The organism is Photobacterium minamisatsumaniensis (assembly GCF_050336695.1).
Taxonomy (GTDB): Bacteria; Pseudomonadota; Gammaproteobacteria; order Enterobacterales; family Vibrionaceae; genus Photobacterium; species Photobacterium minamisatsumaniensis.
In genome coordinates, this window is the sequence record NZ_JAKJSI010000040.1 from 1 (window position 1) to 57,671 (window position 57,671).

Annotated in this window: 43 protein-coding genes (1 of these 43 running past the window's edge); 31 read left to right on the top strand and 12 right to left on the bottom strand. The window is 42.8% G+C overall.

Annotation, left to right across the window (positions count from 1 at the left end; all coding sequences use genetic code 11):
- Positions 1–47 precede the first annotated feature (47 nt).
- Complete coding sequence (locus L4D78_RS20460) at positions 48–1,547, bottom strand: DUF3131 domain-containing protein (protein WP_428468645.1); 1,500 nt, start codon at positions 1,545–1,547, stop codon at positions 48–50.
- A gap of 255 nt (positions 1,548–1,802) precedes the next feature.
- On the opposite strand from L4D78_RS20460, the gene L4D78_RS20465 reads away from it, so the two are divergent.
- From L4D78_RS20465 to L4D78_RS20475, 3 genes are all read left to right on the top strand, one after another.
- A complete protein-coding gene (locus L4D78_RS20465) occupies positions 1,803–3,548 on the top strand; it encodes a type I secretion system permease/ATPase (protein WP_428468646.1) in 1,746 nt (581 codons plus the stop codon).
- Positions 3,541–4,848 (top strand): HlyD family type I secretion periplasmic adaptor subunit, encoded by a 1,308-nt coding sequence (locus tag L4D78_RS20470; protein WP_428468647.1) that lies wholly within the window; start codon positions 3,541–3,543, stop codon positions 4,846–4,848. The genes L4D78_RS20465 and L4D78_RS20470 overlap by 8 nt, the downstream gene beginning before the upstream one ends.
- 291 nt (positions 4,849–5,139) lie before the next feature.
- A complete protein-coding gene (locus tag L4D78_RS20475) occupies positions 5,140–5,985 on the top strand; it encodes a hypothetical protein (RefSeq protein ID WP_428468648.1) in 846 nt (281 codons plus the stop codon).
- A 180-nt stretch (positions 5,986–6,165) separates the two neighbouring features.
- Here the strand turns inward: L4D78_RS20475 and L4D78_RS20480 are convergent, their stop codons facing one another.
- Positions 6,166–11,619 (bottom strand): beta strand repeat-containing protein, encoded by a 5,454-nt coding sequence (locus L4D78_RS20480; RefSeq protein ID WP_428468649.1) that lies wholly within the window; start codon positions 11,617–11,619, stop codon positions 6,166–6,168.
- Positions 11,620–11,913: 294 nt separating this feature from the next.
- Complete coding sequence (locus L4D78_RS20485) at positions 11,914–12,912, bottom strand: hypothetical protein (protein WP_428468650.1); 999 nt, start codon at positions 12,910–12,912, stop codon at positions 11,914–11,916.
- A gap of 415 nt (positions 12,913–13,327) precedes the next feature.
- Between L4D78_RS20485 and L4D78_RS20490 the strand changes: the two genes are divergently transcribed.
- From L4D78_RS20490 to L4D78_RS20545, 12 genes are all read left to right on the top strand, one after another.
- A complete protein-coding gene (locus L4D78_RS20490) occupies positions 13,328–14,587 on the top strand; it encodes a PP2C family protein-serine/threonine phosphatase (RefSeq protein WP_428468651.1) in 1,260 nt (419 codons plus the stop codon).
- Entirely contained in the window at positions 14,539–14,871 is a 333-nt protein-coding gene (locus L4D78_RS20495; protein ID WP_428459709.1) for an STAS domain-containing protein, read from the top strand. Before L4D78_RS20490 ends, L4D78_RS20495 begins: the two co-directional genes overlap by 49 nt.
- An 11-nt stretch (positions 14,872–14,882) precedes the next feature.
- Entirely contained in the window at positions 14,883–16,070 is a 1,188-nt protein-coding gene (locus L4D78_RS20500; RefSeq protein WP_428468652.1) for a nucleotidyltransferase family protein, read from the top strand.
- A gap of 14 nt (positions 16,071–16,084) precedes the next feature.
- A complete protein-coding gene (locus tag L4D78_RS20505; protein WP_428468653.1) occupies positions 16,085–16,537 on the top strand; it encodes an ATP-binding protein in 453 nt (150 codons plus the stop codon).
- A 19-nt stretch (positions 16,538–16,556) separates the two neighbouring features.
- Complete coding sequence (locus L4D78_RS20510; protein ID WP_428468654.1) at positions 16,557–18,707, top strand: glycoside hydrolase family 2 protein; 2,151 nt, start codon at positions 16,557–16,559, stop codon at positions 18,705–18,707.
- A 6-nt stretch (positions 18,708–18,713) separates the two neighbouring features.
- Positions 18,714–20,372: a glycoside hydrolase family 9 protein gene (locus tag L4D78_RS20515; RefSeq protein ID WP_428468655.1), complete on the top strand. Its 1,659-nt coding sequence runs from the start codon at positions 18,714–18,716 to the stop codon at positions 20,370–20,372.
- A 14-nt stretch (positions 20,373–20,386) separates the two neighbouring features.
- Entirely contained in the window at positions 20,387–22,255 is a 1,869-nt protein-coding gene (locus L4D78_RS20520; RefSeq protein WP_428468656.1) for a glycosyltransferase family 2 protein, read from the top strand.
- A complete protein-coding gene (locus tag L4D78_RS20525; RefSeq protein WP_428468657.1) occupies positions 22,245–23,564 on the top strand; it encodes a DUF3131 domain-containing protein in 1,320 nt (439 codons plus the stop codon). The genes L4D78_RS20520 and L4D78_RS20525 overlap by 11 nt, the downstream gene beginning before the upstream one ends.
- Positions 23,565–23,590: 26 nt before the next feature.
- Complete coding sequence (locus L4D78_RS20530; protein ID WP_428468658.1) at positions 23,591–24,985, top strand: DUF3131 domain-containing protein; 1,395 nt, start codon at positions 23,591–23,593, stop codon at positions 24,983–24,985.
- 29 nt (positions 24,986–25,014) lie between these two features.
- On the top strand, positions 25,015–26,397 hold the full coding sequence (locus L4D78_RS20535) for a DUF3131 domain-containing protein (RefSeq protein WP_428468659.1): 1,383 nt from the start codon (positions 25,015–25,017) through the stop codon (positions 26,395–26,397).
- The gene (locus tag L4D78_RS20540; RefSeq protein ID WP_428468660.1) at positions 26,394–27,602 is read left to right on the top strand and encodes a hypothetical protein; all 1,209 of its coding nucleotides are present in this window, start codon (positions 26,394–26,396) and stop codon (positions 27,600–27,602) included. The genes L4D78_RS20535 and L4D78_RS20540 overlap by 4 nt, the downstream gene beginning before the upstream one ends.
- A 238-nt stretch (positions 27,603–27,840) precedes the next feature.
- Complete coding sequence (locus L4D78_RS20545) at positions 27,841–29,118, top strand: glycosyltransferase (RefSeq protein WP_428468661.1); 1,278 nt, start codon at positions 27,841–27,843, stop codon at positions 29,116–29,118.
- Positions 29,119–29,226: 108 nt separating this feature from the next.
- Here L4D78_RS20545 and L4D78_RS20550 read toward each other — a convergent pair whose 3' ends face one another.
- On the bottom strand, positions 29,227–29,592 hold the full coding sequence (locus L4D78_RS20550; protein ID WP_428468662.1) for a YcgJ family protein: 366 nt from the start codon (positions 29,590–29,592) through the stop codon (positions 29,227–29,229).
- Between the two features lie 190 nt (positions 29,593–29,782).
- Between L4D78_RS20550 and L4D78_RS20555 the strand changes: the two genes are divergently transcribed.
- Both L4D78_RS20555 and L4D78_RS20560 read left to right on the top strand, forming a co-directional pair.
- The gene (locus tag L4D78_RS20555) at positions 29,783–30,166 is read left to right on the top strand and encodes a DUF805 domain-containing protein (protein WP_428468663.1); all 384 of its coding nucleotides are present in this window, start codon (positions 29,783–29,785) and stop codon (positions 30,164–30,166) included.
- A 313-nt stretch (positions 30,167–30,479) separates the two neighbouring features.
- Complete coding sequence (locus L4D78_RS20560) at positions 30,480–31,718, top strand: hypothetical protein (RefSeq protein ID WP_428468664.1); 1,239 nt, start codon at positions 30,480–30,482, stop codon at positions 31,716–31,718.
- Positions 31,719–31,784: 66 nt separating this feature from the next.
- Here the strand turns inward: L4D78_RS20560 and L4D78_RS20565 are convergent, their stop codons facing one another.
- Complete coding sequence (locus L4D78_RS20565; RefSeq protein ID WP_428468693.1) at positions 31,785–33,437, bottom strand: FAD-dependent oxidoreductase; 1,653 nt, start codon at positions 33,435–33,437, stop codon at positions 31,785–31,787.
- 181 nt (positions 33,438–33,618) lie between these two features.
- Here L4D78_RS20565 and L4D78_RS20570 point away from each other — a divergent pair, with 181 nt between their 5' ends.
- Both L4D78_RS20570 and L4D78_RS20575 read left to right on the top strand, forming a co-directional pair.
- Complete coding sequence (locus L4D78_RS20570) at positions 33,619–34,038, top strand: YeeE/YedE family protein (RefSeq protein ID WP_428468665.1); 420 nt, start codon at positions 33,619–33,621, stop codon at positions 34,036–34,038.
- Between the two features lie 14 nt (positions 34,039–34,052).
- On the top strand, positions 34,053–34,475 hold the full coding sequence (locus L4D78_RS20575; protein WP_428468666.1) for a DUF6691 family protein: 423 nt from the start codon (positions 34,053–34,055) through the stop codon (positions 34,473–34,475).
- A 71-nt stretch (positions 34,476–34,546) separates the two neighbouring features.
- Here L4D78_RS20575 and cobA read toward each other — a convergent pair whose 3' ends face one another.
- The 4 genes from cobA to nirB form a co-directional block, all read right to left on the bottom strand.
- On the bottom strand, positions 34,547–35,302 hold the full coding sequence (gene cobA, locus L4D78_RS20580; protein WP_428468667.1) for a uroporphyrinogen-III C-methyltransferase: 756 nt from the start codon (positions 35,300–35,302) through the stop codon (positions 34,547–34,549).
- Positions 35,303–35,444: 142 nt separating this feature from the next.
- A complete protein-coding gene (locus L4D78_RS20585) occupies positions 35,445–36,299 on the bottom strand; it encodes a formate/nitrite transporter family protein (protein WP_428468668.1) in 855 nt (284 codons plus the stop codon).
- Between the two features lie 142 nt (positions 36,300–36,441).
- Positions 36,442–36,768, bottom strand: a complete 327-nt coding sequence (nirD, locus tag L4D78_RS20590; protein ID WP_428468669.1) for a nitrite reductase small subunit NirD — start codon at positions 36,766–36,768, stop codon at positions 36,442–36,444.
- Positions 36,765–39,314, bottom strand: coding sequence for a nitrite reductase large subunit NirB (gene nirB, locus L4D78_RS20595; protein WP_428468670.1), 2,550 nt, complete (start codon positions 39,312–39,314; stop codon positions 36,765–36,767). Before nirB ends, nirD begins: the two co-directional genes overlap by 4 nt.
- A 397-nt stretch (positions 39,315–39,711) precedes the next feature.
- On the opposite strand from nirB, the gene L4D78_RS20600 reads away from it, so the two are divergent.
- The 5 genes from L4D78_RS20600 (at position 39,712) to L4D78_RS20620 (ending at position 45,329) form a co-directional block, all read left to right on the top strand.
- Complete coding sequence (locus L4D78_RS20600) at positions 39,712–41,928, top strand: hypothetical protein (RefSeq protein ID WP_428468671.1); 2,217 nt, start codon at positions 39,712–39,714, stop codon at positions 41,926–41,928.
- Positions 41,929–42,049: 121 nt separating this feature from the next.
- The gene (locus tag L4D78_RS20605) at positions 42,050–42,301 is read left to right on the top strand and encodes a hypothetical protein (RefSeq protein WP_428456841.1); all 252 of its coding nucleotides are present in this window, start codon (positions 42,050–42,052) and stop codon (positions 42,299–42,301) included.
- A gap of 282 nt (positions 42,302–42,583) precedes the next feature.
- Positions 42,584–42,733, top strand: coding sequence for a hypothetical protein (locus L4D78_RS20610; protein WP_428468672.1), 150 nt, complete (start codon positions 42,584–42,586; stop codon positions 42,731–42,733).
- A gap of 114 nt (positions 42,734–42,847) precedes the next feature.
- Positions 42,848–44,029, top strand: coding sequence for an amino acid permease (locus L4D78_RS20615; protein ID WP_428468673.1), 1,182 nt, complete (start codon positions 42,848–42,850; stop codon positions 44,027–44,029).
- Between the two features lie 448 nt (positions 44,030–44,477).
- Positions 44,478–45,329, top strand: a complete 852-nt coding sequence (locus L4D78_RS20620; protein WP_428468674.1) for an ATP adenylyltransferase family protein — start codon at positions 44,478–44,480, stop codon at positions 45,327–45,329.
- A 97-nt stretch (positions 45,330–45,426) separates the two neighbouring features.
- On the opposite strand, the gene fusA is transcribed toward L4D78_RS20620, so the two are convergent.
- The 3 genes from fusA to L4D78_RS20635 form a co-directional block, all read right to left on the bottom strand.
- Positions 45,427–47,514 (bottom strand): elongation factor G, encoded by a 2,088-nt coding sequence (gene fusA / locus L4D78_RS20625; protein ID WP_428468675.1) that lies wholly within the window; start codon positions 47,512–47,514, stop codon positions 45,427–45,429.
- Between the two features lie 525 nt (positions 47,515–48,039).
- A complete protein-coding gene (locus L4D78_RS20630; RefSeq protein WP_428468676.1) occupies positions 48,040–48,498 on the bottom strand; it encodes an RNA methyltransferase in 459 nt (152 codons plus the stop codon).
- Between the two features lie 139 nt (positions 48,499–48,637).
- Positions 48,638–48,973 carry a PBPRA1643 family SWIM/SEC-C metal-binding motif protein gene (locus L4D78_RS20635; protein ID WP_428468677.1) on the bottom strand — a complete coding sequence of 112 codons (336 nt, stop codon included), beginning with the start codon at positions 48,971–48,973 and terminating at the stop codon, positions 48,638–48,640.
- 314 nt (positions 48,974–49,287) lie between these two features.
- Between L4D78_RS20635 and L4D78_RS20640 the strand changes: the two genes are divergently transcribed.
- From L4D78_RS20640 to gnd, 7 genes are all read left to right on the top strand, one after another.
- Complete coding sequence (locus tag L4D78_RS20640) at positions 49,288–51,102, top strand: extracellular solute-binding protein (RefSeq protein ID WP_428468678.1); 1,815 nt, start codon at positions 49,288–49,290, stop codon at positions 51,100–51,102.
- Between the two features lie 147 nt (positions 51,103–51,249).
- Positions 51,250–52,335, top strand: coding sequence for a microcin C ABC transporter permease YejB (locus L4D78_RS20645; protein WP_428468679.1), 1,086 nt, complete (start codon positions 51,250–51,252; stop codon positions 52,333–52,335).
- A 5-nt stretch (positions 52,336–52,340) separates the two neighbouring features.
- Positions 52,341–53,357: an ABC transporter permease gene (locus L4D78_RS20650; protein WP_428468694.1), complete on the top strand. Its 1,017-nt coding sequence runs from the start codon at positions 52,341–52,343 to the stop codon at positions 53,355–53,357.
- A gap of 3 nt (positions 53,358–53,360) precedes the next feature.
- Entirely contained in the window at positions 53,361–54,953 is a 1,593-nt protein-coding gene (locus L4D78_RS20655) for an ABC transporter ATP-binding protein (RefSeq protein WP_428468680.1), read from the top strand.
- A 218-nt stretch (positions 54,954–55,171) separates the two neighbouring features.
- Entirely contained in the window at positions 55,172–56,671 is a 1,500-nt protein-coding gene (gene zwf, locus L4D78_RS20660; protein ID WP_428468681.1) for a glucose-6-phosphate dehydrogenase, read from the top strand.
- Positions 56,672–56,675: 4 nt separating this feature from the next.
- Complete coding sequence (pgl, locus tag L4D78_RS20665; RefSeq protein ID WP_428468682.1) at positions 56,676–57,389, top strand: 6-phosphogluconolactonase; 714 nt, start codon at positions 56,676–56,678, stop codon at positions 57,387–57,389.
- Between the two features lie 10 nt (positions 57,390–57,399).
- On the top strand, positions 57,400–57,671 hold the start of the coding sequence (gene gnd / locus L4D78_RS20670; RefSeq protein WP_428468683.1) for a decarboxylating NADP(+)-dependent phosphogluconate dehydrogenase. 1,177 nt of this gene lie beyond the right edge of the window; the window shows 272 of its 1,449 coding nt (coding positions 1–272); it begins with the start codon at positions 57,400–57,402; the stop codon falls past the right edge of the window.

The window sequence follows — 57,671 nt, forward strand, 5'->3', positions numbered from 1 at the left end:
ATTGTAATTAATGACATTTAACTAAGTATAAATCGGTGGCTTCAATATTATTTAACCAAAATTAGTGGGATGTAATTTCGATGTTTGAACCACAGCGAAGCAAGAATCAGGGAATTTGTATTGATATTAAATGCAGTATTAGTGGCACTATTTTCATAAAGCCCAGTTGGAACTGAGCGGTATGAAAGGCTATTATCGACAACTTGATTATGTAACGTTTGACTAAATGGGTCTTCTGGATATAAAACGCTCAGCCCTTGAGCCACTTTATTACTAAAAATTTGTGGATTTTCAACAGGTTTTCCACCTGGTGATGTGCTAACCCAGCTTCGGCCATAAATGAAAATATTATTGTAAGAAAACCATGGGGCTTTATTCATCGCATCTTCAGCAAATACCCATAACTGCTTTTCTTCTCCCGACTTATTCTTTTGTAGGGTGAATAAGGAATCAAGCTGATCCCACCATGCATTTTCTTGCCCCATTTCTATGGCATTTAACACATAAGGGTCGGTGGTGAAATAGGGTAAATTACGTTTATCAATAAAAAATAATTCATCATCGATAATTTCAGGTGAAATATTTCTGATCTTATAGGCGCCATTAACATCGAAGCCAGCAAGCCTAAAGCCTTGCGCGGCATATTGTAAATAACCTAAACGTCCCTCTTGTCTAAATAAATTCTTCTTTGATGTTTTCAATTCACCATATAATGTTTTATTGAAGATAGCCTCTGATAGCTGCCAATTATTCTTAATCGCGGTTATTTGCTTGGTGAACTGTGGCTTATGCTGTGTAGTTATTTCAAGCCAAATAAGCAACCTGCCTACGTCGAGAGCTGACCAGCCATTGCCGTTAGATGAAGAGTTACTATATCGACCTGATGGTTTGCCATTTAAGGTGCTGTATTCACGGTTAGGTAAACGATTGTCATAGAGAGGGAGTGTTTCAAGTGTAGTGAGTGTACGGCTAATTTTTTGTGATGCTTCATCGCTTGTCATTAAACCAATTCCTTCGAGCGAAAGAATAGCTGCAATTCCACTTGCTACATCCCACATAGTACTGTGATGGTAGCCTTGGACGGAGTCAATGAGCCCGGTTTCTTTATTCCAGTTTCGTTCTATATAGTACTTGGCCTTATTGGCGAGTAATAGCTCTTTTCTCGATAGTGGAATAGGGAGAAGCGTGTTTAATGACGGGCTTTGTTTGTCATTAACTTTTGACTCTTCAACCACACTTAAGTTAAGTGGCGATTTCGTTAACGGGAGCGTTTCATCCGTTATTGCAATACCATCTATGATCGGAGGTGCTATGGAACGACGCTGAAACTCAACTTTTACAGTCTCAGCTTGATTCATATCTTGCGTAACGGCACGGCTCCCGTAGAAGCTCGGAGAGGTATCTTCGTTCGTTTTTGTTATAGGTGCCGTTTCTGAGTTTATCTCTTCATCTGTGCTGGCCCAGACCTGTTGAATGCTTGATGACGAAAAGAGTAGAAAAAACAATAAACACTGAACGATTAGAGAATGGCGAAATCCTTTTGCCATTATTTCTCCTTGAGAATAGGAATACACTATAAATAATTCAATGAATTATATGCGCTTATACAAATGTAAGCATAATCATTATTTTTGTTACCTTCAATAATATGACTGATTTCATCTTACATAGAGCTAAAACCGTGAGCTGACTCATAACTTTATAACTCAATGAATTTAATTAAATAAATAATTGGAATGTCTGTTTTCTCAGCATCTTGGCCTATAATTCAATATACTACTTGTAGCTTATTGGAGGCGACGTTGCTGAAGGATACATTAAGCCATGCGATGCAGGCATGTAAAAGGGATTTGGCATTTGTTGCCGTCTTCAGCTTGGCAGTCAATTTGCTGGTATTGACCTTGCCCATCTATAGTTTGCAGTTGTTTGATCGTGTATTAGGCAGCTCTAGTTTAGATACACTGATGGCGTTATTTGTTATTGCCGCTGGTTTATTGACCGCTCAGGCTGTTATTGAGCATGTGAGGACATTACTGTTACAGCGCTCTGGGCTAAAGTTGGACGTTTCGTTAAGTTCCCACTTGTTAGCCGACAGTATACGACGCTCGTCGAAATTGAACCGGATAGAAAAGCAAGGGCTCCAAGATTTAACTGAATTACGCCAGTTTTTAGTTTCACCATCGACATCTGCTATTTTTGACATTCCATGGGTGCCTCTTTTCCTCGCGATCTTGTTTATCTTACACCCTTATATTGGCATTGTTGCATTGATAGGAAGCATGATTTTTTGTGTGCTTGCATGCTTTATGATGTTAACCGTACGTCAGCCGACAGAAGAAGCTCAAAAACTTGGTATGAAAACAAGTATGGAGCTTAATGATTTTTTGCGAAACGCCCCGACACTTCGTGCTATGGGAATGGCTGATAGCGTCGGTGCTTTATGGAATAAACGTAATTTTCGCTTATTAGATTTGCAGTGGAAGCTGAATGCGAAAACAGGGCAGTTGCTAGCAATTAGTCGATATTTTAGATCTTTACTGCAAGCCGGTATTCTTACCGTTGGGGTCGTACTGGTTCTTCAGAATGAATTGGGTGCAGGAGCTATTATTGCTAGCTCAATTATTATGGCACGGGTGTTATCCCCATTTGAACAGGCTGTAAGCGGCTGGAAAACATGGTTCAGTGCTTATCAAGCCTACCGACGGTTACGTGTTTACGAAGATAGTCAATTATCAGAACCTCAAACGGAATTACCAGAACCAAGAGGTGAGCTATTACTTCATAATGTTGGGTTACGTTTTAATAGTCATAGTCAGCCCGTATTGCAAAACATTAGTTTCAAACTGGGGGCTGGAAATGCATTAGCCATTATGGGCAATAGCGGATCAGGCAAGTCCACTTTAGCCTCATTGATTATGGGGATCCATAAGCCGAGTATGGGGGCTATAAAGATTGATGGTGCGGCGATAAATCTATGGCCAGAAGAACAGTTCGGTAAATACATTGGCTACTTACCGCAAGAAGTTGGTTTGTTAGCCGGTACGGTGGCTGAAAATATTTGTCGTTTCTCTGGTTCGCCTGCTGAAGATATTATCCACGCGGCAAGGTTGGCATGTATTCATGAGCTAATTATTTCTTTACCTCAGGGCTACGATACTTATTTGGGCGAAGGTGGGGTGCAGCTTTCAGGTGGACAAAAGCAGCGAATAGGGTTGGCACGCGCTATATTTTCTAACCCGAGCCTTTTAGTGCTTGATGAGCCTAACTCTAACTTAGACCCAGAAGGCGAGGTCGCTTTGGCTATTGTGCTGCAATATTGCAAAGAAAATAAAATTACAGTGGTGATGATCAGTCACCGGCCTGGCTTTTTACGTCAAATGGATTGGGTCGTTGTCTTAAAAGAGGGCAAGATTGAAAAAGCAGGTACATGCGATAAATTTCTTGGTTCTATGTCTGAAGTGGATGCATTAGGAAACACTAACGCTCCTTTAAAAGGCGCAGACAAACCTCAAAAAACATCAACACCTGTAGGAGCTAAGCATGGATAAGTCACGCTTTAGTACTCGTAACATCATTGTGTTTGGGTGTTTCTTCATTGTTTTTACAGTTGGTGGTTTTTTTGTGTGGGCGTTAACGGCAGAGTTAAGCTCGGCCTCGATTGCACAAGGTACGTTAGTCGTCGAATCTCAGCGTAAAAAAGTTCAGCACTTACAAGGGGGCTGGGTTAAGGGGATCTATGTAGAAGAAGGTCAGCATGTAAAAGCGGGTGATGTGCTAGTTGAATTGGCAAATAGTAGGGCGGAATCAGATTACCGTAGGTTGTTATTACGTTCCGCATCATTACAAGCACAGCACGATAGGTTGGATGGTGAGCTTAATGGTGTGAAAATAATCGACTGGTCAGTGCTGAAAGCGCCAGAAAATGAAAATGTTGATAGTGCTGAGGTCAATAATATTATTAATACTCAGCAGCTACAGTTTCAGCAATATGTATTAAGGCAAGACTTACGAAATGGCCAGTTTAAACAACGCAAAATGCTGCTTAATGAGCAGCTAAGAGGGGCACGCTTTCAGCTTAAGGCCATTACTCGCCAACTGGATTTGGTAACCCAAGAAATAACGATGACCGCTGGACTATTAAAGAAAGGCTTTGTATCTAAAACACGCATGCTTGAACTCCAACGTCACCAAGCTGGAATAGAAGCACAGGCTGCTGAGTTGAGTGCTGATTCAGAAGTATTGAATGGGCAGCTAAATGCGTTAGAGCAAGAGCATAAAACGGAGAGGGTGGAGCAAGAGCAGCAGCTAGCAAGTGAACTGGCCGCTGTTGAAAAAGAGTGGCGAGATGTCAATCAATCACTCAAAGCAGCACAAGATGTACGGGCTAGGGTGACGATCCGCAGTGAGCATACCGGCACGGTTGTTGGCTTGAATGTGCACAGCGTGGGCGGCGTAATTAATGCGGGAGATGTCATTTTAGAAATTGTGCCAGATAGCGATGAATTAATTGTAGAGGCTTTAGTCAAGCCTGAAGATATCGATGTTGTTCACGATGGACTAGAAGCAAAGGTACGTTTAAGTGCATATAATGTGAAACGTACACCACCTGTTACTGGAGAGGTGATTTATGTCGCTGCAGATAGGCTTCAAACGACATCACAAGACAAACCTACTGGCTATCTCGTAAAGATTAGGCTCAGTGCGGATGAGGTTGCGGCACTTGGGAATATTGAACTTTACCCAGGTATGCCAACAGAAGTGTTTATATTGTTAGAAAAGCAGACCTTGTGGGATTACTTTACCGCACCTTTGTTTAACTCAACCTATCGAGCTTTTAGGGAATCGTAGTAAGGAATATATAAAATGGAATTTAATATCTTATTTTGGTTTTGCTTTTACCTYTTCTTTTTTTGTATTTCTGTTGCATTGGGCTATCAAAAGGGAAGTCTGATTGCTGGTGTGTTATTGGGGTATGTTTTAGGGCCTATCGGGGCTTTGTTGATGTATTTAAGTAAAGATAGAAAACACATTGAGTGCCCTAAATGCCATCAATCTATTCATAAAAACTCGTACTTCTGTCCTAAATGCAGTAGCAAAGTCAGACTGAAATCGGCGCAGTCATAGCAAGGAGAGCATTTAATGTCAGCAAAAAGAAAGCAGCGTCGGCAACACCAGAAATCGGTAGCCCCGGTTGAATCTATTAACGGTGTAATGACACTACCTGTAAAAAGGGCACAATTAATTTGTGCTGGAGTCGCTGTGGTTGTAGTTGTACAAACAGGACTTCTGCTTTGGCAAAATTATGCGCATGAAGCAGCAATTGCATCAAAAAGAGTGCAGATGCAAGAGCAACAATTGGTGATTGATGAGTTAGATGAAAGGCTCATTGCACTTGATGATGATTACACATCACTAAAACAAGAAGTCAGTGCTAGCAGTTTGCACTTGGTTGATCAGAATAGTGAAATTGCATTATTGGAAGGTGAGTTAAAAAGAACCAAGCAAGCATTAAAGAAAAAGTCTAATCAGGTGTATGTATTACAAAAAAATTACCAGAGTGACTTAAATAAAGAATTGGCCGCAGAAAGAAAAGCACTGGCTGACTCAGAGGATTTACTGAAATCTCAACTTACTCAAATACAAAAACAAGAAGAAGAAATTAGTTCAAAAATTTCGGATGTGAATGAGTGGGAAAAAAAGCGTGCCGAATTTGATAAGCTCTATGCAATGTCAGCGCTTGAAGCACAAAACGAAGAACGCGTAAATGAACTAATGGGACAGTTTAATCAGCTTCGTGTCGATCTTGATGTCGTCAATGAGTGTGATAAAGACTACTTATACCGCTATAACGAAGCAAAAAGTGTATTGAATAATATCCGCACTTTTATTCAAAAATATGAAATGGAAGATGACTTTTATTTTTATGTTATTTCAAATGATAGTTTAATTAGTGCTCAGAATAGAAAGTTGTGCATAGCCGACTAAAACGCTAAATTGAAGAAAGGTGTACTCTAATGGGGTAATACCAATCTGGATAAGTAATACTGATCAAGTACTTATGTGGGTTGGTATAAACGAGGTCATTTTTAGTTTTTGCGTAAAGGACATAATAAAGCCCAGATTTTATCTGGGCTTTGTTTTAGGTAAATCCGGTATTCGCTCAGGTTAGACGATGTCAGTACCATTGAAGCTAATGTCGTCGGAATTATTATCACTCCAAACAGTCACTTCATTACCATCATTGTTCGTAAAGGTATAACCCTGCAGTGAAGCAGTGTCTATGCTGCTGGCTTCGTAGGCCTCGCGCAGTTCAGTGGACATTTCGGGCGCGTCTTGTGCCATCTGCCAACCAAATCCTTCAAGATCAAGCTTACCTGCACCGGTACAAACAAATTGTCCATTACTGTCTTCGGCTGTGTTATTGGCAAGGATTTTATCCAATCCGACTTTGAGCTCGGCATCTGTGGCATTGACCACAACGGCTTCAAGCTCTTGGAATGCGGTGGCCGTCATATCAATGATTTGACCATCAGCATCATTGCCGATTTCAAGGCGGTCAAACCCTTCACCACCACTGAAATGAACCGTTGAACCATCTGTTGCAGCAATGTCTTCAGTATCAAAGACTAAGATATCGTTACCACTGCCCGCATAAAGTTGGTCAACACCTGCACCACCTGTAAGGGTATCATTACCTTCTTGGCCAAACACAAGGTCATTACCTGATCCGCCATCAAGGCTATCATTGCCGATACCGCCATCGAGGTTATCGTCATTATTACCGCCGAAGAGGGTGTCGTCACCGTCGGCACCGCTTAATGTATCGTTACCGGAACCACCATCGAGACGGTCATTACCTTCAGCGCCGAATAGGGTATCGTTACCCCCATCGCCGTACAGTTTGTCGTCGCCCGTTTCGCCAAACAAGGTGTCGTTATTACCACCACCTTTCAGAGTATCGCTRCCTTCACCACCATAGAGGGTATCGTTACCGCTTTCACCTTTGATGAAATCGTTACCTTCTTCACCAAGAAGCAAGTCGTCACCAGAGCCACCATATAAGGAGTCATTATCAGCACCACCTTCTAGGTTATCGTTGCCTGATTGCCCGTACAGTTTGTCAGCGCCAACCCCGCCTTTAACAACGTCGTCACCACTACCTGCTTTAAGGGTGTCGTTACCTTCTCCACCTTCTAGGTTATCAGCGCCGCCACCGGTCGTGATAGTATCGTTGCCTAAACCACCAATTACCGTATTGTTACCGTCACCAGCATTTATATTGTCATTGCCATCACCGCCGTCGATGTAGTCTTGACCATCGCCAGCCGTGATGGTGTCGTTACCTTCACCACTGGTAATGATGTTGTCGCCATCACCCGCGGAAATACTATCGTTTCCTTCGCCAGTGTCTATTAAGTCATTGCCACTGCCTGCAGTGACACTGTCGTTCCCTAGACCTGATGTGATTTGGTTATGGCCGTCGCCAGCTTTAATTGTGTCGCTGTCATCGCCACTGTCGATAACATCGTGACCAGCGCCTGTAGTAATGGTATCGCTGCCAGCGCCCGATTGAACGGTGTTGTTACCATCACCAAGAGTGATCGAATCATCACCGCCGCTAAGCTCATTTACAGTGTTATTACCGTCACCAGCAACAATGGTGTCGTCACCCTCACCACCATCTATGATGTTGTCTCCTTCACCTGCATCAATGGTGTCGTCACCTGCATTACCCTGAATATTGTCACTGCCTGCGAAGGTTTCGATTTTATCGTCACCAGTGCCGCCATCGACGGTATCTGCGTCAGTACCACCATAAATCGTATCTGCGCCGGCCCCGCCATCAAGGGTATTGGTGCCAGATGTGCCGTGTAGTTCATCGTCACCATCACCACCAGAAAGAGTGTCATCACCCGATCCGGCAAAGAGTTTATCAGTGCCGACACCTCCGGCAATCGTATCGTTACCGTCACCACCCACCAATATATCATCACCTTCGGAGCCTGCTAAGGTGTCGTTACCATCTCCACCTTCTAGAAGATCGTTCCCCGCGCCGCCGTCAAGGTTATCATTGCCGCCAGCGCCATATAGAGCATCGTCGCCACTGCCTGCAGTTACGGTATCTTTGCCTGAGCCGCCATAAAGGGTGTTGGCACCATCGCCAAGGTCAATCGTATTGTTACCAGCTTCACCGTAGACAACATCGTCACCAGCGCCTGCCGTAATGGTGTCATTACCGTCACCAGCGTACAGGACATTGTTACCTTCGCCTGCGGTAATAGTATCGTTGTCGCCACCGCCATAAAGTGTATCGGCGGCATCACTGCCAATGATGGTGTCATCGCCGTCACCACCATAAATTTGATGGCTACCGCCAGATGCAGCAATTAACGTATCGTCACCACCTTCACCGAGTACGGTGTCAGTGCCATCATCGGTAATTAAATCATTACCCTCACCACCTGCGAGGTAGTCGGCACCAGCGCCGCCCACTAAGGTATCGTTACCTGCGCCGCCAAAGACTTTATCATCCCCGTCACCAGCATTGATGGTATCGTTACCGGCACCAGCATCAATGTGGTCGACACCAACACCTGTGCTAATGTTATCGGCACCATCGCCCGAGAATACTTGGTCGTCACCTTCTCCGGTTGAGATTGTATCGGCGTTGATACCACCATAAACGGTGTCACTACCTGATCCGGTTTCAATTTGGTTCGCGCCAGATTCACCGTAAACGGTATCATCACCCGATCCGGTATTGATGTTATCGTCGCCAGCACCGGCATAAATTGTATCGTTACCAGCATTGGCAGTAATGGTATCGTCACCAGAACCACCACCAAGAATATCGTCTTCATCACCACTGATAAGGGTGTCGTTACCATCCTCACCGTAGAGCTGGGAGACGCCTGTTCCGCCGTCGAGAGTATCATTACCTGTCCCCCCGATAAGCACATCTTCGCCGGCACCACCAGAGATTACATCATCACCAGCATCGCCAAGTATGACGTCGTTACCTTCTCCCGCAGTGATGGTATCATCACCGCTTCCGGCTTCGACATAATCGTTGCCAGCACCTGTATCAACGATGTCGCTACCATCTCCTGCTAGTACGGTATCGTTACCTGTACCTGTGCTAATTGTATCTTCGTCAATACCGCCATAGACGTTGTCATCGCCTTCACCAGTTGTAATGGTATTTTGCCCAGCATCACCAAATACGGTATCGTTCCCTGTACCTGAATCAATGGTATCGTTACCTTCACCAGCATAAATGGTATCGTCACCTGCATTCGATGTAATGGTGTCGTTTCCTGTACCGCCACTTAGTTGGTCACTTTCATCACCACTGAGTAAGGTGTCATCGCCGCTGTCGCCGTAAAGCTCTGAAATACCAGTTCCGCCGTCAAGAAGGTCGTTACCGGCACCGCCAGCAAGGATGTCATCACCTTGCTCTCCGTAAAGCTTATCGTCACCTGTGCCACCCACAAGAATATCGTTACCTGTACCACCCGTAACCTCATCGTCACCTGTACCAGCTAACAGAATATCGTTACCTTCGCCGCCACTTAGGGTGTCATCACCAGCTGCGCCTTCGAGGGTATCGTTACCTTGGTTACCTATAAGGATGTCATCGTCTGCACCACCGTGGAGGTAGTCGTTTTCATCGGAGCCGGTTAGGGTATCTTCACCCTGACCCCCGTAGAGGGTAGAGGCATTAGCCCCAGCATTAATGGTGTCGTTACCATCTTCACCAAATAGTTCGTTATTGCCTGAAACGCCTTCAATCAGATCGTCGCCTTCACCTGCGTAGACTTTATCGTTACCAGTGCCTGCATTGATTGTGTCATTTCCAGCGCCAGTAAATACTTGGTCATTGCCAGCACCCGATTGAATGTCATCGACTCCTGAACCTGAGAATATTTGGTCGTCACCTGAGCCTGCAGTGACGGTATTATCACCATCACCTGCGTAGGAAATATTATCACCTTCACCTAAGGTGATATTGTCGTTACCAGATTCACTATAAACCGTGTCGTTATCAGCGCCTGTATTGATCTGATTATTACCATCGCCAGCATAAACGGTATCTTCACCGTCACCGGTATCAATGGTGTCATCACCAAAGTCGGTATAGACGGTATCGTCGCCTGTTCCTGCCGTAATGGTATTGTTGCCCGTCTCACCGAAGATAGTATCGTTACCGGCACCAGCATCGATTGTGTCGTTTCCGTCGCCTGCATAGATGAAGTCATCACCCGCGCCAGCGTTAATAGTGTCGTCTCCCTCATTGGCATGAAGGCTATCGTTACCGTCACCGCCATCAAGCGTATCGTTGCCCTCACCACCAAAAAGGGTGTCATGACCAGTGCCACCGGTTAATTGGTCGTTACCAACGCCACCATAAACTTCATCATCACCTGCGCCACCATCAACAATGTCGTCTCCGACTTCACCAAACACTAGGTCGTTGCCTTCGCCGCCTAATACAATATCGTTTCCATCCCCCCCAAGTACGAGGTCATTGTCGGCACCGCCATCAATTGTATCGTTGCCATCACCACCCATGATGAAGTCGTCACCTGCACCACCAGTGATTTGATCATGGCCAGCATCGCCGTGAATTTCATCATTCCCTTCACCACCAGAAGCGATGTCGTTGCCTAGTCCACCAAAGAGCTTATCGTTCCCTGCATCACCGGACAGTATGTCATTACCATCATCCCCAATGAGCACATCAGCGCCAGTGCCACCATAAATAACGTCATCACCTAGCTCACCCAATAGCAGGTCATCACCATCGCCGCCATAAAGAGTGTCGTTACCATCACTGCCTAATAGGGTATCTGCACCATCATCGCCGTGCAGAACATCGTCGCCGCTACCACCAACCAGTGTGTCGTCACCCTCACCGCCATGTAAGGTATCGTTGTTAATATCGCCATCGAGGAAATCGTTGCCTTCCCCCCCAAAGATGGTATCTGACCCTTGTTGACCAAAGATAATGTCATCACCCTCACCGCCGGTGATGGTGTCATCGTAGATGTTGTTGGCGATAACTTCGGCTGAGTCAATATCAGTAATCGAGTTCCCATCACTGTCGGTAAAATTAAATGAGATTAGCTCGTCACCACTAAATTGCTCGTTGGTATAGGTATAATCAAAAGAAAGTGTGCCATCTTCTTCGACAGTTGCAGGTGCGGTATCAATGACGACGCCACTAGAATCAACTAGCTCAATAAAGACAGCGTCATATGCATTGGTGGTGGTGAATTTTGCATTTATTGAACCAGTGTTATCCACCAAGTAGTTACCAAGCCGAACACTGTGAGTGACCTCTTCAGCGTCTTCTGCTGGGGCAGTGTATTCGTATACTGATTGGGCATTACCCCAATTATCGTCTGGAGCCGGTTCAGCTGGTGGATCTTCGCCGTACTGTACGTCACCAAAAATCGTATCATTACCTTCGTTACCGTCTAATTTATCGCTGCCTTCACCACCAACAACGAAGTCATCACCACCTTTCGCTTCAACTTCATCACTGCCAGAAAGCACATCAATGCTATCGTCGTTGTCAGTGCCAGTGACTTTGTCGTTGTTTTTCGTTCCTTCCATATTGAACCTCGCTTGGTGTTAGCATCCGATTTATGTCTAGTATTTATGACGCACAAAGTGTGCCCAAAATAAAACAGCTCTGAAATTATTCAGCTGCAAATTACTATCTAGCTGTTTCCACTAAATAAATTAAAACTGCTTCTTTTAGCTTAATGTATGAAACTGAGTTTATATTAGTGCTAAAAACAAGAATAGACGGAATAATAGGCATTGCTATATGGTTTTTTGCAAAACGCATAACAAAATGACAAAACCAAAGAAATTGAGGGGGAGAACTAGATACTGATAAATTAGTTAGRATGTAAAGGAGTAAGCTATGGTAAGAGCACCATCTTTAAATCGTCCAGTGCCTTCACCGCGTTCGGATGGATGCCAACGGTTTCCAGAGTAGTTATTGTACTGAATAGTAATCGTGCCTGGGTGCCAGTCAAAATAGCCAAAACCATAGGTGAAGTCAGGGTTCCACGGTTGTTTTTGATTGCTGTCAAAATAGTAAAAAGCGGTACCGTTCACATACCAATTACCAATAATGGAATATTTACAACCCAAGCTAAGTGTTTGGTGGCCCTTCATGTAGGACGTTGTTGCAAGATCAAAGAACTCTGGCGTGTAGTTGTAATCGATTTGGCAACCAATAGCCCCTTCATCGGTAAATGATAGCCAATCTACCACAGGCTCCACAACAGGGAACTTCCACCCGAGAGACCAAGTGCCTTGGTTGAAATTAGTGACAGGCTGATCGTCAGTAGCGTTAAAGCGGTTACCGCCATAATTCGCATACATTAAACTGAAGGTGTAAGGGCGCCAATCACTGTAACCAAACACGTAAGTAAAATCAGGATTCCAAGGTTGCTGCTGATCGGTATCGTAATAATAATAGAGCGTACCCGAAACAAACCAGTTACCTAAAATTGTGTACTTGAGTGACAAAGTTCCGGTTATGTTGTTATTTGTAGGCCCATTGGTTGCGTTTGCAGGAATATTAGCCGCAGCAGTTTCAAGTAGCGGGTAACCAAGACCAAGGTTACCACTTAGCCCATCAAGAAAAGTAGGGTCTTCTTTTTCTGCCCATTCTTCAAAAGGCAGAGAAAAAGAGCTGGATACCCCCTTCCAAATTAAATCCGCTTCTGTTTCCTCTTTCTCTTCGTTGGCGATAGAGCGGATTTTTGTCGGTTCAGTAAGGTTAGGTGACTGTGGATCAGGCGCATGTTTACGTGACTCAGTTAAATACTCACTCGCGCCGCAAGAGGTAGAGATTAAAAGAGTGAGAAAACAACATCGCCGGAAAAGCATTTACATTAACGTCCTTATTAATGGTATCTATCGGATGATGATTGGTGAGCTAAGGCCTAAGACCCAATATCTAGCAAGAGAATATTGGTCACAAATAATTTACAAACTCATCAATAATATAAGCTTTTGATAAATGTGAGTTCTTCAAAAGTAAAATGGCATATGCTTCTACCATTTACTAGCAATAACTTAGCTAGTTTACAACTGTTAATTGATGCGCAACGTAACTAATACATTGTTTATCTGCTGTTTTTTTGACGCCGTAAACAAAAAAAGCCTATTTTTTTGTGACTATGTGTAAAACTTACTAGACTCTTGGGTATAAGGACGTTGTTGTATATGGACTGGTGGAATGATAGTTTGTATGTAACATGATGAATATTTGTTATAAATATAAGCGAAAGGGTGTTTCAGCATGAAGAATATCCTGTTAGTTGATGATAACAGAACAATGCTGCTCTTTATGGAAAAGGTACTTTCCAAAAGAGGGTATGAGATCACCACCGCAATCGATGGTGCACAAGCACTCAAAATTCTAGATGAAAGGCCTGATATTCAATTTGTATTAAGTGATTGGATGATGCCTGAAATGGACGGCATAGAACTTTGCCATCGTGTGAAATCCTCCGATTACTCTCGCTATTTATTTTTTGTATTGTTGTCGGGTAAAGATGATCAGCAGTCGATTATTAGCGGCATTAATGCTGGAGCTGATGACTTTGTTGTTAAAGATACCCATGTGGATGAACTGGTTGCCAGAATAAAAGCCGGATTCAGAACCTTAGAACTTCATAATGAAATAACGAATAAGAATAACCAACTTGATAGTGCTTACGCCACTATGAAAAAAGATTTAGAGTCTGCGGGAGATATGCTGAAGCGCTTATTGCCGTCAGAGAAAAAGCTTTCCGGGGTCGAATTAAGTTATGTGTCAATTCCGAGTGCGCAAATCGGTGGTGACATGTTGGGTTACATGCAGTTAGATGAAGATAATGTCGGTTTTTATTTATTGGATGTTGCTGGCCATGGGGTTTCATCGGCTTTAATGTCTTTCTCTGTTCAACAAAGCATAGCGATTAATTCTGACAAAGGTTCAATTGTAAAGTCAGCAACTTCCGAGCCTCCTTATTATCGTTTGAATGAACCTCATGAAGTACTAAAACAGCTTAATGATCTGTATTTGAGCGATGATCAAAACTTACTCTACTTCACGATGGCCTATGCCATCTTAAATGTGAAAACAGGAAAGATGTCGTTTTCAATTGCAGGTCATCCACCATTAGTGTGGCTGCATGGTAAAGACAGTAATGCTGAATTTATAGGTCAAGATAGCTTCGTGGTAGGGGCGTTTGATTTTGTTGAATATGAAAGCGCATATGTACAGCTTGAGCCTGGCGATAAAATTTGGATTTATTCAGATGGTATAACGGAAGCAGAAAAAGGAACGACGCAGTTTTCAGAAGATGGATTTAAAAACGCGGTAGTTGAACTAAAAGATCACCCAACAGCCGTGCAAACGGAATTGCTTGTAAATAGAGTGAAAGACTGGCAGCAAGCTGACCAATTTGACGATGACGTCAGTGTGCTTGTTGTAGAGTGGATCGGTTATCCAGAAGGGGAAAAACCATGCAATACGAGATTATCAACAAAGGTCAATGCACAATTCTTCAAATAAAAGAAGATCGTTTTGATGCCAAGCTTGCACCGAGTTTTCGTAGTGAACTTGAGCAGTTAGCTGATTCAATCGGTACACATTTAGTTATGGATCTATCTGAAGTCCGTTTTATGGATAGCAGTGGATTAGGCGCTGTAATGGCTGTCTATAAGATGCTTAGAGGCAAGAAGATTAGTGTAGTTAACCCACAACGTGCAGTTAAAGAGCTGCTTAAATTAACACGTATGGATAAGTTAATTACAAGCTTTGACTCTATTGAAGACGCAGTCGCTACAGTCGCGTAAAGGAGTATTTGATGAAAGGAATGATCCTTGCGGCAGGGAAAGGAACACGGGTTAAACCAATCACCCACACAATACCTAAGCCGATGATCCCAATTTTAGGCAAACCTGTCATGGAGTCAATGATCCAGCTTTTTGCTTCTCATGGGGTTGATAAAATTGTTGTGAATACAAGCCACCTAGCTGAAGTGATTGAAAATTATTTTAGCGATGGCCATCATTTTAACGTTCAACTTTCATATTCGTATGAAGGTGAAATGGTTGATGGGAAATTTGTTAGTAAAGCTCTTGGTTCTGCGGGTGGGATGCGCAAAATCCAAGATTTTTCAGGCTTTTTCGATGAAACATTTGTGGTTGTTTGTGGTGATGCCTGGATAGATTTAGATCTTACGGAAGCCGTGCGCCGCCATAAAGAACGAGGTGGCATTGCAACGATTGTTACCCGTGATGTTGATATCGATGAAGTCAGTAAATATGGCGTTGTAGTAACAGACTCCCACGGCAAAGTGACCAGTTTTCAAGAAAAGCCTGCGAAAGAAGATGCACTGTCAACGCAAATAAATACGGGGATCTATATTTTTGAACCAGCTATTTTTGACTTTATTCCAGTCGGTCAAGAATATGATATTGGTAGTGAACTGTTCCCGCTTTTGGTCGACGAAGGCATTAATTTCTTTGCTACAAGCATGGACTTTCAATGGCTTGATGTTGGTAACATCAGTGATATCTGGACCGTAACCAGTGAAATTCTGCATGGGAAGGTACCGGGGTACCCAATTCCAGGCACACAGGTTAAGCCTGGGATTTGGGTTGGTATCAATACCGTATTTGATTATCACCAATGCGATGTAACACCGCCCGTTATTATCAGTAGCGGTTCTGAAATTCAAAATGGTGCTGTGATTGAAGGTCCTGTTGTTCTCGGCGCGAACTGTAAAGTTGAAACGGGTGCTGTTGTTAAACAAAGCCTAGTCAGCGATTACATACATATTGCTTCTACAGCTTATGTTGACCATAAAACGGTATTTGGTGATTACTTTATTAGTCATGATGGCTTCACGCAATCATTAGCTGAACTTAATGCGGTTCATATGCTGAAAGACCGACGTCAAGTACAACCCGTGGTCGGTTCGATTGGAAGCATACCTGCTTATGTTTCTTCCACACCTGCGAGTATCGAGGAAAAAATATTAACTAAATAGACAGGGGCTGCCTGATGGAAGTTATAACTGAACGTTTTAGCAAGCAGTACAGTACTTCAGCAGAAGTATCACGCTTGATTGCTGAAGATATGCAGCGTTATTTACATGAAAATAATGTATCTCAAGATGTCATTGATCAAGTCGAGTTGTGTTTAGTTGAAGTTGTTAACAATGCCTATGAACACGCTTATCAATATTCTGACGAGTGCCCAATTGAGTTCTCTTGTTTTTTCAATGCAGACAGTGAACTTGTTATTGAAGTATCAGACTATGGTCAATCTATGTCGCGAGAGGAGTTTAGTCGGGCAGTTAAAGGTGAGTTTATAGAACCTGACCCTGATGATCCTGAAACTTGGACGACATCTGGCCGAGGTTTTATTATTGTTGTCCAATTAACAGATGATCTTGAATATATAAGCTCTGGGAAAAAAAATACGTTTAAATTTTTGAAGCGATCTGAAAGCTAGGTGATTTTAAGAGGAAACCATGAGAATAATACTATTATTGACGTTATTCTCATTATCTTCTTGTGCGTTAAATTCCCCTAAGAATGAATGGAATATTAATTCTCAGTCTTTAGATGGAACATGGCGACTTGAGATAATTGATGAAGAACAAGGAAGTTCTGACATTCATGATGTCACTGTACCTGGAAATTGGAATTCAGCAGGTATTGAACATGCAGGTGTAGGTTATTATAGCCGTACATTTTCTGTTGCTGATATTGGCGCCAAATCGCGATATTGGCTTCAGCTTGATGCAGTAGATTATGAATCGGCTGTTATTGTAAATGGTAAACTATTGAAAAAAGGAAGTGGCTACTTTATTCCATTAAACACCGAAGTTAGCAATGTTATTAATGAAGGAATAAATGACTTGAACGTATGGGTTAATAGCCCTGACGAGCCATTAACTAAAGATTGGTCATTGAATAAAACACTTATAAAAGGTGTTTTAAACCATCATGATACACGCCCTGGTGGGGCATGGTCAGATCGCGGACAAGACCAAAATTCTGGCGGAATATGGGGAGGAGTCACTTTACGTGAAACAGGACCTGTTGCAATACAACAAGTTAAAATTTTACCGAGTGTGTTGGATGTTAATTCAGGACTAACTACGGCAAACATTACGCTTTCTATTGATAGCCGTGTTGCTCAAAATGCTACTTTTGAAGTTGCATTGACACCAAATAACGAGCAAGAGGTTGAGGTTTATCAATTCGAGAAAAAGCTCGAATTTGGCCAGAAAAAAGTAACAGTTCAACTACCTGAAGCGGTACGAAAACTATGGTGGCCTTGGGATTGGGGGGAACCCAATTTATATCAAGTTGACGTTAAAGTATTGCTAGAGGGAACCCCTTCAGATAAAGCCACAGAAACAGTTGGTTTTCGTCGCATCCGGCTCGATGACGATAGCAGAAAATTCTATGTGAACGATAAGCCATATTTCATTCGAGGTACAAACTACATTGCGAGTCAGTGGCTTGGTGATATTACCACTCTAGACTATCAATTTGATTTAGCACTAATGCAGCAGGCCAATGTGAACAGTGTTCGTGTTCATGCACATGTTGCGGGCAAATCGTTTTATGACGCGGCAGATAAAGCAGGAATCATCGTTTGGCAAGACTTTCCATTACAGTGGGGGTATAGCGATGATCCTGTTTTTTTAGCGGAAGCCGCTCGGCAAACTCAGGCCATGACTGATCTGCTGTACAACCATGCATCGATTGCATTCTGGTGTGGTCATAATGAACCACCTTGGGATGCTAGCTGGATGCAGTATAAATATGACAGTTACGAACCAGAACAAAATGCAGTTCTTACTGAAAGGGTGTATCAAAAGTTGCTTAGCGCTGGTGATGGACGAATTGTACGCAAAGCATCTTATACCAAGGAGCACCCTTGGTTAGGGTGGTACTCCGGTAAGTATACCGATTATGCAACTTATCAACCGTCAATGATTGTCAGTGAATTTGGCGCACAAGCAATGCCAAGCTGGGAGGTTATTGAGGGGCTTGTTGATAACAAGAAAGAATGGCCACTAACTAAAGCGACAGTTGAGAAGCTGAAATACCATAATTATCAACCCTATGAAACCTTAAAGCTTGCTAATGTGCAACAAGGTGAATCTCTGTCACAGTTTTGGGGAAATTCTCAAGAATATCAAAGAGTAGTAACAAAATTTGCAGCTGAGCATCTAAGATTAAATAAAGATGACGGTGTTGCTGCAATTTACCAGTTTATGTTTGTTGATAGTTGGCCTTCCATTACCTGGTCGGTATTAGATGTTGAGCGAAATGAAAAGCCAGGCTATCAAGCACTTAAGCAAGCTTATCAACCTATTTTAGCGGTTGTAGAGTTAGATAAAAGCCGTTTAGTCGCAGCGGTGTCAATCACGATAATTAATGATTCATTGAGAGCCTTTGAAGGTGCGAAAATTATAATTTCAAATGCTTACAATGATGACAAATGGGTATTTAAGAATGTATCAATACCCGCAAACAAACAAATCAAAGTCATTGATGGTGAGGTTTTAATGGGGATGTCCGAATTTTTGAATATTGAAATTCGAGATCATCAAGGGGTCGTAATAAGCCAAAACCATTATCAGGCTAAAGACTTTAAAGGCTAGGTACATATGACAAGGATGTTGGCGTTATTTTTCGGGGTACTCTCTGCTAGCGCGGTGCAAGCAGAAACTATTGCGGTGAATCAGCAGGGATATTTCCCAACAGGTGACAAACATGCCTATGTATTGTCAGGCAGTACTAAGACCGTCTCTTTATACTCGCTAGATAAAGGAAAAGATGTTCTTCAACTTGATGTACTTGAAACAACAAAATTGGCTGATGAGCGGGTACTTAGTAAAGTGGATTTTTCTGAGTATTCGAATCCAGGTTGGTATCAACTATCGAATGGTGAGAACCAGTCGGCTCCTTTTTTAATCGCTCCTAACGCCTACGAAAACCTGAATAATCGTTTGGTTCATGCGCTTTATTTACAACGCTCTGGCATGCCAATTAATGATGCCTTAACGGGTATGCGTCGCCCTGAAAGCCATATGAGAGATGGGATTATTTTCCGTGGTGATACTTTTCATAAAGAAGGCTCACAGCTTAATGTGACTGGCGGTTGGTATGATGCCGGTGATTTTGGTAAGTATGTTGCCACGACAGCGATCACAGTTGCTCGGTTGTTAGAGGCTTATCGACAAGCGCCTGATTTATACCCAATAGAAGGTTCACAAACATTACCGCCAATTCTTCAAGAGGCAGTATATGGGTTGGATTGGCTTTTAAAAATGCAGCGTGAAGATGGTGCAGTATACCGCAAAGTATCTGGGGCCAAATGGCCCGCAAAAATTGGACCGTGGCAAGATAATCAAACTCGTTATATTTATGGGGTAAGCAGCCCTGAAACGGCCAAATTTGCCGGTGTAATGGCTTTTGCATCACGTACGTTAGCGCCTTTTGATCGCACATTATCTCGTTCTTATTTAAAAGCGGCATTACATGCCGCCAATTACCTTGAATTACAACCAGAACAATATATTGATTGGCTTGCTGGTGATGATAGCGGTTCTGGTCCTTATGTTAAAAATAAAATAGATACAGAACCGTCATTAGATACAGATGTTGATGATCGTCTTTGGGCGTTTGCTGAGCTTTATATCACAACAGGTCAGGGTAAATATCTTGAAATGTTTAAGCAGCATTATGATCCGCGCTGGATTGATATTTTCGAGTGGAAAAACCCAGCAGTAATGGGGGTTTGGCACCTTATTTTAGAAGAGCAGGGTGAGTTTCGCGATACGTTAGCGGCTGATTTACAAACTGTTGCGAACCGGTATGTGCAGCAAGCTCAAACGTCCCCATTTCATATTGCCAATCAACGGTTCATCTGGGGCTCAAACAAGATGACAGCAGAAGCGGGTATTTTAGTTGCTTGGGCTGATTTTGCGAATGCTGAAAAGAATAACCGTACCACCGTTCAATCACAGATTGATTACCTGTTAGGGGCAAATGCGTTTGATATGAGTTTTGTTACTCATAGCGGAACGTATGCGGTTAGACATTTACACCACCTCTATCAAATCGCGACAGGTGTCAGTTTGCCGGGCTTTTTAGTCGGTGGACCTAACGAATTAGCACAAGCTGGTGTAGCACCTAAAAACATGGGCATGCTGAGTTATGTGGATAGTGAAAAGTCATATGCAGTTAATGAGTTTGCAATTGATTATAACGCGAGCCTTATTGGTTTGTTGGCTGTGCATAGAACGTACTTTAACCAAAAATAATCGGAGTTAAAGAAATGGATTTTTATTTTAAGGAGTTTGAGCACCGTAAGCCACCTGAGCCAGTGCCACATAGTATGTCAAGGGAGCTACTGTATCAGTATCTTGCAACGTGTAATCTGACTTTAGGGCTTTGGTATTTATGGTGGCGTTGGTCGTTTGCGCTTAACTATGATGCAATGTGGTTTGCATTCCCATTAGCATTTGCAGAGTCGTGTGCATTTGTTGGATCGGTATTGTTTACGTTTAATCTTTGGAAAACCAAAGACGAACCGAAACGTCCACCACCACACACTATTGATGAGTGTGTGTCAGACGATAGCCCCGAAGGTGGTGATACCCGGCCAATAAGTATTGATGTGTTCTTCCCAACGTATGATGAAGAACCTGAGCTTGTTCGCTTAAGCATTCAAGATGCACAAAAAATTCGATACCCATACGATATTGAAATTAAAATTTTCATACTTGATGATGGCAAACGCCCTGACATGGCGGCTTTAGCTCAAGAAATGGGCGTGGAGTACATCACGCGTGAAAATAATGTTGGGTTTAAAGCGGGTAACCTTCGTAATGCGCTAGAGCAAACATATGGTGATTTTATTGTCATTTGTGATGCTGACACACGTCCGTTTCCGACTATTTTAGAGAATACAATTGGCTACTTTCGTGATCCTGATGTTGCTTGGGTTCAGACGCCACAGTGGTTCTTTGATTTACCCGAGGGTGAACGCTTGCCGAAATGGCTTAACCGTAAAGTAGGCCGGTTCGGGGCAATGTTAGGACGTGGAATCGAGCGTTTTTATGGGCCTGTAACGCTTGGTGAAGACCCGTATGTTAACGACCCGCAAATGTTTTACGATGTTATTCAACGCCGCCGTAATTGGGTAAATGCATCTTTCTGTTGTGGTGCTGGTTCAATACACCGACGCGAAGCGGTGATGGAAGCTGCATTACGGAGTTACAGTGAGCAGATTAGTAAAGAACACCGCGAAGTTGAAAAACAGATCCGTAAAATAACCAAAGAAAAGAGTGTTGATAGTGAAGTGTCAGATAATTTACGTCAGGAAATTATCTTTGATACCGAATTCACACCTTATAAATTCCATGTTTCAGAAGATATTTACACATCTATTGTTCTTCACTCAGATACTGAACGTAATTGGCGATCGGTCCAGCACCCTGAAGTGGAAAGTAAAATGCTCTCTCCTCAAGATTTACAAACTTGGACTGTACAGCGTTTTAAATACTCTGGCGGTTCGATTGATATCTTTATGAACGATAATCCCATACTCAGAAAGGGAATGGATTGGAAACAAAAGATGATGTATGGCGCGAGTTTTTGGTCAAACTTGTCGGCTGTGTGGAATATTATTTTCTTGTTATGTCCTATCATTTATTTCTTAACCAGTATCGCACCAGTAAGTGCCTATGACGTAACGTTTTACCTTCATTTTATTCCATTTGTATTGACGGCTGAATTAGCCATGATGGTCGGAACATGGGGAGTGTCTGGTTATAAGGGGAAAACGAACTTCTTGTCCTTCTTCCCTGTCAATATGCGGGCACTTTGGACGGTATTACGTGGTAGGAAAATAAGCTTCCCAACAACACCGAAAGAACGTCAAACAGGTACTTTTGGAAAATTGGTTATACCTCAAAAAATAATATTTGGCCTAAGCCTATTTAGTATGGGGTTTGCTTGGTTTAGTTATTTAACGGGTGCTTTCGGTAACTATTCGTTAGGCGGACTCATTTTTAATAGCTTCTGGACCGTAAACAATATGATGGCGATGTGGGGCATGATAGCGGCCGCTTATTGGTCGCCACCACCGACAGACAAAGAGCAAGAACAGCAGGAATCTGAGGAATTAGAATATGGAATTTAAACAAGCTTTTGTTAATGCCCGGCATCATATAGTTTTTCTATTAGGGTTATTTACCGCTCTTGCTATCGCTTTCAGTATTGAAACGCGTGATTATGGGCATATCTTAGGTAATATAACGTTTGAGTCACAAGAAGAAATACCGATTCGTGAAAATCGTGTACTCAACGAAGATGAGTTCGTGTGGGCGAATACGGCATGGACATATTTTGAAAATAATTATCAAGAAAATACAGGGCTAGTTAACTCGGTTGATGGTTACCCTTCTACTACGATGTGGGATACCGCATCATATTTAATGGGGCTCTTAGCGGCCGAAAAATTAAATGTGATCAGTAAATCTCAATTTGAGTTACGGATGGAAAAGGCACTACACACCTTGGCTCGATTACCGCTCATTGACGGTAAGCTTCCTAATAAAGCGTACAACACCCAAACGTTGCAAATGGTAGATTATGCAAACCAACCGGTGGAAAATGGTATTGGTTGGTCGGCGATTGATATTGGGCGTATTCTTGTGCCGCTAAATATTATGGTTTGGCAGTATCCACAGTTTAATAAACACGTGAATGATGTACTGAACCATTGGGATGTGAGTGTCATGATTAAAGATGGCTACTTATATGGTTCCCGCCCTTCAAATAAAGAAGAAGGGATGGAATTGGTACAAGAAGGCCGTATCGGCTATGAGGAGTATGCATCGAAAGCCATGTCTTTGATGGGACGTGATGTATTTAATGCAATGAAATATATCGACTACCTTGAAATGGTTGAAATTGACGGTGTTGATATTCCTACAGATTTACGTGACCCTGCTAGGTTCCATGCACATAACTATGTGGTGAGTGAGTCTTACATTCTTGATAGTTTAGAATTTGGTGCTGATAGTGTGTCGAAAATATTTTCACACCGAGTTTATAAAGCGCAGGAAAATCGCTATAACCGCACTGGTATATTAACGGCAGTGAGTGAAGATAATGTCGATGAAGCCCCTTATTTCGTCTACAACACGGTTTTCTCTGATGGTAAAGCGTGGAATGCCATTTCAGATCAGGGTGATGATGCCTCGCATTTGAAAACGCTATCGACTAAAGCCGCATTTGGTTGGTACGCACTTTATGATACACCGTATACAGACCTATTAATTGATGATGCAAAAGCGTTGTTCTCAGATGATAAGGGGTGGTATTCAGGTCGCTATGAAAGTGACGGAAGAGTCAATAAAGCAGTAACCGCAAATACAAACGGTATTGTTCTTGAATCTTTGGCTTATATCGAAAATGGAGCATTACTGAGTGTTGGTGCTAAGTAAACCGCAGCTATGATAGGGAGTGTCGTATGCGTTATATCATTGTTTGCCTTTTAGGGGTGTTAGCTACCGGTTGCGGTAATAAATACAATAGCTTTTCTGACGATGTGGTTGAGCGAAAGAGTCATTGGTCGACGCCTAAACCTCGTCAGGGGCCATTGACAGAAAAAGAAATGGATATGGCTCGTATTGCTTGGAAGTATTTTGAAAATAACTATCAGGAATCAACTGGGCTAGTAAATGCGGTAAATAACTATCCGTCTGTTACATTGTGGGACACCGCCTCTTATTTAGCTGGCATGGTGAGTGTCTACGAATTAGGCATTATTGAAAAAGAGGAATTTGACCGACGATTTATTCGTCTGTTAACAACCTTAAATACACTGGATTTGTTCAGGAATGAGCTTCCCAATAAGGCTTATAATACTCAGACGGCTGCGAAAGTAGACTATGGTAACCAGCCTGGTGAGATTGGCTATTCAGCGTTAGACCTTGGTCGTTTGCTTATTTGGCTTCATATCATTAAACACCGCTATCCTGAGTATGCAACAGGTATAGATTCTGTCATGTTGCGCTGGAACTATTGTAATGTCGTCGATGAAAATGGCACGATGTTTGGGGCATTACTTGAAAAAGACAAACCCGTGCAGTACCTGCAAGAAGGGCGTTTAGGTTACGAAGAGTATGCAGCGAAAGGTTTTCAACTTTGGGGGTTTGATACAACGCAAGCTTCATTAGCGGAACCATATAGCACCATTAACTTATATGGCTATGACATTCCTTATGACACTCGTGACCCACGAAAGCTAAAAGCACACAGCTACGTCGTAACAGAAAGTTATGTTCTTGATGGTATAGAGCTGGGGTGGGATGAGTTTGATGATCGTTCTCCTCATGATTATAACTACTCGAGTGATTGGATTGCCGAATTTGGATTACAAATATACCGAGTACAAGAAGAGCGTTATAAGCAAACGGGTATTATTACTGCGCGTACTGAGCACCAGTTAGCGGGGCCTCCGTATTTCGTGTATGACACAATTTATACAGATGGTTTTGCTTGGAATACCATTTCTGAAACTGGCGACTTTTTACCTCAATTCTCGGCTGTTGCTATTAAAGGTGCGATGGGGATGTGGGTACTATGGGAGACCGAATATACAGATTTATTGTTTGACCACATTTCGCATCTGTACGACCGCGAGAAAGGTTTTTATGAAGGGATCTTCGAAAATGGCACAGGTTTAATTGAGACCTTTACGTCGAACAATAACGGTATTACATTAGAAATTCTATTGTATAAAGCTCAGGGTAAGCTTCTTCAGTATCAGGATAATGTAGCGCCAAGCTTATGGGAAAAAGCATTGGAATCACCATTTGGCTATGAAGGCCAATGTTTACCGCGGAAAAAACGACAGCAATAAGCTGTTTCTTCTCAGTTAAAAGGATGTAGATGTTGAGAAAAGCGGTAATTGTATCTTCTGTATTCTACCTCGCATCATGCGGGGTAGTTTATCAGGGGGTACAAAGTGGAATGACAAGCATGAACGAATCGCAAGTTATTCGCCAAGGGCGCTATGGAGAACTGACAGAGCAAGAGCTTGAGTGGGCTGAAACTGCATGGACATACGTTGAAAATAACACTGATCTTACTACTGGATTAGTGAATTCGCTCGACAATTACCCGACAACAAATTTATCTAACCTCGCTGATTACCTTATGGCCTTAATGGCCGCTCAAGAATTTCAATTTATTACCAGCAAAGAGCACGATGAGCGCTTGACGCTAGTATTGAGCTTTTTAAATGAAATGCCTCTTGGTTTAACGGGAGTTCCGAATAAGGTCTATAGCACAGGTACTGGCCAGATGGTCGATTATGCCAATCAACCAGGAGAGCTTGGTTGGTCATCAATAGACATTGGTCGGTTACTAATTGTATTGGCAATGACCAAGCAACGAAACCCAGAGTTTTCAGAGTACATAGATAAAGCGGTATTACGTTGGAACTTCTGTGAATTAGTGACTGAAGAAGGCGAACTATATGGAGGGGTAATCAATGACGGACAAGTCCAACGTTTTAAGGAAGGGCGTTTAGGCATTGAAGAATATACTGCATATGGTTATCTAGATTGGAAAATTGTACCTGATAAAGCCATGATGCTTGACCCCTATGAAGTGGTCACAATCAATGGTATCGATTTGCTGTTTGATGGACGAGATCCTCGTCATTACGATGTACTCCGGCCGGTTTATAGCACGCCGTATTTGTTGCTGGGTATGGAGTTTAACTGGGACAAGATAAACGATAAGTCGTCCAGTGACTCAGTTCATAGCAATGAGGTACTTGCCGCTATGGCGGATTCAGTTTATCGCATACAGGAGTCACGCTGGAATCAAGACCGAATATATACCGCACGAGGCGAGCATGTTGTTACGGGAGAACCGTATTTTGTATACGATAGCATTTATGCGCTAGGTACGCCGTGGATCACCATTGCTGAAGATGGTAGCGATCATGACGAAAAAGCGCTTGTATCAACACGTGTTGCGTTTCAGATGTGGGCTCTATGGAAGACAGATTATACTAAGCGGCTAATGACTCTAGTTAGAGAACTCTATGATCCTGATCGCGGTTGGTATGAAGGGCGCTATGAATTAACCAGCAGTTATGAAAAGAGTATTACCCTTCAAACGAATGCAGGAGTGATGGAAGCATTATTGTATAAAGCTAATGGTAAGCTTTATAAACCGCGTGGGGAAAGGGAGTTTCGTGATGTACAGTTTGACTCTCGCTTTTATCACCCTGGAAGGTGCTTAGTGGAGACGTTCCAATGAGCGCAATATGCAGATTCATAATAATCAGCCTTTTTGCTTTGTTGCCAGTAATAACCAGCCATGCTGCAACGGTTGATGTGGCTTTGTCGCACTATACCAAGGCCACTCACTTGGCGAGCCTTGGACGCTATGAGCAAGCATCAGAACAATGGCATCGATTAACCATTATTTTCTTGAGTTCAGAAGCCAAGCTCGGCCGTAAACGGATGTGGCAATACGCGGGTTTATCAGAAGCCTTGGCAGCTGTTGCTGCGGATAAAGCCAATAATGCCGATGCTTATCAATACTGGGCGGATAGTACACGTTATTTGATGACTGGCGGTACGAACTGGGATCAAATGCGCAAGAAGCTTCATCGTCGATATGAAAGGGCAAACACCTTGCTATCGACTCAATTACAGGTGGCTGATTTAGCATCAAGTATTGATGCCGAGTGGCAACAAGAACTAACAACATTACAAGTTTGGGATGAAAAACTCGGTTTGTATCGGTTTAAAAGTCCTAAGCTTGGCTTGCAAGATGCAAGAGACTATCAAGTACCATCAAACATCCAACCTGCGCCTATACAAAAACCTGTGACTGTTTATCAACCAAGGACTGGTGGGAAAAAGCTCAGTGGGCTAAATAAAACCTTCAGTAATGAGCAACAATTTGTGCCAGTTGTTGAGCCCACTCTCGACGTCGTTCCTGATCAAGCAAAAGAGAGGAATCTAAAGCAGAGCCAAGGCGCTGAAACACAGAAATTAAGCACTGAGAAAGTGGAAGTAATTGATACGGAGTCTTCTGTTACTCGGCACTTAATTGTAACGGATGCTGGTATTAAGCTTGATACGGCCCCAGTGATGAGTAAAGGCATTATTATTGCCCCAGATGCTAGGTTAGCAGCAGATGAACAATTAAAGAAAGGTCCGGTTAAAATAGTGAAGGTTGAAGAGGCGGTCATCGAAATAGATGCTATAGAAGTCGGTGCTGAAGACGCTGTCATCGCCACACCTATTGAAGCATTAGAGTTTGAGGAACAGGCAGTTGGCCCAGTATCGACGGCTGAGGCAACCCCTGATCCTTTAGAGGAAAAAGAAGCTACAAAGCTTAATGAATTCAATACAACTATTATCCCTCGGGCAAACCTTGATAGCTCAGATAGCCGTGGCGTTAAAGCGATTCAAAGAAGAAGTTTTGCACCTGTTACAGAAGCTCAAAATTAAAAGGTATCAAGTTTATTTTCTTCCCTTAACACATAGATTATATACCGCTACTTTTATCAATCCGATATATATCGGCACTTTATGATATGACATAACACAAGCAGTGTGATGCAGGTATAAACATATGAAATCTGTTGTGTAATTTTTTTGTCTTTATCAACCCTATTACTATGATTAACTTAAGCCCCGTTGTTGTTGTGGGCGAGTGTTTAAAGGAGTTAGTCAGAAGGAATAGGCAATGACAGCATCAGAGAAAATTGTACAAAAGGCTTTGACTGAAGCAAGTGATTACTTTGATTTAACTGATTCAAGTCATCAAAAAAGGCTGCTAGCGTTAGCCAATACGCTTTATTGCCTAAAAGATATCCCAACCAGTTATTATCAAGAGTTACTTTCATCTAAGCCCCAGCCTCTAGAGTTTCGTCTTGCGGTAAAATTAGTGGAGTCACGCCGCTATATTTTGAAGTTGAATAAGCCATTAACGGTGGGTGTTGTCTTCGCCATGTGGGGCGAACATAATCGACTGAATGAAAAAACAGTTTCAAATCCAAATGGTGAAGATTCATTAAAGGCCAAAATTAACCAGTTAAATTGGGTTACTCAAGGAACTGCCGTTGATTGGCATTTATACCCTGTTGATGACGGCTGCCCGCATGGTAGTGCCGAAATTTCTGAAAGTATTTTAAGTGATCACCCCGATAAGAATAAGGTAACGGTATTGCGTTTGGTTGATGCTTTACCCACTCAAATTGGTCCGTTAGCCAATTTAGCCAATGCTGATGAATCCCGTAAAGGTGGGGCAATTATTTATGGTTGTCAGAAAGCCCTTGAAGATCGTGTCAACTGTGTCGCTTATACCGATGCTGATAACTCAGTTCACCTTGGTCAATTAGGGTTACTACTCAAACCGTATATTAATGATAATGCAAAGGTTGTCCTCGGTAATCGTAAACACCCAGATTCAATTTTAATTAAGCAGGAAGAGCGTTGGGGGGTTGGAATTAAAACATTACGACATATGCAGCGAATGCTAGGTCGAGCGATTTTTTCTAATGGTATTAAAGACACCCAAGCTGCATTCAAGCTTTATGATAAAGAGGTAATTAAAGCCATTCTTGCTGCACCATCGGTATATGACTTTTCTTTTGATACCGATTGGATTTTTGCTGCAATGAAAGGTGATTTTGAATTACAGACGGTGCCTTTTGCTTTTATTGACTCTGCGGCAGAATCCGCATCGATTGTTCAAGGCCCGATGACTACGTGGTATACCTTGCTAAGTGGATTAGCAAAAGCCGCGCAAGACAGAGACATTGATCATAATGCGCATATGGCAACGGTTTTCGAGAAGCAAATCAAAAGTCACGAAGACTTGGAATTAATTATAAACACTTTACCGCCTGAGTTGGTTGATGTTGAAGATGCCCAATTAGGCGATCCGCTAGTATTGTCACCCACACAGCTAGAAACGTGGTTAATAGAAATGAAACAGCTGCAAGCTGAAACAGTTTCATAGCTTTGCCACGATAACGTGAAAATGGCAATGTAGAAAATGATTATAATGATAAAACGCGTAGATATTCTCTACGCGTTTTTAATGAGAATGATAATCATGGTAGAGATATTAGTCGTGAAATAAAATATCGTTATATTCTGTTGCTTGAATGTCAGAAAAACGATCTTCAAGGCACTGTTTTGTTTCAGAATCACAGTAAACTTTATTGCTTAATGAGTAGCGTGTGGTGTCAAAATTTTCACTGCCTACATCATTGATGAGCTTCATCATTTTATCTTGTGCCTCTTGGCCTAAGTACTCTTTAGTAAATGCCATGGAAATACCATAACTATCGACGCAAAACCCTGCTTTATCGTCACAAATAACACCGTTGTCAGGTGAGTAAATATGCTCAGATAGTGAGACTTGTGCTTGAACAAGGCCATAACTGAGGAAAAACAACACGTGCAAGATAAGCAGTAAGGCAATTCTCATAATGTCACCAGTAGAGGTCGTTGATGCTGTTAAGGATAGTGTTTCTTTTACAAGCTAATGTAACCTTTCAGAGAAATGGCGATCGTATTTGGGCTTTTCAAATAGGGATTCAGGTGTTTACTCGATAGTGAGCCAATAACAAAATCGATCATCATATAAGCTTATTAATATCAAAAGAAAGGATAGAGTAATGAACTGGTATTTATATGTACTTAAAAAGTACGCGGTGTTTACTGGGCGGGCACGCAGGCAAGAGTATTGGTACTTTATATTAATTAATATGCTTATTAGTTTTGCGCTTCAGATGATAAATCAATGGTTTATTAATCCAGCAGACTCAGGTGGGGGTGTGTTGGGCGTTATCTATTCGCTGGCAATATTAGTACCGACATTGGCTGTCAGTGTTCGACGTTTGCATGACACAGGAAAGAAAGGCTGGTGGTTATTATTGGGTTTAATTCCGGTTGTTGGTGTGCTGGTTTTGATTTTCTTTTTTATACAAGACAGCGAAGTAACGAGTAATGTGTATGGACCAAACCCTAAACATGAAGGATCAGTACACATGAGTATCTAATGCTCCTCGCCTGTGAGGTTACTTGGATGACATTCTGAGTATTTAAAATAAGAAAATATTCTTATTTATGAGAATGGAGACAGATTCTTTCATCTAATAATGGTTGTATTCAGTTCATTATACTCTTTTCAAACAACAGCATACAGTTTTCAACTGTCTACTTTTCCCTCAAAAGATATATCATTCACTCTTCTACACTTAATCAGGTAATTATACATACGTGCCTTATCGGTGGTGCTATATCGCGATTAAGGCTGTTTTAAGTTGGCTAATAAAATTTATAAGATGCTACAGATTGTCTTGGAGTATCATAATGAAAATTAACAAGATAACACTTACCTTGCTAGCTGTGTTTATTGGCTTTTCCACTCAAGGCTTAGCTTCTGGTAAATACGACAAAGATGACGATAATTCGTATTACAGTGGGCAAGGTTCTAACAGTGGCAAAGGTAACAGCGGGAAAGGTCATAAGTATGGCCGTGACTCGTATGATGAGTATGAGAGTGATGATAGCTACGGTGATAGTAGTGATTCTGATTATTCAAGCTCAGGTGGTGATGGCTACGGCAACAGTGGTGGATCGGATTATTCACACTCAGGTGGCGATGGCTACGGCAATAGTGGTGGCTCGGATTATTCACACTCAGGTGGTGATGGCTACGGCTACGGTAACAGTGGCGGCTCGGATTATTCACAATCGGGTGGTGATGGCTACGGTAACAGTGGCGGCTCGGATTATTCACATTCAGATGATGGCTATGGCGATAGTGACGACTCAGATTACTCTCATTCAGATGATGGCTATGGCGATAGTGACGACTCAGATTACTCTCATTCAGACGATAGCTATGGCGACGAAGAAAGTACCAGTAAACGTCTGGCTGTAAGGCTTATTGGTTCTGGTGACATGTATGAAGGAGAAGTGCCAGATATTGATGGTGATAAAAACCCTGATCCCGCGATTTGCTTTGATGTTGATGTGCAGAATATTGCTGATGGTGAGGTGATTGGTAGTGCAACAGACTGTTTATCAGAGGTAACACCCGATGGCGGAGGGGGGGGATTAAAGTTAATTGGTACAACTTTCTTTTACTTACCTGATGGCTTAGTTGTGACGAGAGGCTTAACGACGGTTCAGCCAGTATTACAAGATACGATTACCCCTGAAGGCCAGACTATTACTCATATTACTGGTGCTTCAAGTGATCAAAACAGTGTAATTAAAACCAGTGGTGATTATTGGTGGCATAAAGGGACAGCACGACTATCAGGTATGGTAGATATGTCAGGCTTTGGTGGTGGAGTTGGCGATCCTATTTACTTCGACTGCTTGTTCATTATTGATCTGGAGAAAATGGAAAAACCAACCTATTGGAAAAATTGGTATCGTCATCATTACTATAAAGATAGCCGTTATGATGGCAGAAAAGATGGCAACAAACAGTACGATAGATATGAAAGTTATTCATCGGAATCTGATGATGGACATTCCTATCAATCGTCGACTAGCACCCACTACTATTCTAGCTCTTCAAACTCTTCGGGTTACTAGTATCTGAAATGTTCAAAATAAAACCCAGAGCATCACTCTGGGTTTTATTGTTTTAATCGTAATTAGTTAAGCTTTCGCGAACTTATAAGTACGGTAGCCACCAATAAGGTTACGTGCCTTATAACCATTATTGACTAACTGGCGATAGGCTACGTTACCGCGTAACCCAACCTGGCAGTAAATAACAATTTCTTTGTCTTTAGGTAGCTCGTTCATACGATCACGTAGCTGATCGACTGGGATATTGATAGCACCTTCAAGATAGCCGACAGTTTTTAGTTCACCTGGGTTGCGTACATCAAGCAGTAACTGATTGTCAGTTAAGTCATCAATCTCATCGAAATGAATAGGAGTTGAGTCGCCTTTGATGATGTTATTTGCCACAAATGCAGCTTGGTTGATGACATCTTTAGCGCTACCAAATGGTGGGGCATAGGTTAGCTCAAGATGCTGAAGCTGTTCGATAGTCATTCCTGCACGCTGGGCCACAGCCATGATATCAATTCGTTTATCAACACCGTCTTTACCTGCTGCTTGAGCCCCTAAAATTTTGCCTGTTTTCGGGTCGAATAGCATTTTGAATGATACGGTTTCCGCTCCTGGGTAATAGCTAGCATGGCTTGCTGTATGAACGTAAACCTTTTCGTAATCAGTACCATCACGCTTTAGTTGCTTCTCATTTTTACCTGTAGAGGCAATGGCGAAATCAAATACTTTGCATATTGCGGTACCCTGAGTACCTTGGTAGCTTTCGCTGCGACCCAGCATATTATCAGCAGCCATCCGACCTTGGCGGTTAGCTGGGCCAGCTAACGGTACCAGTGTCTGCTCACCTGTAACGAAGTCTTTTTCTTCAATCGCGTCGCCAACAGCATAGATTGAAGGGTCATTGGTTTGCATGGATTCGTTGGTTTTAATGCCACCAAGCTCACCAATTTCTAAGCCGGCTTCAACGGCAAGTTTTGTTTCAGGGCGAACACCAATCGCCATGATAAGAATACCTGTATCTAATGTATCGCCGTTATTGAGCGTTAGGGTTAAGCTTTGTGGATCTGACTTATACTGCACAGACTCTAGGGCAATATTTAAACGAAGATCAATGCCTTTGTCTTTGATCTCTTGATGGACAAACCCTGCCATCTCACGATCAACAGGGGTCATGACTTGATCCGACATTTCAATCAGTGATGTTTTGATCCCCAGCTGGTGGAATGCCTCCATCATTTCGAGCCCAATAAAACCACCACCAACCACTGTGGCATGATCGGGTTTATTGATCTCAATGGTTTTGATGATCTTGTCCATATCCGGAATATTGCGTAGTGAATGGGTTAACGGGGTGCCGAGGCCTGCAATGTTAGGAGTGATTGGCGCCGCCCCAGGACTGAGCAGCAGGAAATCATAGCTTTCTTGGTATTCGCTGTTGTCGAGCATGTTGCGTATTGTGACAACCTTATTTTCGCGGTTAATAGCAATAACTTCATTCATTACACGAACGTCGACATTAAATCGAGCAAGAAAGCTGGCTGGAGTCTGTAGAAGTAACTTACTGCGATCCTGAATATCGCCCCCAATGTGGTATGGCAGTCCGCAGTTGGCAAATGACACAAATTCACCACGTTCAAACATGATAATTTCAGCATCTTCGCTTAAACGTCTCGCCCTTGCTGCCGCAGACGCTCCACCTGCCACGCCACCAACTATCAGAATCTTTGTCATCATTATCTCCATTAACCTCAGAAAAGAGGGATTCCACGATTTGTAATCTCAGCATTGTATCTGAATACGATAAAACATTAAATTAGAGCTTGCTAATTTAATGTTTGCTTTATTAGTATTGACTAAATCTTGTTATTTAGTATCCTCTAATATAAGAGTCCTCCAGCTGTAAGGAAAAATGATGAGTTTTAGTCTTCCATGGGATGCACTATTTGGCGGCATGTTGTTAGGTGTGTCAGCCGTTTTATTATTAGTGATGAATGGGCGAGTAGCGGGAATAAGTGGCATCGTGTCGGGGTTGCTAAAACCTAAACAGGGTGAAATAAGCTGGCGAGCTTTGTTTGTTGTAGGCATGGTTGTAAGTGGTGGGCTTGCCCCTTTTATTGGGTTTGAAGTACCTGAAACATTGCCAGTGTCGTCTTGGCTTTGGGTTTCAATTGCTGGTTTGCTGGTCGGGATAGGAAGCAAGCTTGGTAATGGTTGTACAAGTGGGCATGGGATCTGTGGCATGGGAAGGCTATCAAAGCGTTCTATTGTTGCAACTTGTACCTTTATGGCTGTTGCAATGCTAACGGTTTTTGTTCGTTTACATTTAATTTAAAAGGCAAAAATATCATGGCATCAAAAATTATGGCCCTGATTTCTGGATTACTTTTTGGTTTAGGAATGATGGTGTCAGGCATGGTTGATCCACATCGCGTGATTGGTTTTCTTGATATTGCAGGCAATTGGGACCCTAGCTTGGCGTTTGTGATGGGTGGAGCATTAGCTGTATTTATGCCTTCCTATTTTCTTCTGATCAAACCAAGGGAAAAACCTATCTGTGAAGCCGAATTTAAAGTGGCGACCCATAGCCTAATTGATAGACCTTTAGTGATTGGAGCTGGGCTTTTTGGCTTGGGGTGGGGCATTGCTGGTATTTGTCCTGGACCTGCTGTTACCTCTGTCGCTGGATTGAATCCGTCAATGCTAATGTTTATTGCTGCAATGCTTATAGGTATGTTTGCTGCAGACATGATTAAAAAGAAACGAGAATAAGCATTTGGCATTAATTGTTATGAAAGTAACAAGGGCACGTAATGTGCCCTTGTTCTATCTATCTATCTATATTAATTAAACCACTGTAATGAGTGGCTTAACGTTGTCACGCTGCCGATGACAATTAATGCAGGGCTAGCCGCAGTGCTTGCGAGTTCTGGTAACGCCGCTAAGCTGCCCGTTAGTACACGCTGCTCTGGGCGAGTACCATTTTCAATTATCGCGCATGGTGTATCAGCTGCTAAACCATGGGTGATGAGTTTGTCACTGATGTGACCGCTCTGCTTAAGCCCCATGTAGAACACCAACGTATTATTTGATTGCGCGAGAGATGCCCACTCAATTTCACGTCCGTCTTTTTGAATGTGACCCGTAATAAACTGTACGCTTTGTGCATGGTCGCGATGCGTTAGAGGGATACCAGCATATGCCGTTGCCCCGGCTGCGGCAGTAATACCAGGAACGACGTCGAATTTAATTCCGTGCTTAGCCAATTCTTCTAATTCTTCGCCGCCACGTCCAAAAATAAATGAGTCGCCACCTTTTAGGCGAACAACACGTTTCCCTTCCTTTGCTTTACCGACAAGAATTTGGTTAATTTGCTCTTGCGGTACACAGTGAAAGTCTAATTTTTTTCCGACATAAATCATCTCAGCCGACTTATCTGCCAGTGCCAATATGTCTTTAGAAACCAGTCGGTCGTAGACCACAACATCTGCAGCTTGGATAACTTTCAGACCTTTTACTGTCAATAAATCTGGGTCACCTGGACCGGCACCGACAAGTGAAACAAAGCCGCTGTTTAACGATGTGTGATTGGTAGTCATGGCAACGCCTATTCATTAAATTTGGATATAAAGAGTAGAACTCGAAGTTATTTCAATGAGTTATTACTTTTTATAGCCAAAAAATACGACAGTTAGTGAGAGTGAAATAGGCCCCACACATATTGTATGGAGCCCAAGGTGATTAATTCGTGCTTAATGCAGGTTCTGCATTCACTTCATTATCATCTTCTATGTCAATAGCAGGGGCTGTTTTGGCGTGAGTTAGGTACAAAGGAACACATGTAAATAAAAGACCACCAACAAGGTTACCAAGAATGGTTGGAATAAGGTTCCAGTTCAACCAAGTGGCGATGCTGAAATCAGCGCCTAACATCATACCAAGTGGGAATAGGAACATGTTGACGACAGCATGTTCAAAAACGAGTGCGAAGAAAATGAAGATTGGTAACCACATAGCAGCAATTTTTCCAGCGACACTGCGTGCAGTCATGTTACCAATAACACCTAAACAAACCATCAGGTTACAAAGAATGCCTTTAACAAAGACAGTGATCCAGCCATTCATCCCATGCTCAGCGTAACCCACTGTACGTGCTGTTGCGGCTTTAATAAAGGTTTGGCCTACAGCTCCTGGCTCAGCACTGAAGTTCATCGTGAATGTTAGTGCAACAAGGAAAGCAACAATAAGAGAACCGATAAGGTTACCTAGACCAACATAGCCCCAGCAACGTAGGATTCGGCCCCAAGTAATACCTTTGCGATTTTCAAATTTAGCCAGCGGAGCAAGGCCGAAAACGCCTGTAACCAGGTCGTAACCCATCAGGCTTAGAATACAAAACCCGACAGGGAAGACTAGAGCACCAGCAATGCCAACACCGGTTTGTGTGATAGTTGTAATAGCCACTACAACGGCTAGAGAAAGAATAATACCCGCCATCGTGCCACGTAAAATTAGGTCACGCGTAGATGTACGTACTTTCGCTTCGCCGGTATTTATCATCGTCTGGACGAATTCAGCAGGTTTGGAGTAAGACATAATGATCCTTATTGTCTAAAGTTTAAAATTAAAAGTTAAGATTAAATAGTCAAAGGCTCCCTGAACGTCACCTTCTTTCCCCTACAAAAATCCAGAGCAGGACAGGAAGCCTTTTAGCTATTAAATCTCGTGCCTAATTATCTTAAACCGCCACTTCCACTTGTCCGCCAGTAACGCGTACTTTGAAAGCGTTGATGCTGAAACGCTCATCTTCCATGCATACACCTGTCGCTAGGTTAAAGCGTTGTTTTTTTAGTGGACTGGCGACCCAAAGCTCACCTTGATGCTCGCAGATCATTCCACGTGATAACACATTCGAACGGGCAAACGGATCCATATTGTTAATTGCAAAAAGCGCTTCATTTGCAGAAGGGCGGAATATTGCGACTTGTTCACCATTGACAAGTGCACATACACCTGTACCTGGAATGATGTCATCGAGTTGACAAACTGAAGTCCACTGACTCATACGGTTTCCTCCAGTGATATATTGTAGATAGGGGCTTTTTCGTCAGCTGTCGCCGGACGGTGCTGGTCTCGTTCAGATACAAAGACGACGTTATTATCACGTTGATCTGAGTTGATGAAGTGACTGAAACGCTTCAACTGTGCTTCGCTATCAAGTGTGGTTGTCCACTCACACTGGTAGCTTGCGATCAGTTTGTTGATATCCGTTTCTAGTTGCTGGTTAATACCCAGTTTATCGCTGACAATCACCTCACGGAGGTAGTCGATACCACCGTCTAGGTTCTCAAGCCATACAGAAGTACGCTGAAGCTTATCTGCAGTACGCACATAGAGCATTAGGTAACGGTCGATGTATTTGATAAGCGTTGCTTTATCAAGATCTGCTGCAAGCAGTTCGGCATGACGAGGTTTCATACCACCGTTGCCACCCACATACATATTCCAGCCAGCATCTGTTGCAATGATACCTAAATCTTTGCCTTGTGCCTCGGCGCACTCACGTGTACAGCCCGACACACCGAATTTCATTTTGTGTGGAGTACGAATGCCTTTATAGCGGTTTTCAAGCTCGACACCCAAGCCAACACTGTCTTGAACACCGTATCGACACCAAGTGCTACCAACACAGGTTTTTGCCATTCGTAGTGCTTTCGCATAGGCTTGGCCCGTTTCGAAACCAGCACTGATAAGCTTGTTCCAAATCGCTGGAAGATCATCTTTTTGTGCACCAAATAAACCAATACGCTGGGCACCGGTGATTTTAGTGTAAAGGTTATAATCACTTGCCACTTCAGCGACGGCTTTTAAGCCTTCCGGCGTAACTTCACCGCCAGCCATGCGTGGAATAACAGAGTAGGTGCCGTCTTTTTGCATATTGCCAAGGAAGATATCATTGGTATCTTGCAACGGTGTATTCTGTGGCGTTAATACGTAATCGTTCCAGCTCGAAGCAAGTACAGAGCCGACAGCGGGTTTACACACTTCACAGCCGTATCCTTTCCCGTATTTTTCTAATAACTCGTCGAAAGATTTAATTTCTTCTACACGAATTAAATGGAAAAGCTCCTGACGAGAGTACTCGAAGTGCTCACAAAGGTGGTTATTAACCTCAATGCCAGCTTTTGCCAACTCGGCATTCAGTACTTGGGTGATAAGTGGTAGACAACCACCACAACCCGTACCAGCACCTGTTATTGATTTTATTTCGCCCAGTGTTGTGTTGCCATCTGCAACCGCAGTGGCAATTTTGCCTTTAGTCACATCAAAACAAGAACAGATCACAGCAGTGTCAGGCAGTGAATCTGCGCCCATTGCTGGTTTTTCGGCTCCAGCATGTGCAGGTAAGATTAGCGTATCTGGGTGCTTTGGTAGCTCAATATTGTTGAGTTTTAGCTGAAGCAGATTACCGTAGTCAGACGTGTCACCAACCAGCACTGCGCCAAGTAGCTGCTTACCGTCTTCTGATACGATAATACGCTTATAGACTTCTTCGTTTTCATCGAGGTATACATAACTTTTACAGTTTGGGGTACGACCATTGGCATCACCGATACTACCCACTTTAACGCCAAGCAGTTTCAGCTTAGCGCTCATATCAGCCCCTTCAAATTGGTTTTGCTCACCAATCAAATGGCTAACAGCGACTTGTGCCATTTTGTAGCCTGGAGCGACAAGGCCATAGAACATTTCGTTCCAAGACGCACACTCACCAACGGCATAGACATCAGGGTCAGAAGTAATACAACTATTATTAATTGCGATACCACCACGTCGGCCTGTGGCTAGGCCACATTGCATTGCTAACTTGTCTTGCGGACGAATGCCGGTAGAAAATACGATGAAGTCGACTTCAAGTGATGTGCCATCAGTAAAGTTCATGGTATTACGCGCTGTTTCACCAGAAGCGACAATTTCCGTGGTGTTTTTGCTGGTGTGAACTTTAACACCGAGTGTCTCTATTTTTTTTCTAAGCTGCTCGCCACCTTGTGGGTCAAGCTGTTCAGCCATTAATACAGGGGCAAACTCAATAACATGGGTTTCAACACCAAGGGCTTTCAGAGCACCGGCAGCTTCAAGGCCGAGCAGGCCACCACCAACGACAACACCACTTTTGCTGCGTTTTGCTGTTGCTTCAATGGCTTTTAAATCTTCGATGGTACGGTAAACAAAACAGTCTTTACCTTCATTACCTTTGATTGGTGGGACCCAAGGGTATGAGCCAGTTGCCATGATGAGCTTATCGTAGTGAACTTCGCGGCCAGAGCTAGAGTGGATAATTTTTTGTGCTCTGTTAATGGTAATGGCGCGTTCGCCGAGGAGGACATTGATACCGTGTTTTTCGTAGAAGCCTTCTTTTACTAGAGAAAGCTCATCAGCAGTATGGTGGGAGAAGTAGGAAGAGAGATGAACACGGTCATAGGCGACCCTAGGTTCTTCACAAAAAACGGTGACTTCGAAATTATCTAAGTCAGCTCTATCGACGAGTTCCTCGAGATAGCGATGACCCACCATGCCGTTGCCAATTACAGCCAATCTGACTTTGCTCATAAGATCCTCTAGTAACAAAGCGGTAATTATTTCGAGCAGTGTAATAATTCAGAATGTAATTAAATATGATGTAAATCAATTGCTACTTTAAATACCACCTAAGTGGTACCTGATAAAATAATCAATAGCTTAGGCTGGATGTTGTTAATAACCACTGGTTTCATATGAAGAAATATTACAAAGTGATGAATGGATTGTATAAATATATACGACTGGTTTAAGGGGGGATAAATACTTAACTTAACAATATTTATACTCTCGTGCTGCCTATAAATCTAAAAATATAAATAATATGTTAAATCAGGCGTTTACGGGCGGTATTTTACATTGCTCTGACATTGGGATTTTAGGGTAACCGGGCGTCTGAACGTTGTTGAATAAACCTACGGAACCCATAATGAATAAAAATAAATTATCTCTATGTTTCATCCCTGTGCTTGCAGGAGCGCTTACCGCTTGTATTGATGAAGATGAATCGACATCGGATACAAGTCAGTATGTTTTATATAACCTTAGTGATGTGACTTATCCTAATGACTTATTACTTAGCGATAGTGACGGAACATTAGAGCTGCCAGCCGAGTCACTCAGTGAAAATGTCGACTATCGTGATTATGAAAATGTGTATGGCGCACTTGATGGATGGTCAACAGGCTACCCAATTGTAATACCGCTATCAGGGCCCGAAGGGGGAGTGAATACAGCAACACTGACTGAAAAAACATATCTCTTAAATGTTGATTCTGGCGAGTTGCTTATTCCAAATGAAGACTTTGTTGTTGATGTAACAGAGGAGGGCGATATCCGAGTTTTACCAAAGAAGGTATTACCCGAATCGACCACGTTTATCCTCGCACTGTCTAACGGCATTACAGATACTGCCGGTACACCGCTTAAACGTTCAATTAGCTACCAAAGCATATTGAATGGTGACAATCTCAACCATGCATTAGGTGACAATGCTGTTAGCCAAATTCAGAGCAACCATTCATTGCTCGAAGTGGCAGGTGTGGCTGATGAAATTGTATATAGTGCGCGCTTTACGACTCAGAGTATTTATCCGGTGATGGATGCTGCAATGAACAACATCCCTGAGCAAGCGTTGGAAAATATTGAGGTTCTTCTTGATGATGCTGGCGCTGATGTTTGGACCTATAAAGCAACGATCACAGTACCGTATTACCTTGAAATGCCTAATAGTTCAAATTGTGAAGTAGCTGCTTTATATACCGAAAATTCAGAAGATTACCGAGTGATAGAAGCGGATAAAATTGACTACTGTGAACCGTTATACAGCTGGTGGCAAGATGGTAGCGGACAGTTTGTTCATGGCTCAAATCCTGAGCCGATAGCGCAAAGTGAGCAAGATATCCCTGTTATTATCTATGCACCCAATGGTTGGGATCCTACTCAGCCAACTAAACTGCCTGCATCAATTTTTGTACATGGTATTACGGGGTGGAAAGAATCGGCGCAAACCATGGCGAAAAGTGTTACAGACACAAACCGTTTAGTCATCGCAATTGATCAGCCGCTTCATGGCGAACGTGGCGTTGATTTAAATGGTGATGGGATACTTGATATTACAACGACAAGTACCGAAGAGAATGAAGATAAATCGGTTTATTTAAACCTATTGAGTCCGTTGACCCTACGAGATAACCAGCGTCAGGCAGTGATTGATCAGCTTAGCCTACGTAAGGCATTGAACAGCACAGGCTACGTTGACAGTTCAGATATTAGTTTGATTGGGCATTCACTAGGGGGAATTATATCAACCATGGTCAGTGATTTATCGCAAAAGGATGCAGAGCTTGAATTTTCCACGGTGAGCCTTGTTGTACCTGGAATGCACTTAACGGATCTTGTTATGAATTCGCCCCTACTTGGTGGTGACGTTGCTAATGAGATCAAGAAATCAAGTGATATCCAACTCACTGTTGCTGGTATTGTCGGGGTGTATGATGATGAGCTACATACTAAGGTCGAGGGTCTGAATGCCCTGTTCCAATATAAGCTTGAAAGTGAAGCAAACCGTCAGCAAGTTAGCGATCTAGAAACGATGTTTTATGACATGGTGACCAAAGACATGTTCCCTGCAGTCCAAACTGCGGTGGATGCGGGAGATCCTGCAAACTTTATTCAGCGTCAATTTGAAAATAAAGAGCAGCCTATCTTGTTGATTGAAGCGGCTGGGACTTGTGACTATCACAAGCCTGAGACTTGCGAAGCAGGCGTGGATTACATACCAGATAATGTTGTGGTAAATACCGTTCCAGATAAACTATTAGTTGGCACAGAGCCATTGATTGAGCACTTAGCGCTAACAGCTATCTCAGGTAATACGGTTGCTCCTGAAGATGAAGTGATACGTGGTGTTGTTCGAGCTAAGCATGGCGGCCATGGTACTTATCTGTTTCCTTATGAAGGGCCAGTAATTTACACAGATCCGCTGTACCCTGATGGACGTCCAATGACATTGGGTGATGAAGGTTTTATGAAACATATTGGTGACATTGAAGCTTCGATGAGAATGCAGCAAAAGGCGGTTGTCAGCTTCATTTCTTCTGGCGGTAAAACTGTTGAAATTGAAGACAGTAATATTGTGCATTAATCACAATATTCACTAAAACTGTTTAGCGATAAGGCTTAAGGTAATCAGTTAATTGATTATCGCTTGCAACTCATCATTATTTTGGTAAAACAAGGTAATGATGAGTTCAATGGAGGCAGGGATGACTGCAACAGCAAAATCAGTGGCCGAAAAGCTTTTAAGCCCAGCGATTTTAGAGCAAGTGAAGAAACAGGGTGCCTTAAATGCACTTGAAGCTGTGTATAGTAAAGCACGTTCTGCGCGATTCACTCGAGTGAAGTGGGGCGTAAACTTTTATGATGGTATTCAATTTGATGATGGCAGTACCATAAGCGTCTATCCTTCTTCGTTTAATAAGCTCACATTGATGGCGTCAAAAATAGATTTTGCATAAATTATCGATATAAGCCCAATACCGATACCAACAAGTTATCTCGTAGTGCATACCGAATGAAAGCCCTTTGAATGTTACTCCACCAAGCTCAAAGGGCTTACTCTTTTCTGATGAAATACATTTTCAAATGATGCAGCTCAAAAGTGAAATCATACATTTCATTTTTGGTTGTTGATGTAAGGGCTTATGCCATATAAGTTGCCCCATGACCAAACAAAATCAGGGCAATCAATGGATGTTTGCTTTTCTAACAGGGAAATATCGTTTTTTGGAGTACGATAAATGAACATTCAACTTGTCGGGCACAACCAGCCTGCTCAAAGTGATGTGCACCCGCACGTCAATGCAACCACGCACCTGCAAACTCAGTTTTCTCGCTTCCAGTATTTCGGCTTTATTGCTGCATTTCGATTTAGTACCTCTCGCTATTAATTGCGCTATTGCCCCTTGCGGTGATATGGCATTGAAATAATAACTAAATACTATTTTATCTATTGGCTAATAGCTTTGCTAGCGGCGGATAGACACGACCTTTGAGAAAATATTGTGAATTTAAAGCTACTTGGAAGCTCTCTAATTATTGCAGGTACAGCACTAGGTGCTGGTATGTTGGCTATTCCTATGGTGTTAGCGCAGTTTGGCCTTATGTGGGGCACACTGTTAATGCTAGTGATTTGGTTGGGCACCACCTATGCCGCGTTGTTATTACTTGAAGCTAGTATAAAAGCTGGTGGCGGCCTTGGTATGAACACCATTGCACGTAAGACTCTAGGCAAAGGCGGGCAGGTAGTTACGAATGGCCTTTTATACGCATTACTAGTTTGTTTACTGATGGCCTATATCATTGGTGCTGGTGACTTAGTGATGAAGATGCTATCAAGCATCGGCCTTGAGTTAAGTATGATGCAAAGCCAAATTGCCTTTACATTGCTCGCAGGGCTTGTAGTTGCGGCTGGTACTGCCGTTATTGATAAGTTGAACCGAGCACTTTTTGCGGTAATGGTTGTGATGCTGTTACTTACGTTGGTGTCTCTTGTTCCAACGATTACGATGGACAACCTGCTGGTCGCGACAAGTGACAGTAAAGTCGATCTCATTAAAACGAGTTCGGTATTATTTACTAGCTTTGGCTTTATGGTTGTTATTCCTTCACTGGTTACCTACAACAAAGAAGCGACACATAAGCAATTGCGTAACATGGTTATCGTGGGCTCATTAATCCCATTATTTAGTTACCTACTATGGTTATATGCTGCGATGGGGAATTTGAGCGCAGAACAAATGGTTGATTTTTCAAACGTTTCTGAGCTTATTGCAGTCCTAGGTGCAAACCACAGCATGATTAATGTTGTATTGTCTGTGTTTACAGGCCTAGCACTACTTACCTCATTCTTGGGCGTAGCAATGGCACTCTTCGACCAGAACGCTGATACGTTTAAACAAAACCGTGCTGTAACGTATTGTTTAACCTTCATTTTACCATTGGTGGGTGCGCTTGCTGCAGCAGACCAATTCCTGTCAGTACTGGGCTACGCTGGTATTATTCTTGTGTTCTTGGCTGTGTTTATTCCGATGGCGATGATCATGAAGCTACGTGGTGATAAGCAATATGATGACAATGCTGTTGTTGATGTAACTGGCGTGGTATATCAAGCAGGCGGTGGACAATTAGCAATGGGGTTAAGCTTCTTGTTTGGTTGCTTCTTGCTAGCTGCAGAGCTTATCTAGAGCGTAAATATTAGACACAACAAAAGGGCGTTTACCTGTAAAGGTGAACGCCTTTTTTTATGCTTAAGCATATCGGAGCTAGGCTCCTGGTTTGGAGTTGCAACTTGCGACCAAACAAAATTGCGGGAGAAATCTTATGCGACCAAACAAAGATCTCAGACTGCTCTGGAGTACTATTAGCGTACTTGTTTAAAGTACGTAGGGAATAGAATGAAGCAGTGTTTCCAATGGCATTGATAATACAAAGTTTCTTTTCTATGGGCTAGCAAAGGGCGAAATACGGTAGTTCGAGAAATTGCAGAGGTTGTAAAGTTATGTGTACGGTTGGTTTTTGATAGAGAAGTATCATACCTTCTACGATAAACAAGCATTCAATAACGCACTTTTAGCTGTTACACATCAAGGCGTATAGTTAGGGTAATGGTTCAACGAGTGGATGGGGATTTGCATGTTTTGGGTTACTGCAGAAGAGGTGAGTGAAGCTGCGCTGCAAGTGGGCGCGCTGATGCCTATTGCAACAGATGCTGAAGAGGTTGAAGAAGAGGGCGTTTGTTACCTCACCCATGTACTTACTTCTAACGCAAAGAAAAAACCAATTGTAAAAAAACCGATCGTAAAAGAAATAACTGCAAGAAATATGCAGGCCAATCCATTCCTACCTTATGAACAAGCATTGTTCGTTGCAGAGGCGGGCAGCGAACACGTTTGCTTATTAAATAAGTTTCCTGTGCTTTCCCCACACTTATTGATATGCAGTAAAAGATTTGTCTCTCAGTCTTCACTATTAAGCCGAGCTGATTTTGATTCATGGCTATTAGGGTTCACAGAGCCAGATGTATTTGGTTTTTTTAATAGTGGTCCTATCGCTGGGGCCAGTCAGCCTCATCGCCATATGCAGTTGGTTAAAACACCGATACCGTTGAATACAATCATTAGTGAGGGGAGGCTCCCCTTCAATCACTGCGTATACTCAATCGGCAATCGTCACTTAACCACTGAATACCTTTATGACTGTTACCGCAAGGCAATTGAGACGCTCGGCTTATTATGTATACGGCAAGAAGAGGATGCAAGGCCATATAACCTGCTGTTAAGCCGTGATTGGATGGTCGTAATACCTAGAACGAAGAATAATATTCAAGGTGTTTTTTCGAATGGGTTTAATTATAGCGGGCGTTTTTTAGTGAAAAGCCGTGAACAGCAGCAATGGCTAATACAATTTGGTTTTATGAATTACTTACGAGAATGCGCGAGAGAATGCGCGAGAGAATGCGCGAGAGAATGGGGAGGGGGTGATTAAGACGTCGGCTTTGGTCTACTTCTTTGAGCTGCAGATAAAAAATAACCCCAACAATTTTCATTGTTGGGGTTAGTATCAGTTAAAGGCTAAGGAAGAATTACTTCTTCTCGTTAGCTGCTTTAACGTCAGCAATAACTTGCTCTGCAACGTTTGCAGGACATGGTGCGTAGTGTGAGAACTCCATAGAGAACTGACCACGACCAGAAGTCATTGTACGTAGGTGACCGATGTAACCAAACATTTCTGAAAGAGGTACGTCAGCTTTAATACGTGAACCAGTTAGACCAGCGATCTGATCTTTGATCATGCCACGACGACGGTTAAGGTCACCGATAACATCACCAACGTGATCTTCTGGAGTGAACACGTCAACGTTCATGATAGGCTCAAGAAGTTGCGCGCCAGCTTTAGGCATAGACTGACGGAATGCGCCTTTCGCTGCGATTTCAAATGCTACTGCAGATGAATCGACTGCGTGGAAGCCACCGTCTAGAAGTTCGATTTCAACGTCAAGAACAGGGAAACCAGCAAGAACACCAGTATCCATCATGCCTTTGAAGCCTTTCTCGATTGCAGGCCAGAATTCTTTAGGAACGTTACCGCCCACTACAGAAGACTTGAATGCGAAACCAGTACCCACTTCGCCCGGCTGCATGATGTAGTCGATCTTACCGAACTGACCAGAACCACCAGATTGTTTCTTGTGCGTGTAGCTATCTTCAACTTTCTTAGTGATAGTTTCACGGTAAGCAACTTGAGGAGCACCAACAAGAAGGTCAACACCGTAAGTACGCTTAAGGATGTCAACTTTGATGTCTAGGTGAAGCTCACCCATACCTTTAAGGATGGTTTCGCCAGTTTCTTCGTCAGTTTCAACTTGGAAAGATGGATCTTCTGCAACCATTTTACCGATCGCGATACCCATTTTCTCAGAACCGCCTTTGTCTTTCGGCGTAACAGCAATCGAGATTACTGGAGTTGGGAAGATCATTGCTTCAAGCGTACATTCGTGCTTCTGATCACATAGAGTGTGACCAGTCTGAACGTTCTTCATACCTACAACAGCGATGATGTCACCAGCTTGTGCAGATGTTAGTTCGTTACGCTCATCAGCTTGCATCTCAACCATACGGCCGATACGTTCAGTCTTACCAGTAGCACTGTTAAGAATCGTATCGCCTTTGTTCAGTTTACCTGAGTAGATACGGATGAAAGTAAGTGCACCGAAACGGTCGTCCATAATTTTGAACGCAAGCGCTTTTAGTGGCTCGTCAACAGATACTGTTGCAACGTCGCCAGTTGGCTCGCCAGTTTCTGGATCAGTAAGCGGCTGTGGGTCAACTTCAGTTGGAGACGGTAGGTAGTCAACAACTGCGTCAAGGATTAGCTGCATACCTTTGTTTTTGAATGCAGAACCACAGTAAGTAGGGAAGAAATCACAAGTACGAGTACCTTTACGGATACACGCTTTGATTTGTTCGATGGTAGGCTCTTCACCTTCCATGTACGCTTCCATTAGATCATCGTCTTGCTCAACAGCAGTTTCGATCAACTCTTCACGGTACGCTTCTACGTCATCAACCATATCCGCTGGGATTTCTTTGATTTCGTAGTTTTCAGGAAGACCAGTGTCATCCCAAACGTATGCTTGACGGCTTAGTACGTCTACAACACCAACGAAGTCATCTTCGCGACCGATTGGAAGAGTCATAACTAGAGGTACAGCACCTAGTACTTTTTTGATTTGATCAACAACGCTGAAGAAATCTGCACCCATACGGTCTAGTTTGTTTACGAAAATGATTCGAGCTACTTCTGAATCATTCGCGTAACGCCAGTTAGTTTCTGACTGAGGCTCAACACCACCAGAACCACAGAATACACCGATACCGCCATCAAGTACTTTAAGAGAACGGTAAACTTCTACTGTGAAGTCAACGTGTCCCGGAGTATCGATAACGTTAAAACGGTGGTTGTCCCAGAAACAGCTTACTGCTGCTGACTGGATAGTTATTCCGCGCTCAGCTTCCTGTTCCATGAAGTCAGTCGTAGACTCACCATCGTGAACTTCACCAGTTTTGTGGATTTTACCAGTAAGCTTAAGGATACGCTCAGTAGTTGTGGTTTTACCCGCATCAACGTGCGCGAAAATACCAATGTTTCTGTATTTAGATAAATCTGTCATTGTTTTTCTCTATCAACAATTACGGTCACATGTTAGGGCGGGAGTATATCACTGATTCAAACAAAGATTACATAGCCCATGCACTATAAAATACACATTTGCCTGTTTTTGCTTCGCCTTTTCTTCATTTCCACACCAAATGCTCAATAAAACTACAGAAGCATCAAGCTATTAAGAAAATTCACTGGAAAATAGCGAGTGCATGGTTGTTTATTTGCACAGCTAATTTTCAGTTTTCTACCTAAAGCTTCCTGATCTTGGTGGTTAGATTGATATTAACGAAGAAAGGAAGACTGAAATCGGACTAAGTCTAGTCTGCTTAAGGGGCTCATTCCACCGATGACGGCATTTTTCGCATCGCTGCGGTGGCAACTATTGTGGGTATATCACTGTGTGATGCTGGCGTTTACGCGTTTAGTATTCTTAATGGTAAATAGAGAGTGATCATCGTGAATGGAATAATGTGCTAAGTTGCGTATTATTCCGTCTCATTCGGGGAAGGGGAGTCTGGCTATAGAGTAACCACTATTTGTGGTTGGAGAAATTATCACCCTTCGCCATACGATCATAAAGAATGACATTCACGGCCGCTGCAAGGTTCATGCAGCCTGTGGTCGGCACGTAAATAGTTTCACGGCAAAATTCAGTGATCTCTTTTTTTAGTGTGTTGTCTTCTGGGCCAAAAATATAGAAAGCACGTTTAGGGTGTTTGTAATCGGGTAGTGGTTTTGCCCCTTCAATCAAATCTACGGCTACTGGTACGCAATCATGGGGAATGATGTCTTTCAGGTCTTGTACACCAATTAACGGAATATCTAAGCAAACATTTTTAGTGTCTGTGCAGAATTTCTTGGCAAGATCGTAGCGAGTCCCTGTGTAAAAGACAGAATTAACGCCATAGCAGCCTGCAGCACGCATTACCGAACCGACGTTTTCAGGGGTTTTGGGATTGAAAAGCCCCACACAGGAGTAACCTTTGCTCATATTGTGTACATCTTGAAAGTTAAAAATGAAGCGGGATTATACGGATTTTTATGGGGATTTGCAGAGATTTGTCAATCGAGTAAGTAAGAAGGCAAACCCTCTCTATCTATCGAAAGGGTTTTGCTTACGTTATTGCGTATTATTTACCGCAACACTTCTTGAATTTTTTACCACTGTCGCATGAACATGGATCATTACGGTTTGGTGTTTTGTCAAAGACTGTTGTTGTTGGCTTGTTAATCATGGTTTCAAGCTCTTCCATATTTTCCTCGGCTTCACTGTCAACGGTGATAATGGCAAACAATTGGTGTTGCTCAAGTAGTACTTCAACCTCAGTTTTCTTTTCTTCGCTGTTGACCGTCAAAGGAAGAGGGTTAGTTTCAGTACCTAACTTTGCCGCTCGTTTTGTGTTGTAACCATAGCTTGCATGCTTAGGTTTTTTTTCAATGCGGCCTTTAAAGAAGAATTTTGACATGTCGTGATCCTGTATCGCGAAGTAGTGCTGAATAAGGTGTTCGCTAGCGCGAAAGGTCGCGATATTAGCCCCTTACTTTCACCGCTGCAAGCCCGTGGTGATGAGAAATCAGGTCATATATCCGTAAATTATTAATTATATGGGTCATAACAATGGCACTGATGAAGATTTAGACATCATCATTATGGATAACGGATAAAAGATCACAGGTTCTTCTTCACACTATTGAGTGGTTGTTGAATCCTGTTTACTGTCCTATCGTAGAATAATGAAAAGCTTAAATTTTCTCGATGAGTTATTGCAGGGAGGCGCAGATGATAAAGCGCATGTCATCAACCATGATGATGTTATTGGTAACAGGCTCTATTCATGCCGCAGAGGTGGTAGAGGCAACATCATTAGTCGGTTTTGGTGAAGCAAAGTACGCTAGCGATTTTACCCATTTTGATTATGTGAACCCCAAAGCGCCGAAAGGAGGGCGGGTTACTTACGCCCAAGTTGGTACGTTTGATAGTTTTAACCGCTATGCGTCGCGTGGGGTATCTGCAGCTGGTAGCGATACGATTTATGACACGCTTTTTGTTCCTTCAAGTGACGAAATCGATAGCTTTTACCCGTTAATTGCCGAGAAAGTTAGATACGCTGATGACTACAGTTGGATGGAAGTCGACATTAACCCGAAAGCGCGATTCCATGATGGTGAACCTATAACGGCTGCTGATGTTGCATTTACCTTTAATAAATTTATGACTCAAGGGGTCGCGCAATATAAGGTTTATTTCAAAGATGTAAAATCAGTCACGGTTACATCTCCTCTGACAGCCCGTATTGAGATGACCACGCCTAATCGTGAAGTTTTGCTCGCGATGGTACAGGGTATGAATGTATTACCCGAACATTTTTGGAAAGATAAAGATTTAAGTCAACCGCTAAACACGCCCCCTGTTGGCAGCAGCGCTTATAAGATTTCCTCTTATAAAGCAGGCCAAAGCGTGACTTATTCATTGGTTGATGATTATTGGGCGAAAGATTTACCTGTCAATGTTGGGCGTAATAATTTTAAAACCATCCAATATGATTATTATCGTGATGAAACGGTCACCCTAGAGGCATTTAAGGCGGGTGAGTATGATATTCGCGAAGAAAATGTCGCTAAGTTTTGGGCAACCATGTATCAAGGTAATAACTTTGATAAAGGTTACATTGTAAAAGAAGAGATTCCTCACCAGATCCCGCAGTCAATGCAAGCCTTCGTGTTTAATACGGAAAGTCCATACTTTAGTAACCCTAAAGTGCGTGAAGCATTGTCGTACGCTATGGATTTTGAATGGATGAACAAAAGTTTGTTCTATAACCAATACAACCGTACCCGTAGTTACTTCCAGAACACAGAATATGAGGCGACAGGTTTACCTTCTAAAGGTGAATTAGCGGTTTTAGAGCCAATAAAAAATAAAGTGCCAGCGCGGGTATTTACTGAAAGCTACGAGCCGCCAATAACAGATGGGAGTGGCCGTATTCGGGTGCAACTTCGTAAAGCTTTAGCGTTAATGAAGGAAGCTGGATGGGAAGTGCAAAATAAAGTCATGACGAATGTCGAAACCGGTGAACCCTTTAGTTTTGAAATTCTCATGTACAGCCCAACCACAGAACGCTTAGCGATACCGGTACAGAAAAACTTGAAGTTATTGGGTATCGACATGAAGCTAAGAACGGTTGATACCACGCAATACATTAAGCGCTTACGCGACCGTGATTTCGAAATGGTTTCTGCTGGGTACAGTGCCAATTCATACCCAAGTCCGAACTTGTTAATCGCATGGAATAGTCAGTTCATTGACAGCACTTACAATACTGCTGGTGTGAAAGATCCATCGATTGATTATTTAACCGAGCAAATAGTTAAAAATCAGGAAAACCCAGAAAAGTTATTAGAGCTTGGCCGTGCACTTGATCGGGTATTGCAGTGGAATTTCTTTGTGATTCCACAGTGGCACATTAGTAAGTTTCGTGTGGCAAGTTGGGATAAGTTCTCGCGACCAGAGTTACGTCCTAAGTACAACTTGGGTAAAGATACGTGGTGGGTCGACCCTGTGAAGGCGGCCAAACTACCCGAGAAGCGCCGTTGAACAGTGTGCCAGCTAAATAAAGATGTATGTATAGCGTAAGAATGAGCTTGCTGGTCGGTCTGTTATTGAGTTAGCTGATTCGACCTTCTTTAGTTGCACTTGATGTTTGTTAGTGATGCTTTTTATTGATATTTAAGCAAGGGAATTATGTCCGCCTATATTATTCGTCGATTGTTACTGGTTATTCCCACGCTGTGGGCAATTATCACGATTAACTTTTTCGTGATTCAAATTGCCCCTGGTGGGCCAGTTGAGCAAGCCGTCGCTCAACTGGAAGGGCATGGGTCTGGCATCATGGAGCGATTTACCGGGGGGGGGCAAGAAGTTGGCAGTCTCGAACCGTCGGATAATGGCTCGGGCTACCGCGGTTCTCGCGGACTTGACCCTGAAGTAGTTGAAGAAATTAAAAAACAATTTGGGTTTGATAAACCCGTGCATGAACGCTATTTCGACATGCTAAAGAATTATGCAACATTTAACTTTGGTGAAAGTTTATTTAAAGGCGGTAACGTCATTGATTTAATCATTGAGCGTTTGCCTGTTTCTATTTCCTTAGGGTTATGGAGCACGTTAATCATTTACCTTGTTTCGATACCACTTGGTATCGCAAAAGCAATTAAGCATGGTTCACGTTTCGATGTGTGGAGCAGTGCTCTTGTCATTATTGGCTACGCCATTCCAGGTTTTCTATTTGCGATCATCCTTATCATCTTCTTTGCGAGTGGTAACTATTTCAGTTGGTTCCCTTTGCGGGGGTTGGTTTCATCCGGTTTTGATCAAATGAATGTATTCCAACAAATCGTGGATTATTTCTGGCATTTAACGTTACCGATTATCGCCATGGTTATTGGTGGGTTTGCCACGCTAACGATGCTGACTAAAAACTCGTTCCTTGATGAAATCAATAAACAGTATGTTGTCACTGCTCGGGCAAAAGGGCTTGATGAACGTAATATTCTTTATAGGCACGTATTTAGAAATGCAATGCTGATTATTATTGCGGGTTTCCCTGCGGCGTTTATTAGTATCTTTTTCACGGGGGCAATGCTAATTGAAGTTATGTTTTCACTTGAAGGTATTGGCTTATTAGGGTTTGAATCGACCATTCAACGTGATTACCCTGTGGTGTTTAGCTCTTTATACATCATGACGTTATTGGGGTTGTTATTAAATATTATCTCGGATATTACCTACACATTGGTCGATCCACGTATTGATTTTGAGGCGCGTTAGTGAAAATGAATCCATTAACCAAGGAACGGTGGAGCCGGTTTAGAGCCCATAAAAGAGGCTATTGGTCGCTTTGGATCTTTGCTTTTTTATTTGTGATCACGCTATTTGCAGAGATCATCGCCAATGATAAGCCCTTAGTGATTAACTTTCAGTCAAATTGGTATTTTCCTATTGCAGAGCAATATTCAGAAACCGAGTTTGGTGGTGAGTTTGATGCTGAAGCTGACTATACCGATCCTTATGTCGCTGAGTTGATCGAAGCGGATGGCTTTATGATCTGGCCGATCATTCGTTTCAGCTACGACACGATTAATTACGACTTAACAGGGCCGGCACCTTCACCTCCTGATAGCGTTAATTGGTTAGGTACGGATGATAAAGGGCGTGATGTCTTAGCTCGAATCATTTACGGGTTTAGAGTGTCGGTATTATTTGGTTTCGCATTAACGGTTATATCGACTGTTGTTGGTGTCATTGTCGGGGCATGTCAGGGGTATTACGGTGGTTGGGTTGATTTATTCGGTCAGCGATTTATAGAAGTTTGGTCGGGTATGCCGACCTTATTCTTACTGATTATTCTATCGAGTTTTGTCGAACCCAATTTCTGGTGGCTGCTGGGTATTATGGTGCTTTTTAGCTGGATGGGATTAGTTGGTGTGGTAAGGGCTGAATTTTTACGATGCCGTAATCTTGATTATGTTCGCGCAGCGCAAGCGCTTGGTGTTGGCGATGGTCGAATTATGCTGCGTCATATGCTGCCGAATGCCATGGTTGCGTCGCTGACGATGATGCCGTTTATTTTAAGCGGTTCGGTGACGACATTAACGTCGTTAGATTTTCTTGGGTTTGGTTTACCTGCTGGTTCTCCTTCATTGGGTGAGTTGCTTGCTCAAGGTAAAACGAACCTGCAAGCGCCTTGGTTAGGGTTATCGGCATTTGTTGTTCTTTCCATTATGTTGAGCTTACTGGTGTTTGTCGGTGAAGCCGTACGTGATGCATTTGATCCCCATCATCAGAGATAAATTATGGCTAAACCAATACTGACAATCGAGAACCTCTCGGTGGGTTTTCAAAATGGAAAAAACATTAACCAAGTCACTCAAGACGTCAGTCTTGCTATCCATAAGGGTGAAACACTTGCGCTGGTGGGGGAAAGTGGATCTGGAAAATCGGTAACAGCGAATGCGATTCTTCGTTTATTGCCGAAATCCTCAGCTCGTTATCTTAGCGGGCATGTTAAGTACGATAACACTGACATGATGGCTTGCAGCGAGCGAGAAATGCAGCGAATGCGGGGAGACCGTATTGGCATGATATTCCAAGAGCCGATGATGTCATTGAATCCATTGCATAAAGTTGGTCGTCAGTTATGTGAAATCCTGGCTATACACCGAGGCACACGACAACGTGAAGCACAGAAAAAAGCCCTTGAATGGCTTAACAAAGTAGGCATTCGTAATCCAGAGAAAAGATTAGAATCCTATCCTCATGAACTATCGGGTGGTGAAAGACAGCGGGTCATGATTGCAATGGCGCTGATCAATGAGCCTGAGTTGCTAATAGCTGATGAACCCACAACAGCGCTAGATGTCTCTGTACAAGCCCAGATCCTTGATTTACTTAAAGACCTTCAGCAAGAGTTGGGCATGGCAATGTTGTTTATTACCCATGACTTAAGCATTGTTAGAAAAATTGCAGATAGAGTCGCGGTAATGCAATTGGGGAGGTTAGTGGAAACCAATACCAAAGATGAGGTCTTTAATAACCCGCAAGACCCATACACCATCAAACTTATTAACTCTGATCCAACAGGCAAGCCTGTACCTGTCGATATGAATGCTGAACCATTGTTTAGCGTCAATGATTTGCGTGTGTGGTTCCCGATTAAAGGCGGGATATTAAAGCGCGTGCAAGGGCATATAAAAGCGGTAACCGATGTGAGCTTTTTACTTCGAAAAGGCCACAGTGTCGGGCTCGTTGGAGAAAGTGGGTCAGGTAAGTCTACGACAGGTATGGCAATCCTTAAGCTGCTAGAAAGTGAAGGTCATATTGAGTTTGATGGCCATGATATATCTCGGTTAAGCCGTAAAGAAATGCTACCGTTTCGCAGTAAGTTACAAGTGGTTTTTCAAGACCCATTCTCGGCACTAAACCCGCGCATGTCAGTGGCTCAAATTATTGGTGAGGGACTAAAAATTCATAAGTCGCTCACACCAGAGCAAGAAGAACAGTTGATCTGTGCTGCGATGAAAGAAGTAGAGTTAGATCCTGAAACCCGGCATCGATACCCGAATGAGTTTTCGGGGGGGCAACGTCAACGTATCGCGATTGCACGTGCCATTGTATTAAAACCCGAATTCATTCTTCTGGATGAACCTACGTCGTCGTTAGACAGAACGGTTCAATCTCAGGTTTTAGACCTATTGAAATCACTTCAACATAAGCATGGGCTTAGTTACTTGTTTATAAGCCATGATCTGAATGTGGTAAAGTCGTTATGCCATTACACGCTAGTGCTAAAACAAGGGCAGGTTGTTGAGCATGGCGATACGGAAACCTTATTTACTCAACCTAAACAAGCATATACACAGCAATTAGTTTCATTAACAGCTGGATAGCTGGTAATACCACTTTTAAATGGTTAATTATTGTGTCAGGAGTGGGTGTTTTTAGAGCGATTTTTTCGTGCTTGACTATTATTTCAGCATCTCGGTGTTTTAGCTATCAATCCTATAGGTAAAACCTACTATCACTTTTGTTAGTTAGTGATAGTATCGTGCGAAATTAATAAAATGAATAACTTGCCCTGATGGAATCAGGTGAGTGGGAAAGCATTATGGTCAAGCCTGAAAATAATTGTATTGTCATCTTCGGTGCGTCGGGTGATTTAACCCATCGCAAGTTGATTCCGGCCTTCTATCATCTTTTTGCTAACGGGTTACTCTCAGAAGAGTTTGCTATCTTAGGGGTTAGTCGAACGCACTTTTCTGATGAAGAGTTTCAGCAGAAAATGAAAGTATCGTTAACCGAAAACGAAAAGGTCGATCCTGAAACCCTCGACGCTTTTTGTCAGCGACTTCATTATCAAGCGATTAATACATCGGATGTTGAAGATTACGGTAATCTAAAGCAACGCCTTGATGAAATAGAGACGGTTTACCAAACTCAAGGTAATACCACCTTCTATCTAGCAACTCCCCCAAGCCTTTACAGTATTATCCCTCAGAACTTAGCGGCTCATGGCTTGAATACCGAACAGAATGGTTGGAAGCGTTTAATTGTTGAAAAGCCATTCGGTTATGATCTTGCTACAGCTGAGCAGCTAGATAAAGATCTCCACGCCCATTTCCAAGAACACCAAATCTACCGTATCGACCACTACCTTGGTAAAGAAACAGTCCAAAACCTTCTGGTTTTCCGTTTTGCCAACGGTATGTTTGAACCACTTTGGAATCGTAATTTCATTGATTATGTTGAAATTACCGCAGCGGAATTCCTTGGGGTAGAAGAGCGCGGTGGTTACTACGATGGTGCTGGTGCGGTTCGTGATATGTTCCAGAACCACCTACTTCAAGTATTAGCCATGGTCGGCATGGAGCCACCTGCAGCAATTAATGCTGATACCATGCGTGACGAGGTGATGAAAGTTTTCCAGAGCTTGAAACCTTTATCTGACGACGACTTAAAAAATAACCTTGTCTTGGGGCAATATACTGAGTCTGACGTACGTAATGATCATCTAATTGGTTACCGTGAAGAACCTGGCGTTGCAGAGGATTCTCGTACCGAGACTTATGTGGGTTTGAAGATGTTTATCGACAACTGGCGTTGGAATGGCGTTCCGTTCTACGTTCGAACCGGTAAGCGTCTACCTACTCGGGTTACTGAAGTTGTTATTCACTTCAAGAAAACACCACACCCAGTATTTGGTGCTAATGCGCCTGAAAATAAACTGATTATTCGTATTCAGCCTGATGAAGGCATTTTAATGAGTTTTGGCCTTAAAAAGCCGGGTGCCGGTTTTGAAGCCAAAGAAGTGTCAATGGACTTCCATTATGAGAGTCTAGAAGAAACCCATATGCTTACTGCTTATGAACGTTTGTTGCTAGATTCAATGAAAGGTGATGCTACGTTATTTGCCCGTACCGATGCGGTGAAAGCGTGTTGGAAGTTTGTTGAACCTATTCTTCAATATAAGCAAAACCCAGAGCACCTATATGGATACGCAGCGGGTACATGGGGTCCTAAAGAAGCCGATGAATTGCTGTCAAGCGACAAGCGTGAATGGCGTTTCCCATGTAAAAACCTGACGAATACCGATTATTGCGAGCTATAAGTAAATGAATTACCAAGTATTTGAAAGTTCAGCAAACGTTGTTGAAGCGCTTGCTGAAGGCCTAAAGGAATATAGCCTGCTAGGCCGTCCAGTACATATCTCATTATCGGGTGGTAGTACGCCATCGCAGTTATTCTCATTCCTTGCTGGTTCAGACTATGCGACGAGTATTGAGTGGGCGAATTTACATTTCTGGTGGGGCGATGAGCGTTGCGTAGCACCTGACAACGAGCAAAGTAATTACGGTCAGGCAAAAGCGCTTTTATTTGACCATATTGCCATTCCTGCAGAGAACATTCACCGTATTCGTGGTGAAGAGTTCGCGGCGATGGAAGCAATTCGCTTTGCAGAAGAAATGCAATCCGTTATACCGGAAGAAAACGGTGCACCAGCGTTTGATTGGGTGTTGTTAGGTATGGGTACTGATGGCCATACCGCATCATTATTCCCTGGGCAAACTGATTATAAAACAACAGATATTGCCGCCATTGCCGCACATCCAGAATCACGTCAAATCCGTGTTACTAAAACGGCATATTTGCTTGAGAATGCAAAACGCATCACTTACTTAGTACTCGGTGCAAGTAAAGCTGATGTTTTAAAAGAAATTGTTGAACAAGCCCCTGCCGCGGATTTATATCCAGCAGCGAAAGTGAAGGCTAAAACTGGCATCACTGAATGGTATTTAGATTCAGAAGCAGCCAAAGAGCTGGCATAAGGAGAAGTAAATGAAAGCTGATATTGGTGTTATCGGACTAGCTGTAATGGGTCAAAACCTGATCCTTAATATGAACGATAACGGATTCAAAGTTGTGGCTCATAACCGTACTGCTGCCAAAGTAGACGAGTTCCTTGAAGGCCCAGCTAAGGGTACCAACATTGTTGGTGCTTACTCTCTAGAAGAACTCGTTGAGAAGCTAGAAGCGCCACGTAAAGTGATGCTTATGGTTCGTGCTGGTGACGTTGTAGATACGTTCATCGACAAGCTTGTACCCCTTCT

Excerpts from the sequence above, each read along its gene's own strand:
- L4D78_RS20500 (WP_428468652.1), top strand. The coding sequence starts at position 14,883 with ATGAAAGGAATGATCCTTGCGGCAGGGAAAGGAACACGGGTTAAACCA.
- fusA (WP_428468675.1), bottom strand. The coding sequence starts at position 47,514 with ATGACAGATTTATCTAAATACAGAAACATTGGTATTTTCGCGCACGTT.
- L4D78_RS20535 (WP_428468659.1), top strand. The coding sequence starts at position 25,015 with ATGTTGAGAAAAGCGGTAATTGTATCTTCTGTATTCTACCTCGCATCA.
- L4D78_RS20600 (WP_428468671.1), top strand. The coding sequence starts at position 39,712 with ATGAATAAAAATAAATTATCTCTATGTTTCATCCCTGTGCTTGCAGGA.
- L4D78_RS20540 (WP_428468660.1), top strand. The coding sequence starts at position 26,394 with ATGAGCGCAATATGCAGATTCATAATAATCAGCCTTTTTGCTTTGTTG.
- pgl (WP_428468682.1), top strand. The coding sequence starts at position 56,676 with ATGAATTACCAAGTATTTGAAAGTTCAGCAAACGTTGTTGAAGCGCTT.
- L4D78_RS20520 (WP_428468656.1), top strand. The coding sequence starts at position 20,387 with ATGGATTTTTATTTTAAGGAGTTTGAGCACCGTAAGCCACCTGAGCCA.
- L4D78_RS20635 (WP_428468677.1), bottom strand. The coding sequence starts at position 48,973 with ATGTCAAAATTCTTCTTTAAAGGCCGCATTGAAAAAAAACCTAAGCAT.
- L4D78_RS20655 (WP_428468680.1), top strand. The coding sequence starts at position 53,361 with ATGGCTAAACCAATACTGACAATCGAGAACCTCTCGGTGGGTTTTCAA.
- L4D78_RS20550 (WP_428468662.1), bottom strand. The coding sequence starts at position 29,592 with ATGAGAATTGCCTTACTGCTTATCTTGCACGTGTTGTTTTTCCTCAGT.
- L4D78_RS20495 (WP_428459709.1), top strand. The coding sequence starts at position 14,539 with ATGCAATACGAGATTATCAACAAAGGTCAATGCACAATTCTTCAAATA.
- L4D78_RS20630 (WP_428468676.1), bottom strand. The coding sequence starts at position 48,498 with ATGAGCAAAGGTTACTCCTGTGTGGGGCTTTTCAATCCCAAAACCCCT.
- L4D78_RS20510 (WP_428468654.1), top strand. The coding sequence starts at position 16,557 with ATGAGAATAATACTATTATTGACGTTATTCTCATTATCTTCTTGTGCG.
- L4D78_RS20605 (WP_428456841.1), top strand. The coding sequence starts at position 42,050 with ATGACTGCAACAGCAAAATCAGTGGCCGAAAAGCTTTTAAGCCCAGCG.
- L4D78_RS20460 (WP_428468645.1), bottom strand. The coding sequence starts at position 1,547 with ATGGCAAAAGGATTTCGCCATTCTCTAATCGTTCAGTGTTTATTGTTT.
- L4D78_RS20555 (WP_428468663.1), top strand. The coding sequence starts at position 29,783 with ATGAACTGGTATTTATATGTACTTAAAAAGTACGCGGTGTTTACTGGG.
- cobA (WP_428468667.1), bottom strand. The coding sequence starts at position 35,302 with ATGACTACCAATCACACATCGTTAAACAGCGGCTTTGTTTCACTTGTC.
- L4D78_RS20645 (WP_428468679.1), top strand. The coding sequence starts at position 51,250 with ATGTCCGCCTATATTATTCGTCGATTGTTACTGGTTATTCCCACGCTG.
- L4D78_RS20650 (WP_428468694.1), top strand. The coding sequence starts at position 52,341 with ATGAATCCATTAACCAAGGAACGGTGGAGCCGGTTTAGAGCCCATAAA.
- zwf (WP_428468681.1), top strand. The coding sequence starts at position 55,172 with ATGGTCAAGCCTGAAAATAATTGTATTGTCATCTTCGGTGCGTCGGGT.
- L4D78_RS20545 (WP_428468661.1), top strand. The coding sequence starts at position 27,841 with ATGACAGCATCAGAGAAAATTGTACAAAAGGCTTTGACTGAAGCAAGT.
- L4D78_RS20620 (WP_428468674.1), top strand. The coding sequence starts at position 44,478 with ATGTTTTGGGTTACTGCAGAAGAGGTGAGTGAAGCTGCGCTGCAAGTG.
- L4D78_RS20565 (WP_428468693.1), bottom strand. The coding sequence starts at position 33,437 with ATGACAAAGATTCTGATAGTTGGTGGCGTGGCAGGTGGAGCGTCTGCG.
- L4D78_RS20570 (WP_428468665.1), top strand. The coding sequence starts at position 33,619 with ATGAGTTTTAGTCTTCCATGGGATGCACTATTTGGCGGCATGTTGTTA.
- L4D78_RS20490 (WP_428468651.1), top strand. The coding sequence starts at position 13,328 with ATGAAGAATATCCTGTTAGTTGATGATAACAGAACAATGCTGCTCTTT.
- nirD (WP_428468669.1), bottom strand. The coding sequence starts at position 36,768 with ATGAGTCAGTGGACTTCAGTTTGTCAACTCGATGACATCATTCCAGGT.
- L4D78_RS20505 (WP_428468653.1), top strand. The coding sequence starts at position 16,085 with ATGGAAGTTATAACTGAACGTTTTAGCAAGCAGTACAGTACTTCAGCA.
- L4D78_RS20560 (WP_428468664.1), top strand. The coding sequence starts at position 30,480 with ATGAAAATTAACAAGATAACACTTACCTTGCTAGCTGTGTTTATTGGC.
- L4D78_RS20585 (WP_428468668.1), bottom strand. The coding sequence starts at position 36,299 with ATGTCTTACTCCAAACCTGCTGAATTCGTCCAGACGATGATAAATACC.
- L4D78_RS20525 (WP_428468657.1), top strand. The coding sequence starts at position 22,245 with ATGGAATTTAAACAAGCTTTTGTTAATGCCCGGCATCATATAGTTTTT.
- L4D78_RS20530 (WP_428468658.1), top strand. The coding sequence starts at position 23,591 with ATGCGTTATATCATTGTTTGCCTTTTAGGGGTGTTAGCTACCGGTTGC.
- L4D78_RS20610 (WP_428468672.1), top strand. The coding sequence starts at position 42,584 with ATGAACATTCAACTTGTCGGGCACAACCAGCCTGCTCAAAGTGATGTG.
- L4D78_RS20475 (WP_428468648.1), top strand. The coding sequence starts at position 5,140 with ATGTCAGCAAAAAGAAAGCAGCGTCGGCAACACCAGAAATCGGTAGCC.
- L4D78_RS20640 (WP_428468678.1), top strand. The coding sequence starts at position 49,288 with ATGATAAAGCGCATGTCATCAACCATGATGATGTTATTGGTAACAGGC.
- L4D78_RS20515 (WP_428468655.1), top strand. The coding sequence starts at position 18,714 with ATGACAAGGATGTTGGCGTTATTTTTCGGGGTACTCTCTGCTAGCGCG.
- nirB (WP_428468670.1), bottom strand. The coding sequence starts at position 39,314 with ATGAGCAAAGTCAGATTGGCTGTAATTGGCAACGGCATGGTGGGTCAT.
- L4D78_RS20470 (WP_428468647.1), top strand. The coding sequence starts at position 3,541 with ATGGATAAGTCACGCTTTAGTACTCGTAACATCATTGTGTTTGGGTGT.
- L4D78_RS20575 (WP_428468666.1), top strand. The coding sequence starts at position 34,053 with ATGGCATCAAAAATTATGGCCCTGATTTCTGGATTACTTTTTGGTTTA.